Genomic DNA, 47,712 nt, shown 5'->3' with positions numbered 1-47,712 from the left:
GCTGCAGCGCAGTCCGTTCCGGCAGGCAGCCAGGACCGCCGCCCGGAAGACGCTCGCGGTCCTGCCGGACGACGTGGCCGCCCGCGCCGGCGCGGTCGCGTCCCGGGTGCACTTCCTCGAGAGCGAGGAGGAGGCGGTCGTCCCGGCGGAGTTCGCGACGGCCCTCCGAGCGGATCGTGTCGTCCGGCTGCGCTACCGCGACAGCAGCGGCGCGGAGTCGGTCCGCGACGTCGAACCGCTCGGCTCGATCGGGAAGGAGGAGCACTGGTACCTGATCGCGTGGTGCCGGCTGCGGGAGGGGGTCCGGGCGTTCCGCGGCGACCGGATGCTGTCGGTCGAGGTGACCGACGAGCGGCCTCCGCAGCGCACCCTGCGAGCCGAGGACCTCGCGCTCCAGTACGGACGGCTGCGGTCCGTCGTCGACGACTGACCCGCTCCGGGGACGGCCGCCGCGGACCTCGCGGAGTCGCGGACGATCTTCGGAAACACCGACAGGACGGTGTCGCGACGACCGGCGAGCCTGGTGCCATCACCTCATCCCGGCCCTGAAGGAGCCCCATGTCGTTCACCTCCCTCCGCATCGTCACCGACGACCTCGACGGCCTCGTCGCCTTCTACGAGCAGGTCGTCGGCCGACCGGCCGAGCGCCCGGCGCCGATCTTCGCGCAGTTCACGGGAGCGGGTGCGACCCTCGCGATCGCCCGCACCTCGACGGTCGCGATGCTCGACGGCGCCGTCGTCCCCGCGTCGAACCGCTCTGTCCTGCTCGAGTTCGAGGTGGCCGACGTCGACCGCGCCTTCGCCGAGCTCGCACCCCGGAGCGAGGACGTGGTGCTCCCGCCGAGCACCATGTCGTGGGGCAACCGCTCCACCCTCGTCCGCGACCCGGACGGGAACGTCGTCAATCTGTTCAGCAGGCCCGCCGGCTGATCGGGCGCACTCCGTCGGTCCGAGCACGCCCATGCCTGGCCGGTGGGACCCGACGGGGATCGCGGAGACCACCGGGGATCCTCTCTCTCGCGACGCGATCCTCCCGAGCGGGCGTGGCGTCGGGCCGAGCGCGACCGGTCTGCGGTTCGCAGGCGGGAGCACGGCGACTCCGTCCAGCGTGACGTCCCGACCGCACTCCGACCGGCGAGACGGCCACCCGCCGCCGGTGTCCTCGGCGGTACCCTCGCGGCATGACCTTCGTGAACGTCGGCACCCTCGGGGCCGTCCCCGGCAGACGCGACGAGCTCGTCGCCGTCCTCACCGAGCACAACGACGACCTCGTCGACGCCGGCTGCCTACTCTACGAGGTCGGGGTCGACGACGAGCAGCCCGACACCGTCTTCGTCGTCGAGCTGTGGGAGAGCGCCGAGGCGCATCGGGCCTCCCTCGCCCTCCCCCGGGTCCAGGCCGCGATCGCGACGGCGCGCCCGCTGCTCAGCGGCGCCTTCGGCGGCTACCGCTTCGACGCAGCAGGCTCTCCCCTCCGGAGCTGACTCGCGCCGAAGGCCTGCCGGCCGTCGGCACAGGCCGACCTGGAGTGAGCGGGCCGTCCGTCAACGGAAGACCTCTTCCTCTCCCGCCACCCCGACACCTCGAAGCGGAGCACCGTGATCAGCACGTTCCTCGTCGACCACGCCGCGCTCGTCCCGATCGCCTTCTGGATCGCGGTCGCGGTGGTCACGGCGATCGCCTGGCTGCTGCACCGGCGCGGCGCGGAAAGGTCTCTTCTCGTCCTCGCCGCGCTCGCCTTCGTCGTGGGGATCGCGCTGACCGTGTATCCGCCCGACGGGACGCCGCGGGTCTTCTGCACCGTGCAGTTCTCGGTGCCGTTCGACGGCATCGACACCCTCGCGAACATCGCGCTCCTGCTCCCCGGGGCCCTGCTGCTCGCGGTCGCGGTCGGCCGGCCCCTGCTCGTCGCCGCCGCCGTCTCCGGCCTGTCCGCCCTGATCGAGCTGGTCCAGGCGGGCGTTCCGGCGATCGGCCGCTCCTGCGACACGAACGACTGGTTCATGAACACCATCGGCGCAGTCCTCGCCGCGTTCCTCGCCGCCCTGATCCTCAGAGGGGAGAAGCGGCGCGGGCGTCGGCGAATGGTCCGCTGACACCGCCTGTCACGTCGCCCTGCTCTCGGCCGGGTGTCTCGGCGGCCGACATCAGCACGGGTCCGTCGATCCACGTCCCTGTGACGCGGACCTGCTCAGAGGACGGCCGACGCCACGGGTGCCGTCTCGGCGACGCCGAGGACGACCGGGCGCGACCGGGCGTCACCGGGTGGCGCGGTCGCGTCTGTCGACCGCCCCAGGAGCTGTCAAGTCTCTCCCCCGTCGGCCTCGGCGCTGCGCACGCTGGGGGCATGAAGCATCTCCTCTTCGCGAACAAGACGATGCTGGTCGGAGACGACGCGGCGGACGCTCTGATCGAGTACGGCGTCGCCCTCGCCGCGAGCAGCACGGCGGACCGCGTGGAGTACACCGGCATCGGCGGCGACGGCGGCACCGTGCAGTCGGTGTTCCTGCTCAACGCCGGCGCCGCTCTGGTCGCCGAGACCACTCCCTCCGATCTCCCGGAGCCGGACAACACGGCCGAGGTCGCCCGCATCCGCGAACGCACCAGGACGCTCACGGGAGTGTTCCCCGTGCAGCCGAGCGAGGACGACGTCACCTTCGACGTCGAGCTCGAGCACGGCTTCGGGCACTGACCGGCCCGCCCATGCCCTCCCTCCACGCCCCCTGGCCGACGCTCTGACCGGGGACACGGACGACGCCGAGGTCCGTCGCTGGGCGGCGTCCCGCGCCCCGCTCACGCCGGGGACGATCGCCGTGCTGCAGGCCGTCGGCTTCATCAGCGCAGCGCAGCGGGTCCCCGCCGACACGGCCCTCGCTCTCCTGCTGACGGCGGCGGAGCACGACCGGCGCGATCCGCCCGACGTGGCTCGCGATGTCCTCGCGCGCCGCCATCCCCTGGCCGATCCCGGTGACGATCGCGGCGCGTCGGTGACCCCGTGATCACCGCCCTTCCAGAGCCGTGGTCGGTCCGCCGCCGGAGGCGCTGTCTCCCGAGTCCGCGACGTGAAGCGCACCGCGCGCCGCCCGCCCCGCGCGCTGGATGCGCGCCCGCACCAGCCGCTGCAGCAGCGCGGGGTAGAGCTGAACGGCGATCGTCGACCCGAGCAGCCAGGCCGCGCCGCCCGTCGCACCCGTGACTGTCGCGGCGAGGGCGAGCGCGACTCCGACGGCCGTGCACGCGACGTGCACCGCCTCGGAGCGGCGGGTGTGCTGATCGAGAGCGGCCAGCCCCGCGCGCGTGCCGTCGAAGCCGCGCTCGCGGGTGACGAGGCGGTTCCACCCGACGACGTCGAGCAGCCGACCGAAGACGCCGACCCCGAGCGCTCGCAGCAGCGCCGGCTCGCGGCGACCCACGTCGAACCAGGACTGCTCGAGCGGACGCGTGCGCCCGCCGAAGGTCAGTGCCGCCCAGCTGGTGAGGACCATCTGCGCGACCGCGGCGAAGACCGGATGCGAGGGTCCGATCGCGGTCCAGCCGGCCGCGAGGAGGGCGGCCGCGAGGACGGTGGCGACGAGGATCCGGATCACGTCCGCTCCCTCCTGCTCGTGCTGCTGTGCTCGAGGCCAGTCCAGCAGATCCGCGGCATCCGTGCGCCGAGTCCTCCTCCGGACGCCCCGCGCCGGGCATCCACCGCCTACTCGGCAGCGCTTCCTTGACACCGCCGCCGGCCGGTCATCATCATGCAGTCACGACCGGCGGCGGCGCGCCACCGGCGTCCCGACAGGAACGGTGCACCGATGCCCACCATGCTCTTCGTCAACCTGGCCGTCGCCGATCTCGCCCGGGCGAGGGCCTTCTACGAGTCGCTCGGCTACTCGATCAACGAGGGCTTCAGCGACGAGAACGCCGTCAGCGTGGTGATCAGCGACACCATCACCGCGATGCTGCTCACGAGGGAGTTCTTCGCCGAGTTCACCAGCAAGCCGATCATCGACGCCACCACCTCGACCGAGGTGCAGCTCGCCCTCAGCGCCGACAGCAGGGAGGAGGTCGACACCCTCCACGGGAAGGCCCTCGCCGCGGGCGCGACTCCGGCCGGCGAGCAGGACCACGGGTTCATGTACTCGAAGAGCTTCGACGACCTCGACGGCCACCACTGGGACTTCGTCTGGATGGACCCGGCGGCCGCGGCGGGCGGTGCGCCGGAGCTGTCCGTCGAGGAGATCCGGGCGAACACGACGCACAGCTGAGTCACGACCCGCGGACTCCGAGCGGTCGACGTCCACGACCCGCGACGGCGCGCCCGCGCAGTCACACTCCGTCACGATCCGGCGCGCACTCCCCTCGGCCTGACAGGCTCCCGGCATCCGCCTTCAGGGCGTCTGGACAGGAGCAAACCGTGACGATCACTGCACCGGCGACCACCGCGACCACCGCTGCGGCGACCACAGCGACCACTGCGGCGAGCGCCGCGACCTCGACCCCGGCGCCCGAAGACCGTGCCTCCGCGGCGGCCGGCTTCACCACGCGCCAGGTGCACGCCGGTGCCGCGCCCGACGGCGCCCACGGAGCGCGCGTCACGCCCGTGCACCTCAGCGCCGGCTTCGTGTTCGACAGCTTCGAGCACGCCCGCGAGCGGTTCGCCGGCGAGGACGAGGGCTACCTCTACACCCGCAACGGGAACCCGACCACCGAGGAGGTCGAGCGTCGGCTCGCCGATCTCGAAGGCGGCGCCGAGGCGATCCTGGTGGCGAGCGGCCAGGCGGCGACCGCCTCCGCTCTCCTGGGGATGCTGCAGGCCGGCGACCGGGTGCTCTCGTCGCGCCGCTTGTACGAGGGCAACCGCGGACTGCTGGTGCAGAACTTCGGTCGGCTCGGGATCGGCGTGGACTTCGTCGACGACGCGTCGGACCTCGGCGAGTGGGAACGGCGGATCGGGCCCGACACCCGGGTCCTCTTCGGCGAGCCGATCCCGAACCCGAAGAACGATCTGCTGGACCTCCCGGCGCTGGCCGCGATCGCGCATCGGCACGGGCTGCCGTTCGTGGTCGACAACACGCTCGCGACCCCGTACCTCCTCCGCCCGATCGAGCACGGGGCCGACGTGGTCGTGCACTCGACCAGCAAGTTCCTCGCCGGGCACGGCTCCGCCCTCGGCGGCGTGATCGTCGACGCCGGCACGTTCGACTGGGCGGCGCGCCCCGCGCTCTTCCCGCACCTCAACCAGGAGGAGCGGTCGTTCGGCGGCCGCAGCTGGACCGAGCAGCACGGCCGGCGCGCCTTCGTCTCGTACACGCGGGACATCGTGGTCTCCCGCCTCGGACCGACGCCGTCACCGCTGAACTCCTTCCTGCTGCGGCAGGGCGTCGAGACGCTGTCGCTGCGGGTCGAGCGGCACTCCGCGAACGCCCTCGCCGTCGCCCGCTTCCTCGAGGGGCGGCCCGAGGTCGTGTCGGTCGACTACTCCGGCCTGGAGTCGAGCCCGTCGTTCGCCCTCGCGCAGCGGCTGCTCCCCCGCGGGCAGGGCTCCGTCTTCTCCTTCACCGTGGCCGGAGGCGAGGCGGGCGCGGCCGCCTTCATCGACGCCGTCGAGCTGTTCAGCCACATGACCCACCTCGGCGACGTGCGCTCGCTGGTGCTGCATCCCGCGTCGACCACCCACGCCGGACGCACCCCCGCCGAGCGCGCCGCCGCCGGGATCCACCCCGGGCTCCTCCGGCTGTCGATCGGGATCGAGGACGTCGACGACCTCCTCCGCGACCTCGAGCGCGGGCTCACCGCGGTGCGCGAACGCGCCCTCCCCGCGCTCGCGGAGGTGTGAGCGTGGCGCGCCGTCAGCACTTCGGCTGGTTCTTCTCCCGGGGCTTCGGACCGCAGGGATGGGGGCACCCCTACCGGGAGTGGAACCACGACTGGACGAAGCCCGGCCTCTACCAGCAGTCGGCCCGCGAGCTGGAGCAGGCCGGCTTCGAGCTGATCGTGATGGAGGACGCCGTCTCGCTCGGCTCCCCGGAGACGCTCGACCTGCGGGTGCGGGGAGCGTACGGCGGGCCGAAGCACGATCCGCTCCTCCTGGCGCCGTACCTGTTCGCAGCGACCGAGCGGATCGGGCTGGCACCGACGATCAACGCCGGCATCACGCCCCCGTACCTCGCCGCCCGGCAGGCGGCGACCCTTCAGCACCTCAGCTCCGACCGCTTCGGGATCAACCTGGTCACCGACGTCGGCAGCGCCCGCCACGTGGGGCTGGAGCCGCTGTCGCACGACGCGGCCTACGACCGGGCCGACGAGTGGATGGCGGTCGTCCGCCGGCTCTGGCACAGCTGGGGCGAGGGCGCGCTGGTCGCCGACCCCGGGTCGGGCCGCTACGCCGACGGCACCCGGATCGACGCGTTCCGGCACCGCGGGGAGCACTTCCGCGTGGACGGCCCCCTCAACGCCGTCCCCTTCGAGAACGGCGACCCGATCGTGGTCTCCCCCGGCGGCTCGCCCCGCGGGCTGGCCTTCGCCGGCACGCAGTCGGACGTGCAGCTCGCTCTCGCACCGCTGGAGGCCCGGGCGGTGCGCGACTACCGGACGCGCGTGCTCGCCGCGGCCGAGCAGCACGGGCGGACGGCGGATGACCTGCGCGTGCTCTTCGTCGTGAAGCCCGAGATCGTGTCGAGCCCGGAGGAGGCCGCGCGCGTCGTCGAGGCGTCGCGCCACCCCGACGAGGACGCGCTGCGGCGGATCGCGCTCGGCTGGTCGAGCGACCTGGAGACCGACCTCACCGGGCTGAACCTGGACCTCCCCGTCCCGCGGTCGGTGTTCGGCGAGCACGTCTCGCACGGCACCATCGCCGGCCTGTACGGCGGCACGGAGGACGCTCCGCTGCGGGAGCTGCTCACCAGGAAGGCGCGCAAGGGCCGCGTCGCCGAGCGCGCCGGCTTCGTCGGCACCGCGGAGGAGTTCGCCGACTTCGTCGAGGAGCTCGGCGACGACGGCGGCAGCGACGGGCTCCTCCTCTCCGGGGACCTGCACCCGGTCACCCTGCACCGGATGCTCGACGACCTCGTCCCCGTCCTGCGCCGCCGCGGGATCCTCCGCGACGAGCTCGCTCCCGGCGGGACCCGCGCCAACCTCTTCGGGACGTAGGGGGGGGTCCGCCCCGTCTCACTCCGGATCCTGCGACCGGCCGGGCACCGGGCGGAAGGATCCGTGCTCGATCTCGTGGGCGAGCTGCACCGCCTCGACACGCGAGGCCGCCCGGTCCACCGCCGGCGGCCCGGCCTCATCGGGGGTGCAGAGGGAGCGGAGGCGCTGAATGACGGCTCCTCGCCACTGTCGTGCGATGCCGCCCGCCTCGGTGCTCCGCCGTCCCACCTCGTCGAGTCCCCGCGAAGGCGCTCCGCCGTTCACACAGCGGCCCGCACGGCTTCGAGCGCCTCGAGGAGGAGGGGACGCGGCATGGCGAAGACGAGACGCACGTGGTCGGCGTAGCCGGCGCCGCACAGGCGTCCGGAGGTGAGCGTCACTCCCGCCTCGCGCTGCAGGTGCTGCGCGGGATCGGCGAGGCCGAGAGCACCCAGGTCGAACCAGGCGAGATACGTCGCCTCCGGGGTGCGGTGCCCGATCCGGGGCAGCTCGGAGGCGAGGAAGTCGGCGATGAGGCGCCGGTTGCCGTCGAGGTAGTCGACGACCTCGTCGAGCCACGCTCCGCCCTCCCGGTAGGCGGCCGTCGAGGCGATCACGCCGAGATTCGAAGCGCCGTGCTGCACCGCGAACCCGAAGCGCGAGTAGACGTCCTCGTCTGCGTCGTTCGTGGTGATCAGCTGCGCGGCCTTCAGGCCGGGGATGTTCCACGCCTTCGAGGCGCTCGTTCCGGTGACGGAATGCCGGGCGGCCTCCTCCGAGACCGAGGCGTAAGGGATGTGGGGGACGCCGTCGAACCGCAGCGGCGCGTGGATCTCGTCGGCGAAGACCCGCCCGCCGTGGCGCTCGACGACAGCGGCGAGACCTTCGAGCTCGGACCGCGGCAGGACCGAGCCCGTCGGGTTGTGCGGATTGCAGAGCACCAGGGTGCCCGCTCCCTGCGCGAAGGCCTCATCGATCCCGTCGAGGTCGTGCTCCCAGCGGCCGTCGACGATCGTTCCCGGGACCTCGATCACCTCGCGTCCGATGGCCGACAGGTAGGTGAGGAACGGCATGTAAGCGGGGGTAGGCACGATCACCGGTGAGCCGGGGCGGGAGAACTCGGTGACGGCCACTCCGAGCGCGGCCATGACATCCGAGACGGAGTGCACGCGGGCGGGGTCGACCGTCCACGCGTACTGCTCAGCGAGGTACTCCGCGGCGGCCTCGCCCAGCTCGCCCGCAGTCGAGGGGGACAGATAGCCCAGCACGTCGCCGGCCACGGCGTCGTGGAGTGCCCTCCGAACGGCCGGCGCCGTACCGAAGTCCATCTCGGCGACCCAGGCTCCGATGGTGCCGGGGCGGAGGCTCCACTTGCGGCTCGTCGGGCGGTCGAGTCGTTCGCGCGTGAGCGAGTCGAACAGGTGCATGGGAGTCCTCGGGGAAGCGGGCGGAGGGCGCCCCGCTGGTCGATCGGGGCGCCCGAGGCGGGGGCGGCTCAGCTGTTGTCGAGCGGGAGCCCGGGCGGGTTCACCAGGGCCTCGTCCACGGCCTCGTCCTGCAGGCCGTAGGCCGACAGCCAGTCCTGGTACTGACCGTTCCCGATGAGGTAGCCGAGGGCCTGGGCGATCGGCTCGGCGAGTCCGGAGTCCTTCTTCACAGTCGCCGCGATCAGCCCGTCGAGCGATTCGCCCGCTCCGGAGAACGTGCCGGCGTTGCGGGTCGGGTCGGCGCCGTCCTCCAAGATCCGGTTCTGGTAGACCGTCGTCGGGTTGGGCCCGAAGTAGGCGTCGATCCGGCCGGAGCCGAGAGCGAGAGTGACGGAGTTGGCATCGGGCAGTCGCGTGATCTCCAGGGACCTGCCCTCGGACTGCAGACGGGCCTGCCACTCGAGCAGGATCTTCTCCTGGTTGGTGCCGCTGCTGACCGCGACGGTGAGTCCGTCGAGGTTCTCGTAGTCGCCGTCGAACTCCCAGTCGTTCGAGGCGAGGACCTGGAACGCGAGGGTGTCGGCGCGGTAGGAGGCGAAGTCGTACTTCTCCTTGCGCTTCTCCGTGACGGTGATGTTCGAGAAGCCGACGTCGCTGCCTCCGGTGTCGATGCCCACGAAGAGGTTGTCCCAGGTGGAGTTCTCCACCTCGGGCTGCAGCCCGAGGACGGCGGCGACGAGGCGGCCGAGATCGGGCTCCGAGCCGGTGAGGGTCTCGGTGTCGGTCCCGGTGAACGCGAGCGGAGGGAAGCCTGCGGGGAGAGCGCCGACGCCGATCGTCAGGGTCCCGCGGTCGAGGATCTCCTGCGGCAGCGTGCCGCGGATCTCGTCGACGACCGGCACGTCGATGTCCGTCTCGGTCGCCGCTCCGTTGGAGAGGGCACCCACGGTGACGGTGGTGGTGCCGGAGGCGGCTCCCGGGGAGGCCGGGTCGGAGGCGGCGGCACCGGAGCAGGCCGCGAGGCCCGTCGTCAGCGCGGCGGCAGCGAGAAGCGCCCCGACTCTGGTCCAACGAGTGATGTGCGGTCTGGTCATGATTCGATTCCTGTGTCTGTCGTGCGGATGGAGAGGAGGAGGAGTGCGGGGGCTCAGCCGAGGACTCGGCCGAGGAAGTCGCGGGTCCGCGGATTCTGCGGGCGGTCGAGGACCTCGCTCGGGCTGCCCTGCTCGACGACGAGGCCGTCGTCGACGAACACCACCCGGTCGGCGACCTCGCGGGCGAAGCCGATCTCGTGGGTCACGACGATGAGGGTGCGGCCGCTCTCGGCCAGCGACCGGATGACCTGCAGCACCTCCCCGACGAGCTCGGGATCGAGAGCCGAGGTCGGCTCGTCGAAGAGGATCACCTCGGGGTCGAGCGCGAGCGCACGCGCGATGGCCACGCGCTGCTGCTGGCCGCCGGAGAGCTGCCTCGGATAGGCCGCCGCCTTGTCGGCGAGACGGACGTGCTCGAGCAGGGCGCGTGCCCGCTCGCGGGCCTCCGCGGGCGGCTGCCCCTGCGAGATCGGCGCCTCGGTGACGTTCTCGAGGATCGTCAGGTGCGGGAAGAGGTTGAAGCTCTGGAAGACGAAGCCGATCCTCGCCCTCTGGCGCAGGATCTCCTTCTCGCGCAGCTCCTTGAGCCGACCGCCGCGCAGCCGCACCCCGATCAGCTCGCCGTTCACGGAGACGAACCCCTCGTCGAGCTTCTCGAGATGGTTGATCGCCCGCAGCAGGGTCGACTTGCCCGAGCCGCTCGGACCGAGGATGACCGTGACGGTGCCCGCCTCGACGCGCAGGTCGACTCCCCGGAGCACGGTCCGGTCGCCGTAGGACTTGGTCGCGTTGTGGATCTCGATGGCGGCGGTCATCGCGCACTCCTCAGGCCGGCGAGCGAGCGCCGCACCCGCTGGAGGGGCGTGGGCGCGAGCTCCCGGTGCGCGCCACGGGCGTAGAAGCGCTCGATGTAGAACTGCACGACCGAGATCGCCGAGGTCAGCACCAGGTACCAGATCGTCGCGACGACGAGCAGGGGGATGATGTCCGTCGGGTACGTGCTGCCGAGGTTCTGAGCGACCCCGAACAGGTCGAGCAGCGAGACGTAGAACAGCAGCGAGCTCGCCTTCAGCAGGCCGATGATCTGGTTCACGTAGGCGGGCACGATCGAGCGGAGCGCCTGCGGGAGGACGATGCGGGTGAACTGGCGGCGCTGCGGGATCCCGAGCGCCTTCGCCGCTTCGTGCTGCCCCTGATCGACCGCGAGCACCCCGGAACGGACGACCTCGGCGCTGTAGGCGATCTCGGACAGGCTCAGGCCGATCACGCCGAGGGCGAGCGGAGGCAGCAGCGACACCGTCGGCACCGACCACTGCGGACCGAAAGGGATGCCGATGCCGACGGTCGGATACAGGTTGCCGAGATTGAACAGGAAGATGAGGACGAGGATCAGCGGCACCGAGCGGAACAGCCAGATGTAGACCCAGCTGAGCGTCGACAGCACCGGATTGCCCGAGAGCCGGGCTACGGCGACGACGATGCCTCCGACGAAGCTGATCACGGCGCTGATGGCGGTGGCGAGGAGCGTCAGCTGCAGCCCCTTCAGGATCGCCGGACTGAAGAGCCAGGTCCCGACCTTCGGCCACTCCCACGACGGGTTCGTGAAGAGGGTCTGTCCGGCGTTCAGCAGGAGCACGAGGACCAGTGCGGCGACCACCCAGCGCACCGGGTGGCGCAGCGGCAGCACCGGCCGCTCGCCGAGTCGGGCGAGGTCGATGCCTCCGGGAAGGGGGCCGGACGTGTCCCGCGGTCGAGGCGGCGCGATCGTGCCGCTCATGAGGCACGCCCCGTGACGCGACCGCGCAGGCGTGCTCCGCCGTCGGGCAGGGACGCGGTGAGCTGCGCGAAGGAGTCGTCGTGCGCGGTCCGGATCCTCGCGACGTCGAGCGGCCGATCGGTGAGCGTCCGCGCATAGCCGTGCAGGACGACCACCTCCGGAGGCTGGGTCACGTCGTAGAGCGGTGTGTAGCCCGCGGTGAGGTAGAGCCGCTGCGCCTCCGGCTGGAGCGGCCCGGTCGTGAGGTAGACGGTCGAGTAGCCGAGCCGGCGGGCCTCCGCCTCGAGCTCTGCGACCACGCGCAGGGCGAGTCCCTGCCGACGGTGCGCCGAGGATGTCCAGATGCGCTTGAGCTCGGCGGTCGTGTCGTCGAATCTCTTCAGCGCGCCTCCGGCGATCGCGGTGCCGTCGCGCAGAAGCAGGACGAAGGATCCCTCCGGCGGGGCGAACACCTCGCTCGGGTAGCGCGCGAGCTCGGCCGATGCCGGCTCGCCCCAGGCGGTGCCGTAGCGGGTGTCGTACTCGCGCTCGAGCTCGTCGAGCAGGGGCCGGGCCCGCGGGTCATCGGCCCGCACATGGACGAACTCGTCGGCCGCGACGGTGTCAGACGAGGACACGAGCGGCCTCCTCGGCGGCCTGGGCGGCCGCGGCGTCGCGTCGAGCGACCTCCTCGCGCACCAGCGGTATCACATGGCGACCGAAGTCGAGGGTGTCGTCGACGTAGTCGTAGCCGCGCGCCGAGATGATGTCGACCCCGAGATCGACGTAGTCGAGCAGCGCGGCGGCCACCGTCTCCGGTGTCCCGACGAGGGCGTTCGAGTTGCCGCGCGCTCCCGCGGCGACTCCCGCCCTGGTCCAGAGCGCGCGATCGAAACGGTCGCCTGCGGCGGCGATCGCGAGGAGGCGCTGCGAGCCGGTGTTCTCCGGCGCGGCGAGGCCTCCGGGGGCGGTCTCGCGGGTGCGCGCCTCGATGCGGCGGAGGATCCCCTCCGCCTTCTCCCAGGCCTGCTCCTCGGTGGCCCCGAGGATGGGTCGGAAGGCGACCTGGATGCGCGGCGCGACGTCGCGGCCGGCCGCCGCCGCCGCCGCCCGGATGCTGCGGATCTGCTCGGCGGTGTCCCGCAGCGGCTCGCCCCAGAGCGCGTAGACGTCGCTCTCGGCGGCACCGACGGACAGAGCGGCGGGAGAGGAGCCTCCGAACGAGATCTGCGGCCGAGGCTGCTGCACCGGCCAGACGTCGCTGACGAACCGGGAGAAGCGGTAGTGCTCCCCGACGTGATCGAACGGCTCACGGGTCGTCCAGACCTGCTTGACGATCCTGATGTACTCGGCGGTGCGCGCGTAGCGCTCGTCCTTGCTCAGGTAGTCGCCCTCCGCGGCCTGGTCCGCGTCCGACCCGCCCGTGATCACGTGGACACTCAGGCGGCCTCCACTCAGCTGATCGAGGGTCGCGAAGGCTTTCGCCGCGACCGTGGGGTAGGAGACGTTGGGCCGGTGCGCCAGCAGCAGCTGGATGCGCTCGAGCCGCGACGCGATGAAAGCGGCGGCGACGGCGGGGTCGGGGGCTCCGGAGTGGTAGGCGAACAGGATGCGGTCCCACCCGCTGTCCTCATGAGCCGCGGCCAGACGCACCGTGTACTCCGGGTCGAAGCTCGCGCCGCTGCGTGCTCGTGTCTCGCTGCCGTCGTTGAGCGCGGCGATGCCGAGGAATTCGATGGGCACTCGAGGCTCCTGCCTGTCGGGGCGCACCGTTCTGCACGCCGTGGGGGCCGACGCTAGGGTCCGCGGCCACCCGGCTCCAACCCGCCGCTACACACTTCTTCACATCGTCACGAGTCGTCACAGAGCGGCGTCCTCACGGGGGAAGAGTCATCGTGGACGCATGTCAGCGCCATCGGACGGGACCCGCTCCCTCGTGATCGTCGGGGGAGGTCCCCGCGCGGTCGGGGTCCTCGAGCGCCTCGCCGCGAACGCCGCCGAGGACGCCCTCGGGCCGGCCGCGCTCGTCGTCCACGTCGTCGACCCGTACCCCGTCGGCCCCGGCCGGATCTGGCGCTACGAGCAGTCGCCGCTGCTGAAGCTCAACTCGCTCGCAGCCGACGTGACGATGTTCACCGACGCGAGCGCGACGATCGAGGGGCCGGTGCGCCCCGGACCCTCGCTGATCGAGTGGGCGGAGGCGGTGCGGGCCGGCCGGATCGCGCTCGCAGAGGGCGACGAAGCCGTGCGCCGCGAGCTCGACGGGCTCCGCGCCGACAGCTTCCCCACCCGCCGGCTGCAGAGCCTCTATCTGCGCTGGTTCCACCGGGAGGCGCTCGCCGCTCTCCGCCCTGACGTCGAGGTCCGCGAGCACGCGGCGCGTGTCGTCGAGGTGCTCGGCCGCGACGACGGTGCGCAGCGGGTCGTCCTCGACTCCGGCGACGTGATCGAGGCGGACCTGGTCCTGTTCTCGCTCGGGCACAGCGGCGCTCTGCCGACGGTCGACGAGACCCGGCTGGCCGGGTTCGCCGAGCGCCACGGCCTCGCCTACCTGCCGCCGTCGTTCACGGCCGACGCCGACCTCGGATCCCTCCGCGCCGGACGCGACGTGATCGTGCGCGGCTTCGGCCTCGTCGCGGTCGATCTCCTGGTGCTGCTCACCGAGGGCCGGGGCGGCCGCTTCGAACGGGACGACGCCGGCGGACTGCGCTACCACCCGTCGGGACGTGAGCCGCGCATCCTGATCGGCAGCCGCCGCGGGGTCCCCTACCACTCGAAGATCGGCTCGACGCTCCAGGGAGCCGCGCCCGAGCCCCGCTGGTTCTCGGCGTCCGTCGTGGAGGAGCTGCGCTCGCGACACCGCCCGCTCGACTTCAGCGAGGACGTCTGGCCCCTGATCGCCCAGGAGATGCTCTGGGGCTACTACCGTGAGCTCTTCACCGGGCACCCCGACCGGGTGAGCACCGACTGGACGCACTTCTCGGAGGTGTTCTCGCGGCTCGACCCGCGCGCCTCGGTCCTCGCCGGCTCCCGCGGCCCGCGACCCGAAGCGGGACAGGGGTACGCTCTCCCCGCACTCGGGGCCGACGCCGAGCGGGTCCTCGGAGATGCGCGGACCCTGACCGCGCTCGTCGCGGACACTGTGCCGGACAGCCTCGACAGGCTGCTCCTCCCCGATCTCGACCGCCCGTTCGCCGATGTGCGGTTCGCCGACGGCTCGGCGCTGCAGGAGGCGGTGCGCGCCTACATCCGGGACGACCTGGCTCTGCGCAGCCGGCAGGAGCACAGCGCCACGATGGCGCTCTTCCTCGCGCTTCTGCGCAGCCACTTCCTCGTCGCCGATCTCACCGCGTCCGCGAGGTGGACACCCCGCTCGCGGATCGAGGATCTGCACGGATGGTGGCTCGGCTGGTTCAGCTTCCTCGCGAGCGGGCCGCCCGCGCACCGTCTCGAGGAGCTGCTCGCACTCTCGGACGCGGGCGTCGTCGACTTCCTCGGCCCGGGCATCCGTGTGGAGACCTCCGAAGAGGAGGGCCGCTTCGTCGCGAGCGGCGGGGCGACCGATCAGGTCGTCCTCGCTGACGCTCTCGTCGACGCGCGCCTCCCCCGGACGTCCGTTGCGAGGAGTGACGACGCGCTGATGCGAGCGCTCGTCGCGTCGGGGTCGGCGGTCGAGGACCTCGTCGACGTCGGCGACACTCTCCTGTCGACCGGGAGGCTGCGCGTGCACCAGGACGACACCCTGCTGCGCTCGACGGCGGGAGGCCGCGTCGGCCGCCGGTACGCGATCGGCCCGTACACCGACTCGCCGTTCGTCGGCGCCTTCTCCCGGCCGGGCACGAACGCGGTGTCGTTCCGCGAGAACGACAAGGTCGCGCGCGCGCTGCTGCGCCGCCTCCGCGCACTCGACGACGAGGAGCTCGTCCGAGCCGGCACCCTGATCCGAGGAGCACGATGACCGCCGCCCCACCCCTCAGCCTCGCCGTCGCCCTCGAGGGCGCCGGCTGGCACCCCGCGTCCTGGCGCGAGCCTGGCGCCCGTCCCGACGCGCTCTTCACCGGCGCGTACTGGGCGGACATCGTGCAGCGGGCGGAGCGCGGCGGGATCGACTTCGTGACGATCGAGGACTCCTTCGCCCTGCAATCGGCGGACCCCTTCCTGGCCGACGACCGCACCGACGAGGTCCGCGGCCGGCTCGACGCGCTGCTGATCGCCTCCTACGTCGCCCCCCTCACGAGCCGCATCGGTCTCGTGCCCACGGTCACCGTGACGCACACGGAGCCCTTCCACGTGTCGAAGGCCGTCGCGACGCTCGACCACCTGAGCCGGGGGCGGGGCGGTTGGCAGGTCAGGGTGTCGTCACGCGTCGACGAAGCCTCGCACGTCGGACGACGAATCGCGGCGATCGTGCCGCCGGAGCCGGGCACGCCCCTTCTCGAGGACCCCGCGATCCGCGCCGTCGTCGACGAGCTCTTCGAGGAGGCGGCCGACGCCGTCGAGGTCGCACGGAGACTCTGGGACAGCTGGGAGGACGACGCCGAGATCCGCGACGTCGCCACCGATCGCTTCCTCGACGCCGACAAGGTGCACCGCGTCGACTTCGCAGGACGCTGGTTCTCGGTGCGCGGCCCCGCGATCACTCCCCGGCCGCCGCAGGGGCAGCCCGTCGTCGCCGCGCTCGCACACGCCGACATCCCGTACCGTTTCGCCGCGCGCTCGGCCGACGTCGTGTTCGCGACGCCTCAGAACGCAGCGGACGCCGAGAGGATCCTCCAGGAGATCGCCGAGGCGGAGCGCGGGGCGGGGCGCACGGGCGAGCGCCTGCGGGTCCTCGCCGACCTCGTCGTCGTCCTCGACACCCCGGCGGAGTCCGCCGCGGCCAGACTCTCGCGCCTCGACGCTCTCGGCCGACCGCTCACCGGCGACGCCGCCGTCGCCGCCGGGTCGGCCGCGTCCGTCGCCGACCGCATCGCCGAGCTCTCACGGCTCGGCTACGACGGCGTCCGCCTCCGACCCGCGGTTCTCGCCACCGATCTGCCGCTGATCGCCGACGACCTCGTGCCCGAGCTGCGCCGACGCGGTCTGCTCGTCGGGACGGAGGAGGGCCGCACCCTCCGCTCAGCCCTGGGCCTGCCCACGTCGATCCCGAACCGCTACGCCTCCGAGGAGCAGTCATGACGCGGCGACCGAAGCAGATCGTCCTCGCCGCCTACGTGGGCGGGGTGAACGAGCACACCCTGTGGGAGCACCCCGACGCCGGCAGCCAGGTCGACTTCTCGACGTTCCGCCGCGTCGCAGAGACCGCGGAGCGCGGGCGGTTCGACTACTTCTTCCTCGCCGAGGGTCTGGCACTGCGGGAGCGCGCGGGGCGCCCGTTCGACCATGACATCGCCGGACGACCGGACACTCTGCCGCTCCTCGCCGCGCTGGCCGCGGTCACGGAGCACATCGGCCTGGTCGGCACGCTCAACGCGACGTTCAACGAGCCCTTCGAGCTCGCCCGTCAGATCGCGACCCTCGACCACCTCTCAGGCGGACGAGCGGGGTGGAACGTGGTCACGTCCTTCGACGCCTTCACGGGCGCGAACTTCCGCCGCGGCGGCTTCCTCGACCGCGCCGACCGCTACGCCCGTGCCGAGGAGGCCGTCCGCGCGGTGACGACGCTCTGGGACACCTGGACCTCCGACGCCGTGCGAGCCGATGCCCCCTCCGGCGAGTTCCTCGCCGACTCGTCGACGGGGTCGTTCGCCGTCTCGAGCAGCCAGTTCGACGTCTCCGGCCGTTTCACCGTGCCGCGCAGCCCGCAGGGCCGCCCGGTGATCGTGCAGGCGGGCGTCTCTCCGCAGGGTCGCGACTTCGCGGCGTCGAGCGCCGACGTGATCTTCTCCCCCTACCACCGGGGACCTGAGGCGCACGAGTTCGCGCGCGACATCGCGGCCCGGGTCGCGGCGGCGGGTCGCCCGGCCGGCTCCGTGCGGATCCTCCCGTCAGCCGCCGTCGTCCTCGGCGGCACCGCTGCGGAGGCGGAGGAGAGAGCGCGGTGGATCCGCGATCAGCAACTCACACCGCGCACGATCCAGGTGCTCTTCGAGCAGGTCTGGAACCGGGACCTGTCGGGCTTCGACGTCGACGGGCCGGTACCCGATCTCGAGCCCGACCTCGAGGCGCCGCCGCTGATCGAGGGCCGCGCACTGATCCACGGTGATCGCGCGGGGACCGTGCGCGCCTGGCGTGCGCTCGCTCAGGAGCGCGACCTCACCCTCCGCGGTCTCGCCGAGACCGTCTTCGACCGCACGGAGTACGTGGGCACGGCTGAGCAGGTCGCCGACCGTCTCGACGAGTTCGTGCAGAGCGGAGGCGGCGACGGGGTCGTCCTCGGATCGCACCTGCACCCGGGTGGTCTGGACGAGTTCGTCGACCGCGTCGTGCCGCTGCTGCAGGAGCGCGGTTCGCTGCGCACCGAGTACGAGGGCACGACCCTGCGGGAGAACCTCGGCTTGGAGATCCCCGCCCGGCCGTGACCTCATCCCCTCCGCCCCCTCTCCGACCTCCGAAGGAAGACCATGACCGACGCCTACTACGACCGCGCAGCCGACCGCCGCTACACCGCCGCCTACAAGAAGGAGACCCCCGACGTCCTTGCGGCGTTCACCGCCTTCGACACCGCCGTCTTCGCTCCGCAGGGTCGCGAGATCCCGCTCAAGTACCGCGAGCTCATCGCCTACGCCGTGGGCATCAGCAAGCAGTGCGTCTACTGCATCGACGGCCACGGCCAGAACGCCGTGCGCGCCGGTGCGACCGAGACCGAGCTCGCCGAATCAGCCTGGGTCGCGGCCGCCATCGGAGCCGGAGCCGCCTTCGCGCACGGCCGACTCGGCTTCAAGCTGACCGAGGACCACCCGCACTGATCGTGCCCCCGCCCCAGTCCCTCCTACCGATCGGCCGATCATGACGAACGAACCCGCCTTCAGCATCACCCTCACCCCCTTCGACGTGGACTACTCGCCGGCCCAGAGCTCCCGGATCACCACCAACTTCGCGAATCTGGCCCGCGGCGAGCGCCGCAGGGAGAACCTCCGGACCGCGCTGCGGATGATCGACGACCGGTTGAACGATCTCGTGCCGGGCGACGATCCGAGCCGCGGCCGCTACACGGTCGGGCTCGACATCGTCTCCGTCGGGCTGCGGCTCACCACGGACGGCGAGGACCGGGAGTTCCCGCTGCTGGAGGTCCTGCGCACCCGGATCCTCGACCGCCGCACCGGCCGATGTCAGCCGGGGACACTGGGGAACAACTTCTCCTCCTACCTCCGCGACCACGACTTCAGCGTGCGGCTGCCGGCGGTCAACGCCGCGCAGGCCGGCTTCACCGTCCCCGACGACTTCGGCGTCCTGCACGGCGCGCTCTTCCAGCACTTCCGGGACTCCGCGCAGTACGCGGAGCTCTCGTCGACGCCGCCCGTCATCTGCATCAGCGTCTCGACGAGCAGGACGTACCGGCGCACCGGGACCCTCCATCCGATCCTCGGCGTCGAGTACCGGCAGGACGAGCTCTCGCTGACCGACCGGTACTTCGCGGAGATGGGCCTCGGGGTCCGCTTCTTCATGCCGCCCGGCAGCATGGCGCCGCTCGCGTTCTACTGCGGCGGCGACCTGCTGGAGGACTACTCGGACCTCCAGCTCATCGCCACCATCAGCACGATGGAGACGTTCCAGAGGATCTACCGGCCCGAGATCTACGGCGCGCGCTCGGCCGCCGCCGACGTCTACCGGCCGGACCTGGAGCAGCAGGACTACGTGCGGCCCGCGGTCTCCTACGACCGCGAGGAGCGCGGCCGGCTCGCGGTCGAGCAGGGGCGGTTCGCGGAGGAGCATCTCATGAAGCCGCACGGGGAGCGGCTGCGGCAGTGGGCCGCCGAGTACGCGGAAGCGGTCCGATGAGCGCGCGCGGAGCCTCGGCGGCCCTCCCTCTCCTGCCCACCTCGATCGCCGGCAGCCTGCCGAAGCCGTCGTGGCTCGCGCAGCCGGAGACCCTGTGGTCCCCGTGGCGGCTGACCGGCGACGCCCTGGCCGAGGGCAAGCAGGACGCCCTGCGCGCCGCTGTCCACGAGCAGCACCACCGGGGCCTGGACATCGTCAGTGACGGGGAGCAGACCCGGCAGCACTTCGTCACGACGTTCATCGAGCACCTCACGGGCGTCGACTTCGAGCGGCGCGAGACGGTGCGCATCCGCGACCGGTACGACGCGAGCGTGCCGACCGTCGTCGGCGCCGTAGGGCTCGAGAGGCCCGTGTTCGCCGACGACGCCCGGTTCCTGCGCGAGCAGACCGATCAGCCGATCAAGTGGGCGCTGCCCGGCCCGATGACGATGATCGACACCCTCTCCGACCGGCACTACGGGAGCCGCGAGAAGCTGGCGTGGGAGTTCGCGACCATCCTCAACGAGGAGGCGCGAGCCCTCCAGGACGCCGGAGTCGACATCGTCCAGTTCGACGAGCCCGCCTTCACCGTCTTCTTCGACGAGGTGCACGACTGGGGTGTGGCCGCGCTGGAGAGGGCGGCGGAGGGACTCCGCATCGAGACCGCGGTGCACATCTGCTACGGCTACGGGATCAAGGCGAACACCGACTGGAAGGCGACCCTCGGGTCGGAGTGGCGGCAGTACGAGGAGTCGTTGCCGCTCCTCCAGCAGTCCTCGCTCGACATCGTCTCGCTGGAGAGCCACCACTCCCACGTGCCGATGGAGCTGATCGAGCTCGTCCGCGGCAAGAAGGTCATGCTCGGAGCGATCGACGTGGCGAGCGGGACCGTCGAGACGCCCGAGGAGGTCGCCGACACCCTGCGCCGCGCCCTCCGGTTCGTCGACGCGGACCTGCTCCTCCCCAGCACGAACTGCGGCATGGCACCGCTGCCCCGCGACCTCGCCTGGGGGAAGCTCAGCGCGCTGAGCGCGGGAGCGGCGATCGTCCGCGAGGAGCTCGCGCCCTGACGGGCCTCCGGGGAGACGTGTCGCGGCCGGCCCGTCTCCCCGGAGGTCCCGCCCGCCTCACCCCTCCGCTCGCGCCTCCTGCGCCGCGATGTCCTTCATCGCCAGGTCCGCCCGGCGGAACTGGTCCGTCTCCGGAAGCGCGAGGTGCAGTCCGGCGACGGTAGTGAGCGAGACCGTCACCTCGGCCACGGTCACGTCGAGGACGTGCCCGCCCTTCTCGCGGGCGTCGTCGACGTAGTGCAGGTGGTACCCGGGGACCGACACGGCCTGCTCGAACTGCGGAGTGCGGAAGCCCGCGATCGTGCCGCGGGTGTCGGCGATGCCGGTGACGCTCTGGTGGGCGGTCGCCTCGATCAGGGGCGGGTACGGCTCGGTCTGCGCGCCCACGGTCCGGGTTCGGACCTCGGTGAACCGGCCGTCGATCCGCAGGGCGACGGGGATGTTCCCGCCGTCGACCGCGTCGTCGATCAGCCGGGTGAGGCCGGCGAGACCGGTCGGCTCCTCCACCGTGAACGTCGTGGTCGCGTGGAAGGGCAGCACGGCGGCGAAGGGCGTCCGGTCGTCGCCGTCCGCGACCTGGACGGAGCCGTCGCTGCGCAGGTGGTAGCAGACGCCGTCGACGATCACCATCTCGCCGTCCAGGTGGTTGAAGGTGCCCAGCCCGAGGTCGCCGTGGGTGAGCAGCTCGCGGATCGTCAGGTCCCCGTCGTAGACCCCGGCCAGCAGCGCGGCCATGGTCGAGCTCTGGTAGATCGCGTAGTCGTCGGTCGAGTCGACCGTGTGCGTGCTCATTCGAAGGCGTCCTCGACCAGGTGGGCGGCGATGTCGACGTTGCGGCTGTAGTCCACCGCGACGTCGATGATCGAGACGCCCGGCTCGGCGAGAGAGGCGCGGAACGCCTCCTCGAACTCGGCGAGGCCGCTCACCCGCCTGCCCGTGGCGCCGAACGCCGCCGCGAACTTCTCGATGTCGTAGTCGCCGAGCTGGACCCCGGATTTGCGGCCGTACTTCAGCAGCTGCTGGAAGCCGACCATGTCGTAGGTGTCGTCCCGCATGATCACGTGCGTGAACGAGAGGCCGAGCCGCGTCGCCGTCTCGATCTCCGTCGCGGAGAACAGGAAACCTCCGTCGCCCGAGACGGAGACCACCGGGGTCCCGGGGCGCAGGAGGCTCGCCGCCATGCCCCACGGGAAGGAGACGCCGAGGGTCTGCTGCCCGTTCGAGAAGAGCAGGTGCTTGGGCTCGTACACGCGGAAGTGCCGGGCCATGAAGATGTAGTTCGAGCCGATGTCGCAGGCCACGGTGGCGTCGTCCGAGAGCAGGTCGCGCATCAGGAGCACGAGGCGGGCGGGATCGACGGTCCCGGGAGCCGCCTCGGCCGTCCGCGCCGCGTCGTCGATCCGCTCCAGCTCGCTCCGGTGCCGGGCGACCCGGTCGGCCGCGTCCTCGTCGAGCTGCAGGCCGGAGACGAGGGGCGTGAGGGCCGCGACCGTCTGCGCGAGATCGCCCTTCAGCTCCAGCGCCGGCAGGTAGTGGTTGTCCAGCGGGGCGTCGACGGAGTCGATGTGGACGATCCGGCGGTCGACGTCGCTGTTCCAGATCACCGGGTCGTACTCGACGGCGTCGTAGCCGATCGCGACGACGAGATCGGACTCGGCGAGGGCGAGGTCGGCGGGCTGGTTCTTGAAGAGGCCGACGCGGCCCAGGTAGTGGTCCTCGAGCTCGCGGGAGACGAGGCCGGCCGCCTGGAACGTCTCGATCACCGGCAGCTCCGTCTCGCTGATCAGGGCCCGCAGGGCCGCGACGGTCTCCGGCTCCGACGCGCGGAGGCCCACGAGGAGGACGGGCCGCTCCGCGGTGTTGATCAGGTCGGCGGCGTGGGTGAGGTCCTCGGCGCGCGCCGGACCGCTCGTCGGCCCCGTGGCCGCCCGGGTGGTGACCTGCGAGGTCGGCGCGGCCATCACGCTGGCCGAGAGGACGACCGCCGCGGCGCCTCGGGGCTCGGTGACGGCGGCGCGGAAGGCGTTGCTGACCGCCTCCGAGACGTCGTCCGGATCCGTCGACTCGACCGTGTACTTCGTCACGGTGGAGAGGAAGGCGGCCGCATCCATCGACTGGTGCGTGCGCTTGAGGCGGTCGGAGAGCTGCACGGCCCCGGCGAGCGCGACGACCGGGTCCTGCTCCGTGTTGGCCGTGAGCAGGCCGGTGGCGAGGTTGGTCGTGCCGGGGCCGGAGGTCACGAGGACGACACCCGGGCTGCCCGTGAGCCGTCCCACCGCGGCGGCCATGAAGGCGGCGTTCTGCTCGTGCCGGCAGACGATCAGCTCCGGCCCCTCGTCGGCGAGGACGTCGAAGACCGCATCGATCTTCGCTCCCGGGATCCCGAAGACGTACTTCACGCCGTTGGCGGTCAGGGTCTCGATCACCCGCCGTGCACTGCGCGTCTCGACGTTCGGCTGCTCCATGGTCCGCTCCGCTCTCTCCTCGGTTGTACCGACGAGCGTAGGAACGGGGGCACCCGGAGCGACCCGGTCAGATGACTCGTTCCCACCGGTGCATCTCCGGCGGCGTACCGATCGCAGTGACGGTGCGCTCGGGCGGGACACGCTCGGCTCCCCCGCCGACGGTCTGCTCGGAGAGTCGTCCGACGCTCGCCGCGACGTCCCCGGTCGTGATGGACTTGCCCGCATGATGATCTCTCCGCGCGAGTCCGCGCACGACACGAAGGCAGGCGTCTGATGGCCGAGGAGCGCGCGATCCTCGCGGGCGGATGCTTCTGGGGGCTCCAGGAGCTCATCCGCGACATGCCGGGCGTCTTCAGCACCCGCGCCGGGTACGCCGGCGGCAGCACGCCGAACGCGACCTACCGCCACCACGGCGACCACGCGGAGGCGGTCGAGATCGAGTTCGATCCCGAGCAGCTCTCCTACCGCGACCTGCTCGAGTTCTTCTTCCAGGTGCACGACCCGACGACGAAGAACCGTCAGGGCAACGACATCGGCACGGCCTACCGCTCCGTGATCCTCTTCCTCTCGCCTGAGCAGGAGAGGGTCGCGCGTCAGACGATCACCGAGATCGACGCGTCGGGCCGCTGGCCCGGACCGGTCGTCACCGAGGTCGAGCCCGCCGGCGAGTTCTGGGACGCCGAGGAGGAGCACCAGGACTACCTGCGCAAGCACCCCGGCGGCTACACCTGCCACTGGGTCCGGCCGAAGTGGGCGCTCGACGCCTGATTCCGGTCACGCGGGACGCGGGGCCCCGGGCTCCGCCCCCGCGGGCACGGCTCGCGCGCCGTGCGCGAAGAGCAGCACGACGGCGAGCGCCGAGAGCACGAGGGCCGGCGTCGGAGCCCAGGCCGGGGCGAGCGTCACGGTCGCCGCTCCGACGACGGCCCCGACCGCGAGGCTCGCGACGATGAGCGCCTGGAGGGTCCTCGACCCGGACGAGCGCTCGGCGAGCTCCTGCATCAGGCTCGTGAGCGTGCCCGTGACGAACGTGGTCGTCAGGCCTGCGGCGCCGGAGATCCGCTTCGCGAGCACGGTCTGCAGCCCCAGCGCCGCCGCGCTGGTCGCGATGAACGCGCAGTCCACGAGCAGCGACGTGCCGCCCTGCACCGTCGGCCAGGCGACCGCGACGGCGAGCTGCAGGACGACCCCCACGAGCGCGATCGCGCGGAGCGGACGTCTCCCGTCGCCGGTCGACGGCGTGCGCGCCCGGGTCGTGCGGAACCCGGCGTAGACCGCTCCGGCGAAGAAGACGATCGCTGTGACCGCTCCGGCCGCGGTCGTCAGCCAGGCGGAGCGGGGGTACAGCCCCAGCAGCACCAGGTTGCCCGTCATGTTCGCGGTGAAGATGCCGCCGAGCAGGAGGAACGCGAACGCGTCGGTCGCGCCCGAGGCGATGGCCAGCAGCACCAGGGCGAGCCTGAGGCGCGCGGGGCCGGTCACCGCCGTCACGCGCGGCCCTCACCCATGGAGCTGCCGCCAGGTGACGATCTGCTCTCCGCGGAGCTCGTAGCTCCCGAAGCAGCGGAGCCAGTGGCCCTCCCCCGTGTCCGAGCGGAGGTGCAGGGCGTGCTCGGTGAGGACGACGCTGCCGGCGACGGCGATCGTGACGAGGGCGATCCGGATCTCGGTGAACGCCCGGTGGACCTCGTCGCACATCTCGAGGACCCGCGCCCGCCCCGCGATCTCCTGCGAGCTCGACGCGCTGTAGACGACCTCCGGATGCAGGAACGGGACGAGCTGGCGGCTGTCGCGAGCGCTCCACACCTCGAGGAAGTCGCGCACGACCAGCTCGTTCTCGATCATCGCGACGCCCCGCACCGATGCGTCCTGCCAGCTCTCGGCCATGGGTCCTCCCGCCGTCCCCGCACCGACACTCGTCGATGGCGACGAGCCTGCCCGAGAGCGCCCCGGGCGCCTACGCGTCGGATGACCCGATCTCCCCGCCGGCGGGCTCACCGCGCGTGGGCCGTCGCCAGCTCGCCCCAGTGCGTCGTCGCCCGGAGCGAGAGGGCGTCGCGCTTCATCGTCCACACCGGCCCCGTGCGGATGCCCGCCAGCCCGAGGCCGACCGCGGACCGGCCGTGGCGCTTCGTCACGGCGTCGATGGTGGCGCCGAGGCCCTTCGTGTCGAAGGCGGTGTGGAAGATCTCGAGCAGCGCGTGGGAGTGCCGCGGCGACAGGTTCGTGAGGATGACGCCGGCCCGCACGTAGCGCGCGCCCTCCCGCAGCCGCGGGCGCAGGGTGCCGATCGCGGCCCTCACCATCGCCACCGGGTCGTCCGTGGGGACGGGGAAGCCGGCCAGGCCGCCGGCGGACTCGTACGGCGCGTCCGCGAACGGCGACGTCGACGCGAACACGCTCATCGTCCTGGTGACCGACTCCTGAGCGCGGAGGCGGTGGGCGGCGCGCTGCGCGTAGACGGAGAGCACCTGCTCCATGTCGGAGATCGTCGTCACGGGAGTGGCGAACGACCGGGAGAAGATCAGCTGGTCGCGGACGGTGCGGGCGGCCTCGAGGGGGATGCAGTCGACGCCGCGCAGCTCGTAGACGGAGCGCTGCAGGACGACCGAGAACTTCTTGCGGATAAGCACGGGGTCCGCGTCGCGGAGGTCGCGGACGGTGTGGATGGACAGCTCCGCGAGGCGCTTCCCTGTGCGGCCGGCGACTCCCCACAGCTCGGTGACGTGCTGCGAGGCCATGAGCGCGTCGAGCTGCTCGGGCGTGTACCAGTCGGTGTCGCAGACGCCCCCCAGGCGCGGGTGCTTCTTCGCTCCGCCCTTGTTGACGAACTTCGCGAGAGTCTTGCTCGGCCCGAATCCGACGCAGACGGGCAGGCCGACGTTCTTCGCGACGGCCGCCCGCATCGCCCGGCCGATCTTCGCCCGCTCCGCCACGTCGCCGTCGACGCCGAGGAAGGACTCGTCGATCGAGTACACCTCCTGCCAGGCGGAGTAGCGGCCCAGCAGCTCCATCACGCGCGCGGACAGCTCGCCGTACAGCTCGTAGTTGCTCGATCGGGCGATCACCTCCGGGAGGCGACCGGAGCGGATGAGCGGCTCGATCTGGAACCAGGGCGTGCCGTTCTCGATCCCGAGCCTCTTCACCTCGTCGGAGCGGGCGACCACGCAGCCGTCGTTGTTCGAGAGGACGACGACCGGCCGGCCCGCGAGCCTCGGATCGAACAGCCGCTCGCAGGAGACGTAGAACGAGTTCACGTCGACCAGGGCGATGCGCCGCTCAGAGCGCACGGTGCAGCCGGTGGAGGCAGACGGTGACGACGCCCCACACCTGGAGGTCGCTCAGCTCGGCGACGTGGATCGGCGGGTACTCCGGGTTCTCGGCCCGCAGCACCACTCCCCCGGGGTGCAGCTCGAGGCGCTTGACGGTCAGCTCGCCGTCCAGGATCGCGATGACGACGCTCCCGTGCGTCGGCGTGATCGACCGGTCGACCACGAGTTCGTCGCCGTCGCTGATGCCCGCGCCGACCATGCTCTCGCCCGAGACGCGGACGATGAACGTCGACGTCCTGTCGCGGATCAGGTGGTCGTTGAGGTCGAGGGACCCGTCGAAGTAGTCCTGCGCCGGCGACGGGAACCCCGCCGCCACCGCCTCGCTGGTGACGAGGAAGGTGACGGCGACGGCGTCCGAGGCCGGAGTCGCGATGCGTTCCACGACGGTCACGCTCATGGTCGACTCCCTCCTCGTGGTATGGAACGTGTGTTCGAACGCGTCCGAGTGTAGGTCGGGGGCACCGACATTCGGGGGGCGCTCGGCGCCGTCCTCGACCGCCGGCGAGGAGGATCACCGGCGACGCCGCTGGGCGCACGGAGGAGTGGCGCGTCGGCCGACGCGGGCCCAGCCTCCCTGGAGCCTTCTCCGGCACGATCCGACCTCATCCCCTCGGAAGGAGCCCCTCCCATGCGCGCATCCCGTCCCCTTCCCGGCGACCCCTGGCCGTCGGAGATGGTCATCACGGTCGAGGACAACCCCTCGGCGCTGCTCGAGCTCCTCTGGATCCGCGAGGCGCGGGGCCTCACCCCGGCGGGCGACGGGCCGCCGCCGCTCGAGCGGTCCCCGGAGCGGGTCGGGTCGGCGGAGCCCGGCGCCGACGAGCAGCGCGCCTGGCCTCAGCTGTGGCAGGACTGCGTCGAGCATCTGGCGGTCGAGACCGGCCCGCTCCTCCGACGGCTCTCCAGCACCGCCGACGGATCGCCCGAGCGCGCACGCCTCCTCGACCTTGCTCGCGGCCCCGGCTGGCGCGAGCACTTCGGCGACGACTCCCTTGGAGCCCCATTCCGCGCCTGGCACGACGAGCTGCGGTCCGCCCGGATGGACGCGCGGGACGTCCCGCTGGACGCCGCCCCGGAGCGGCGCTGCCTCGGCTCCCTCGTCCCCGCCTGGGTGGCCGGACTGAGGACGGTGGTCACCCTCCCCTGCCGCGGCGAGTACACGCGCGCCGTCTCCGGCTCGGTGCTGCTCCTGACCGACAGCGACCACCGGGACCCGGACCGCTACGCGGCCGCGCTCCGCCGGTTCGCCGACGGCTCTCTGGAGTGACGGGGCACGGATCTCCGGATCGGATGAACGCTCGCGCGCTCCGGACGGTATCCCCCTCCGAGCCGCCGATCTCCGGCGACCGCAAGTCTCGAGGAGTGCACGATGACCAGGAACATCAGAGTCGGTATCGCAGCTGTCGCCGTCGCGGGCGTGATGGCGGTGGCACCCGTGCTCGCCGGTGCGAGCAGCGTCGCTCCCGCCGCGGCGACCAGCGACTCCAGCAGCGCGTCGGACAGGAACCTGATCAACGCGGTCCGCTCCGTAGCGGCGAAGCTGCGGGTCGTCGGACTCTCCGACGGCGGCACGAAGCTCGTGCAGTTCAACCCGACCAAGCCCGGCAAGGTCACGAACCGCGTCGCCGTCACCGGCCTCACCGGCGGCGACACCGCGCTCATCGGCATCGACTACCGGGTCCAGGACGGCGCCCTCTACGGCGTCGGCGACAACGCGGCGAGCGCCGGCGTCTACTCCATCAACCCGTCCACCGGCGTGGCCACCCAGGTGACCCGTCTCACCGTGGCGCTGAGCGGCACCTCCTTCGGCGTCGACTTCAACCCCGCCGCGAACGCGCTCCGCGTGGTCAGCGACACGGGCCAGAACCTCCGTCAGCCGTTCGCCACCGCGGGCGCCGCGACGGTCGCCGACGGCACGCTCAGCTACGCCGCGCCCGCCGTGGCCACCGGTGTCGCCGGGGCCGCGTACACGAACAACGACCTCGACGCGAACAGCGCGACCACCCTGTTCGTCCTCGACACGGCCCTCGACCAGATCGCCATCCAGTCCCCGGCCAACGCCGGCACCCTGGCGCCGACCGGGAAGCTCGGCCTCGACGCAGCGGGTGCGACCGGCTTCGACATCTACTCCGTCCTCCGCAACGGCAGCTCCATCGGCTCGGTCGGCCTCGCCGCCGTCAACGGGTCGCTCTACGAGATCGGACTGCTGAACGGCACGGCGACTCCGCTCGGCGCCATCGGCGCGAACGTCACGGACATCGCCGTCCCGCTCGTCCAGCGCTGACCCGAAAGGCTCCCGGCGACCGCGCCCCTGCCGACCGACGCTCCCGGTGAGCGCCGGTCGGCAGGACGCCGGTCGGCAGGACGCTCCGGCGGGCCGCCGGGGCCGAGAGCCCTCGTCGGAAAGTTCACTCAGCTATGCATCACCGTTCACCCACCGATGCGGCGATGAGGAGTGAGATGAGCGTGCCCCTTTCCGGGGTCTCACCTCTCAAGGAGTCCACGACGTGACACGACTGTTCCGCTCCGCGAACCGCGGACGCTCCGCTCTGGCCCTCTCGGCCGCTGCTCTGGTCTGCGCCGCCGCCCTGGCCGCACCCGGCGCCGCCACTGCCGTCGGTGCCGCCGACCTCTCCGCCACCGGCGGAGCCGCCCGCATCTCCCCGGTCGACGCCGACCTCTCCGACTCGCTGCGCGCAGCGGTGAAGGAGCAGGACGCGAAGAACGTCATCCTCCTCATCGGGGACGGCATGGGCGATTCGGAGATCACCGTCGCCCGCAACTACCAGTACGGAGCGGCCGGCCGCTTCCCCGGGATCGACGCCCTGCCGATCACCGGCCAGTACACGACCTACTCGCTCTACCGCGCGGACGACCCGGCGACGGGCGCCGTCAAGGGCGCCCCGGACTACGTGCCCGACTCCGCCGCCACCGGCAGCGCCTGGGCCACCGGCACCAAGACCTACGACAACGCCATCTCGGTCGACATCGACCAGCAGCGCAAGGACACCCTCCTCGAGATCGCGAAGGCGAACGGCCTGAAGACCGGCAACGTCACCACCGCCGAGATCCAGGACGCCACCCCGGCCGTGCAGGCCGCCCACGTCGACGCCCGCAGCTGCTACGGACCCGACAGCGCGAGCTGCGGCGACGACGCGCTGGAGAACGGCGGACTCGGCTCGATCAGCGAGCAGATCCTCGACACCCGCGCCGACCTGACCCTCGGCGGAGGGTCGGCCAGCTTCGCGCAGGTCGCCCGCGCCGGCGACTGGAGCGGCGAGCCGCTGTTCCAGCAGGCCGCGGAGCGCGGCTTCCAGGTGCTCGGGGACGCCACGACTCCCGCCACCGCCGCGCAGCTCGACGCGCTGACCGTCGCCGACCAGGACGCGCCCGTGCTCGGACTGTTCAACTCCGGCAACCTGCCCGTCCGCTACGCGCCCACCCCGGCGACGGTCGGCGGAGCGGACGCCGCCCCGCAGACCTGCGTCGCGAACCCCGACCGTCCGGCCGAGCAGCCGACGCTCCGCTCCATGACCGAGAAGGCGATCGACCTCCTCGACACGGGCGACAAGGGCTTCTTCCTCCAGGTCGAGGGCGCGAGCATCGACAAGCAGGACCACGCCGCGAACGCGTGCGGCCAGATCGGCGAGACCGTCGACCTCGACGAGGCCGTCCAGGCCGCGCTCGCGTTCGCCGAGGCGGACGGGAACACCCTCGTCATCGTCACCGCCGACCACGCCCACTCCAGCCAGATCGTCGACTCCACCCCGCCGACCTCGCTCAGCACCGCGCTGAAGACCGCCGACGGCAGCACCATGAAGGTGTCGTACGGCACCGCCGCCGAGGGCGGATCGCAGCAGCACACCGGAACGCAGCTGCGCATCGCCGCCTACGGGCCGGGCGCGGCGAACGTCGCCGGGCTCACCGACCAGACCGACACGTTCTTCACCATCACGAACGCGCTCGGAGTGGACCGCGACATCCGCTCGATGAGCTTCGGAGCCACCGCCGAGCTCTCCGGCTCGTCGTTCGCCCCCGGAGCCGACGTCACCCTCACCGCGAAGGGCTTCAACGGGGACACGCAGCTGATCGGCTCCGCGCCCCTCTTCACGGACCGCACCGCGACCCGCGACCTCGCCGGCGGCGGCCTCACCGTCACGGCGAAGGCGCCCACCACGCCCGGCGACTACAGCGTCACGGTGACCGGCGACCAGACCGGCAAGGCGATCACCCTGCCGTTCACCGTCACCGAGCGCCCGAAGTCGAGCACCCCCATCACCGACAAGGTCAAGGACCTCGGCGGGAAGCTGATCGACAGGATCCGCCAGCACTGAGCACTCGTCGGCCCGGCTCCTCTGGAGGAGCGCGGGCCGACGGAGTCGCGGGAAGGGCCGTCCCTCGGGGCGGCCCTTCCTGCGTCGGGGGGGGGTGTCGGCACGACCGGACCGGTGAGCCCGCCTCCGATCAGGACGCGCCGGCTCCCGGCGACCGGTCGCGATGCGGCACGGCCCCCGCGCGCTGCACGATCGAGCGGATCAGCGCTTCGAGCAGCAGCGCCGCCCGGCTCGCTGTCAGCGGAGTGGGCTGCCGATCCGACGAACCACTGCGACTCCCCTCGGAGGAACAGCCCGCTGCTCGAAAAGGTCCGGCTCATCAGAGGGAAGCGGGACTCGGCGGTCGGTGCGGTTGATGTAGAAATCGAATCCGCTGCCGTCGATCGTCCGCCGCGAGTGGAAGACGGCGCCGACCATCTCCGACGGGAGCTCGGAGGCCACTCCGGCGGCCTCGAGAAGTTCGGCGACGACATCGAGGAGGTCACCCCCTCGGAGACGGGTCGAGACGTAGGAGGCGCTGCCCGCTCCGGCCGCGCGCCGCGTCACCGCCGGCTCGCCGGCGTGCGGTCCTGTCGCGTAGCGGCGGACCACCCGCGTCTCAGGACTGCGGAGCTGGATCCCCTCGTTCCACAGGGATCCGCGCAGGTCACCCTCCAGCAGGACGTGCTCCTCCTCGAGGAGCGGGTGGAACTCCTCCACTCGGATGCCGAGGAGGTCGCGCAGAGCACCCGGGTAGCCGCTGGCGACGACGTGGTCGTTCTCGTCGGCGATCCCCGAGAAGTACGTGGTGATCAGGTTCCCGCCGCCCTCGACGTAGCCGGTCAGCTCGCGACCTGTCCGCCCGGAGACGAGGTAGAGCATCGGAGCGACGACGACGTCGTACGGGGTCAGGTCGGTGCCCGGGGTGATCACGTCCGCGCGGACGCCCGCGTCGGCGAGCGCGCGCCACCAGTCCAGCGCCTCGCGTCGGTAGCGCAGCAGCGTGCTGGGGTGCGATTCCAGCTCGCTCGCCCACCAGGAGTCCCAGTCGAACAGGACGGCGACCGGGGCCGCCTCGCGCCGGCTCCCCGCCACATCGTCCAGCCGGCGCAGCCGCTCCCCCAGCTGGACGACGTCGCGGAACAGCTGGCTGTCCTCGCCGGCGTGGGGCAGCATCGCGGAGTGGAACTTCTCCGCTCCGGCGACGGACTGCCGCCACTGGAAGTAGCAGACGGCGTCGGCGCCGTAGGCGACGTGGGTGAGGGCGTCGCGCGCCATCTCCCCCGGCTGCTTGGGCTGGTTGACCGGCTGCCAGTTCACCGCGCTGGTCGAGTGCTCCATCAGGAACCAGGGCGATCCCTGCGCGACGCCTGAGGTCAGCGCCGCTGAGAAGGCCAGCTCGTCGAAGGACTGCTCCCCGGCGAAGCGGTAGTGGTCGTTGGAGACGAAGTCGACCTCCCGCGCCCAGTCGTCGTAGGCGGCGTGGTTCTTGCCCTCCATGATCATGAAGTTGGTCGTGACCGGGATGTCGGGGGTGATCCGCCGCAGCACCTCGCGCTCGGCGACGAGGTACTCCTTCAGGGCGTCGGAGGAGAAACGGAGGAAGTCCAGGCGCTGGGTCGGGTTCGGCAGGGCCGCCACCAGACGCGGAGTGAGCACCTCCTCGAACGAGCTGTAGCGCTGCGACCAGAACGCTGTCCCCCACGCCGCGTTGAGGCCGTCGATGCCGGTGTAGCGGCGCTCGAGCCAGGTGCGGAACGCCCGCGTGGCGTCCTCGGAGTGGTCCCAGGCGTTGTGGCAGCCGAGCTCGTTGCTGACATGCCAGGCGACGATCGCGGGGTGGTCCCGGTAGCGCTCGGCGATGCGCTCGACGAGCCCGAGGGCGTGCGCTCGGAAGACCGCCGAGGTGGGACGCCAGTGCTGCCGGCCCCCGGGCGAGAGGATCCTGCCGTCGGCGGTGACGGGGAGGATCTCCGGGTGGGCCAGCGTGAGCCAGGGCGGCGGGGAGGCGGTCGCCGTCGCCAGATCGACTCCGATGCCTCCGGCGTGCAGCAGGTCGAGGACCTCGTCGAGCCAGGCGAAGTCCCACTGGTCGGGGGCGGGCTGGATCTTCGCCCAGGAGAAGATGGCGACGGAGACGACGTCGACCCCGGCCTCCTGCATCAGCCGGACGTCCTCGGCCCAGACCTCGCGCGGCCACTGATCCGGGTTGTAGTCGGCGCCGAAGGAGATGCGCGGGGTGCGCTCCTCGCCGGTGCGGAGCCATCGGTGGTTCATGGGAGCCTCTCGTCGGTGTCCGGGCGCAGTGAAGACGGCGACCGCGGGTCGTGTGGGGTCGGGTCGGGTCGAGCGCGGGTCGAGCGCGATCAGGCGGAGCGCTGGGAGAGCGGGGAGATGACGAGCTCGTCGATCCGCACGTGGCGGGGTGCGTCGACCACGAACATCGCCGAGCGGGCGATATCGGCGGGCGCGAGCATCACCGAGCGGGCCGCCGCGCCGGGGACCTCGGGCCGCTGGCGCAGGAAGTCGCTGTCGATGTCCCCGGGGCAGAGGAGTGTCGCGCGGACGCCCGAGTCCGCCTCCTGGTCGTTGAGGGTGCGGACGACCGGCGCGAGCGCCGTCTTCCCGGCGCTGTAGGCGACTCCGGCGCCGGGCGAGGGGCGCCATCCCGCGATCGAGGAGACCACGACGATCACGCCGGATGCGGCGCGCAGTCCCGGAAGTGCGGCGTCGGCACTGCGGACGACGCCGAGGAGGTTGGTCTGCACGACGCTCGCGAACTCCGCCATCGACTGGTCCGCCCACGCCCGCCGCGGGGTGTTGGCACCGGCGGAGAGAATGACGGCGTCCAGGCGGTCGGTGCCGGTCGCGGCGGCGATCGCCTCGACGCGCTCACGGGCGTCGTCCGCGGCGACGTCGAACGGCAGCTCGAGGGCGGTGCCGCCTGCGGCGCGGACGAGTCCCGCCGTCTCGGACAGCTCGGGCGCCCTGCGCCCCGAGAGGGCGACGGTCCACCCCCGCTCCCCCAGGGCCGTCGCGCAGGCGCGCCCCACTCCGCTTCCGGCTCCTGTCACCCAGGCGACTCGCATCTCCGCGTCCATGAGATCTATAATAAGCAGACTTTTCAGAACGACGGGGGTAGGACATGCTGATGGATCTCACTGATCGGGTCGTCCTGGTGACGGGTGGCGGCCGGGGCATCGGGCGGGTGCTCGCTGAGCGGTTCGCCCTCGAGGGTGCGAAGGTGGCGGCGTTCGACGTCGCCTTCCCGGAGGGCGCGCCCGAGGGCGTCCTCCAGATCGAGGGCGACGTGACCGAGCCCGACTCCGTGGCGAGCGGCGTCGCTCGCGTCGCCGAGGAGTTCGGCGGTATCGATGTCCTGGTCAACAACGCGGGCATCAACGTCGAGGGCCGGGTGGAGGATCTCGATCTGGCCGCCTGGCGCCGCTGCTTCGACGTGAACGTCGGCGGCGTGTTCCTGATGTCGCAGGCGGTGCTTCCGCATGTGAAGGCCTCCGGTCATGGACGCATCCTCAACGCGGCCTCGTTCGCGGCGATCGTCCCCTCGGTGGGCGCGGCCGCCTACGGCGCATCGAAGGCGGCCGTCGTGCAGTTCAGCCGGGTGCTCGCCGGCGAGCTGGGGCCGTGGGGCGTCACGGTCAACGCCTACGCTCCCGGTATGATCCCGAGCGCCATGAACGGTTTCGAGACGATGCCCCAGGCGGCTCAGGACCGGCTGCTCGACACGCTGACCCTCCGCCGCTGGGGCACCGCCGACAGCATCGCCGATCTGCTCGTGTTCCTCGCGAGCGACGCCGCCGACTACATCACGGGCACGCTCATCGACGTGAGCGGCGGAAAGCTCGCCACGCAGCTCCCGCAGCGCGCCTACGAGGGAGTGGTCCCACCCGTCTCATGACTCATCAACGCTCCCTCGTCGACACCATCGGCACCGCCATCGTCGGTGGAGATCCGCCGACGGGCACAGTGCTGAACATCGAGACGCTCACCCGCGAGCACGGCGTCTCGCGGTCGGTGATCCGAGAGGCTCTGCGCATCCTCGAGACGCTCGGGATGATAGTCGCCCGCCAGCGGGTGGGGATCACCGTCCTCGGCCGCGAGCACTGGCAGCTCCTGGATCCGCGGGTCATCGCCTGGCGGTCGCACACGGACGACGCGCAGATCCAGCTCCGCGAGCTCATGCAGCTGCGCACCATCATCGAGCCGGCGGCGGCGGAGCTCGCCGCGGTCCAAGGCACGGAGGAGCAGCTGACCGCGATCGTCCGGGCCGCCGAGGAGATGACCGCGACCTACCGCGACCGGCGCGTCGCCGCGTTCACGCGGGCCGACCTCGACTTCCACTCCGCGATCGTCGTCGCGGCCTCGAGCTCCGTCCTCGCGCAGCTCTCCGACACCGTCCTCGCCGCCCTCCGGCTGCGCTACTCCGGCAGCGTGCCGGTGTTCGACGAGGAGGGCGAGCGGGCCCTGGCCATCCACGTCCGGCTCGCCGACGCGCTCACCGCACGCGACGCCGCAGCAGCGGTCGGCCTCACCCGTGCGCTCGTCGATCAGACCCGGGGCCGCCTGGAGGAGCCCGTGGAGCACCCGGACGACGCGGTCGCGGCGACGCCGGGAGGCGGCGCATGAGCTCCGCCGTCCCCGCCTACTGGGAGGCCGCGGTGTGCATCCCGCCCGTGTCGCATCACGCCGAGGGCCCGCTCTGGGACCCGCGCGGCGACACGCTGATATGGGTCGACCAGTACGCGGGACTCGTCCGCTCCGCGACCCCGGAGGGTACGAGCTTCCTGCTCCGCCCCCCGATCGCCTTCGACGGTCCCGTGGGCGCCGTCGTCGGAGACGTGCGCGGCGGCTGGCTCGTCGCGGCTGCGGACGGCCTGTGGTCCCTCTCCCCAGAGGGCGCCGTCTCCCCCGTCGTCGACGTCCTTCCGCGCGACGGCGTGCACCGGCGCATGAACGACGGGAAGGTCGATCCGGCCGGCCGGTTCTGGTTCGGCACGATGGCGATGGACAAGCGCTCGGGCGCCGGCTCCCTCTACGCCCTCGACCAGGGCGTCGTCACGGAGGCGGTCCCCGAGGTCACGATCTCCAACGGTCTGGCCTGGTCCCCAGACGGCGGCACGATGCATTACATCGACACCCCGACCCACCGCATCGACCGGTATCTCACGGAGGGGTCCGCCCTCCGTCGTGAGGGATCGCTCGATCTGTCGTCGCGGCCAGGGAGCCCGGACGGCATGACGATCGACGACGAGGGGGCGCTGTGGGTAGCGATGTGGGGTGCTTCGGCAGTGCATCGCTACGACCCCTCCGGCGAGCTGATCGGTGTCGTCAACGTCGACGCCCCGCAGGTCTCCAGCGTGACCTTCGGCGGACCCGATCTGGACACCCTGTTCATCACGACGTCCCGCGAGGACTACTCTCCCGCCGATGCCGCCGCGCACCCTCTCGCCGGAGCGCTGTTCCAGGTGCGGCCGGGAGTCCGCGGCACAGCGGCCGTCCTGTACCGGCCCTGATCGCTCCGCGCCGATCCTCTCCGGTCCCGCGGAGCGCGGCGGCTGTCGCGGGACAGTCGATCGCGCCCTCGACCGCGCAGGAGAGCGCGGCGCGGGGAAGCCCCGCGCCGCGCTCTCGTATCGCTCAGCGACTCCGTATCACTTGTTGACGGAGAAGCCCTGCTGGTCGCCGTACTCGACGAGCTGGTCCTGCCAGTCCATCAGTCCGCTGCCGATGTCCTCGTGGTTGACGAAGGACTGACCGACGGTGTCCGGGAAGACGCTGTTGGCGTAGACCTGGAAGGGCAGGTACTGCCAGCCCGTGCTGACGGTGCGGGACGCCTCGACGAGGATCTCGTTGATCGCCTGCCCGCCGAAGTACTCGGGGGTCTGCGCCAGGAACTCGTCCGACTCGAGGTCGGCGACGGTCGCGGGGAAGCCGCCGGACTGGAGGAAGATGTCGAGGCCAGCCCGACCGCCTTCACTGCGTAGGCGGCGGCGCCGAGCGCGTGAGCTCCCATGTGGGCGACGCCGGACGCCTGTCCCGCCGACCGCGCCGCAGCCTTCGCCGCCGGAGAGATCGCCGACTGCGCCGCACGACCCGCGACGAAGCGGAGCCGGATCTCCCCCGCCGCGTCCGACTCGCCCCGCGAGAAGGCTCGGGCGCGGGCGATGCCGTCCCGTGCCCGGACGTCGTCGGGGGCCTCGGCCTCGAAGAGGGGGAGCACCCTCTCCGCGCAGTCGGCGGCCCACGCGGCGACGAGGCGACGATCGGCTTCGGACAACGACTGCGGGGACATGCCAGCACTCTCGCAGACGGCTCGAGCGTCCGTCCGTCCGGAGCCGCCCGTGGCCGCGGTCGTCGGGGCGGATGTGCCGGTAGTTCCCGCTCATCGGCGCCCGACCCGCGGAGGGGCTCGCGGCTAGAGCACGTCGGCGATCGCGGCGAACGTCCTGTCCGGGTCCTCGAGCTGCATGTCGTGGTGCACGCCCGGGAGCCGGCGCACCTGCCAGCCCCGCTGCTCGAGCCGCGCGGCCAGGGCGTCCGGCAGCACCGCCGGCGACTGGTCGGAGAGCACGATCGTCGACGGGACCGCCGGCGCCTCGACCGGGACCGGGTGGAAGGCGACGTCCCGGAACACGCCGACGGCCATCCGCACGTCGAACCGCTTCTTCGCGTCGTCGAGGAGCGCGCGGGTCTGGGGGCTGTAGGCGGCGCGGACCGCGGCGCTCGCCCGCGCCTGTCCGAGCTGGGCGATGCCCAGCGACAGGAGCGGCGCCGCCCAGAACAGCCGTCCGCGCAGGCCGCTCGTGGGGAGCGACAGGGCGAACCCGGGATCGAGGTAGACGGCCCGGCCGGGCGCGAGTCCGGCGACGGCACGCTGCAGCACCGCGCCGCCGAGCGAGTGGCCGACCACGCTGTGGAGCCCTGCCGGCAGCGTCTCGACCAGATCGGCGGCCATGTCGTCGATCCGGTACGACTCGGCCCGCGGGCTCTCGCCGTGCCCGCGCAGATCGACGGCGGTGACGGTGTGACGGCCGGTCGCGACGAGCCGCTCGACGAACGGCCCCCAGGTCGCCGCCGACGCACCGAGCCCGTGCACCAGCCCGACGTGTCGCGGTCCGGATCCGGTGGTGATCGTCTGCAGGAGCATCCCCTGATCCTGCCCGAGACAGTGCCCGAGGCCGAGGTGCCGGGTGGATGCACCCATGAGGCCGACCGATCTTCGTCCGATCATCACTCCGATGCCGAATCGCGACCGGAGAGCGCACGAAGAGCCTTGAATCCGATCTCTGCACCGGCGGGTGATATCGGCGCGGCGGAATTCGAGGATCCATTCCCGTCGGTTCTCGCCGGATGCTCCACGAGAAGTGTCGTGGATCGACTGTCGGCCGCTCGACGCGCTTCTGACATACTCCTGAGCACTCCCCACAAGACGCGCTCGGCGCGAGTGCTTTCACTGCGCCATCACTCATCGAGAATCCGGAAGAACACGAGAATGCCCCACGAGACGCCCGCCGGCTGGTATCCCGCTCCCCACGCGAACAATGAGCAGCGTTACTGGGACGGTCAGCGCTGGCACGACGACGCGCCGCCGCCGCCTCCCGCACAGCCCGGCGGCTACGGCTCCTTCCAGCAGACCCAGCCGACCGCCGCTTCCTGGGGTGCCTCCGCTGCCCCGAAGCCGAAGGGCCCCGCAGCTTTCGCCATCCTCGCGCTGGTCCTCGGGATCCTCGCTTTCCTGACGGGTCTGGTCCCCGGCCTCGGTCTCGTCCTCGCCATCGCAGCGGTCGCTCTCGCCGTTCTCGCTCTGCTGAGGAAGCAGCCGAAGGGCCTGGCTGTCACCGGACTCGCACTGGGAGCCGTCGCCCTGATCAGCGGAATCTTCGCCACCACTCTCTCGCTCGTCCCCTCCGACACGCGGTCGTCGGAGACGGCGGCGGTCGAGCCGGCCGACCCCGCTCCGGCCGCAGCCGCGCCTGAATCGGAGGCCGCGGAAGCGCCTGCCGAGCAGGCCGAAGCGCCCGCCGAGGACGCTGTGGAGCCGGAGCCGGCACCGGAGCAGACCGAGGCGGCCGCGCCGACCGCGGACGGTTCCGCGCAGCAGCCGCTCCCCCAGCCCTACGTCGCCGAGGGACTGTTCGGAGGAGACAAGTACAGCCTCACCGCGAAGGTGGTGGACGCGAACGCCGGCGCTCTCGTGACGGAGGGCAACATGTTCAATGACGAGGCGCCCGCAGGGTTCAAGTACGTCGTCGTCGAGCTGACGATGACGGGCATCGACCCCGACGGCGTCGAGCCCTCTCTCGCCAGCTTCGATCTCTCGCTGGCGACGCCCGAGGGCAATCGCTACGACAACGAGTACGTGATCCTCGGCGACTCGATGCCGTCGATGTCGGACGGGCCGACCCTGTACCCGGGCTCGAGCTTCACCGGATACACCGCTTACGTCGTTCCCGAGAGCGCTCAGAGCTTCCTTCTGCACGACAACGGGAACTACATCGCTCTCTGAGCCGATCAGGCGGACAAGGGCTGAGTACTTCCCGCCGAGGCGGTCTGCGCTTCTCGCAGGCCGCCTCGGCGTCTTTCCTCCTGAGTAGTTCTGCTCCTTGGAGACATTCCTCCCGCTCGAGGCGATCGCGCTCGTCCCGCGTCGCTCGATCGAACTGCACGAGCATGCATTCCAGTCGACGTGCGAGGACTCATCGCCGGCCTCGCACCGCCTTTCGAGAACGCGCCGATCCTCCTCCGGAATGCCCACCGGACAGGGGCCTCCGCAGGGGGTCCGCTCCGGTGCGGTCCGGTCCTACGCTCGCCCCATGCACCTCCGCACTGTCGCGATGAGGCCCGGCGCCGCCGCTCTCGGGCCGATCGGCGCGCCCCAACGGACCGCGCTGGACGACGTGCTCGCCCACCTGATCGCGGCGCTCGCGATCGGATCCGGCCTGCTGCTGGTGCCGACGGGCGTCGGCGGAGTGCCGCTGCTCGCCACCGGAGCGACCGGAGCGAGCGCCTTCGAGGCCTGGACGCTGATCCGCACCACCGTGGCGCTGCAGGTCGGCATCGCCGTGCTCGCGATCGGTCTCGGCGCCGTGGCGCGGACGCGCGGTCCCGCGGGGACCCGAGCGGAGCGCTGGTGCGTGGTCGCCGCGATGAGCGCCGCGATCGGCGTGGTGCTGCTGGTCGTGCCGCCGGTCTGAGGAGCCCCCGGGGAGCGTCGCCCACCAGTCTGTCCGGGTCGCCGCGCGCGCCCGTGACCGGACCTTCACCTCGCGCCGAGCGGCGTGATCGGATCGTTGCAGGATCCGGCACCGGCTGAGGTTCCGCATAGGACACACTCAGCGACAGGGGGCGAGCGTCCCCCGCTCATGGGGAAGCCGACCGCGATCAGCGGCTCGGAGGAAGCAGGAATCGTGCGCTCTGCGCGACGACGCCACGGCGTCACCGTCATCACCACTGCGGCACTGCTGGGGGCGCTCGCGTTCCCGTCCGTCGCTCTGGCCACCGAGGTCGTCCCGGACGCCGCCTCGAGTCCTGCACCGGCCGAGCCGGCTCCCACCGCGGAGCCGACCGCGACTCCGGAGCCCACGGCGACGCCGCAGCCGGCCTCGACTCCGGCGCCCACTCCGGCTCCGACCATCGCGCCCCTCGAGAGCGCGCAGTCGCCCCTGGCGATCGCCCTCGACCGCACCACCTACGAAGCGGGCTCGGCGTTCTCCGCGATCCCGTCGGCGGAGGGCTGGGCCGGCGGCCTGGACGTGTCCGGGACCGGTTTCCAGCCCGGCACCGTCGCCGTCGTCGTGCTCCGCGACGGCGACTCGGAGGAGGCCGTCACCACCAGCGTGATCACCGCCTCCGGCGAGCTCCGCCTCCAGGACTGGCTCCCCACCGACGCGGACGGCGTCGCGGTGGACCCCCACCTCCCGCTCCCCGGCGAGACGATCTCCGTCGTCGCGGAGGGACTCGACGCCTCGGGCGCCCGTGTCGCCTCCGATGCCGTCGAGCTGACCGTGACGCAGCCCGACACGAGCGTCGTCTTCCAGAACCGGGAGGACGGCGGGGTGCTCCCGGCCGGTGCGGACATCCAGGTCGGAGAGTTCCGGATCTACGGCGTCGTCGCCTCGTTCCGCGGATTCGACCGCGGCGAGGACGTGTCCGTCACGCTCACCGCGCCCGACGGCAGCACCTCCGCCCTCGTGCCCCCCGCGCCGACCCCGCTCTCGGGCGAGGCCTTCGTCCTGCTCGACGCCGACACCATGGCGGACCAGCTGGGCACCTTCACCGTCACCGCCACGGGAGAGACCAGCGGACGCTCCGCGACGTCGTCGCTCGAGCAGGTCCCTTCGCGCACCGCGATCCGGATCTGGCCCCAGGGGGCTCCGCCCGAGCCCGCCCCGGCGGACGGACAGCCCACCAGCGGTGGCGCTCTCCTCGGCTTCGGCGCGGACGAGACCGTGTCGATCGGCGTCTTCTCGACCTCGGGTGCGCGCCAGACGCTCACGGGCGGCGGCTCGAGCCTCGAGGTCGGCGTCGACGCGCTCGGCTGGAGCCTGATCTCCCTCGGCCAGTACCCGCTGCAGGACCCGGCGAGCGAGATCTACTGCGTCATCGCCCGCGGCACGTCGAGCGGTCTCGTGGCGAGCACCTCCTACGACTACACGCTGACGGAGGAGGACCCGATCGCCGGAGAGGCCGACTGCTCCGCCGCGGTCGCCGCCGTCACGGCGCACCCTGCCGGCGCCGGGCCCGCAGTGCACCCGGCCGGCTCCGGACCCGCGGCGCAGACGGGCGGCCACCGCCCCGTCCTCGCCTCGACCGGCGTCTCGACGACCGCGCCGCTCGCCCTGGCCGCCTTCGGCATCCTCGGTGGCCTCGCCCTGACGATGCTCCGCCGCCGCCGCGCGTAGACGGCCGCGCACCGCGCACGACGAAGGCGCCCGGGCACACCGCCCGGGCGCCTTCGCCGTCGCGAGACCTGTCGGGTCAGTCGGACGGCACCGCGCAGGTCTCCTCCGCCGCGGTCTGGCCCGGAGCGTCGACGGCGACGGGAGCGGGATCCGTCGGAGCCGCGCCGCCCTCCGCGGGCGCCTCCGCCGCGGGCGCCTCCTCCGCCGGAGCGTCGGACGCGAGGGTCACCGGCTGGTCGTTCAGGACGCGGTTCATCAGCTCGGCCCCGACCTCGGCGTTCGGCACGACCTTGCCCGGATAGTCCGGGTCATCGAGCGCCGGGTACTGCACGAACACCATCTTCGAGAGGTCGACGTCCTTCAGTGCGAGGGCGAGCGAGATCATCGTCGCCGGGCTCGTGAGCGACGTCGACAGGTGCACGTTCGACGAGGTCGCCTGCGCGAGTCCGTAGAGGGCGGGGATGTTCGAGAGGGTGTCGGCCGAGCGGACGGTGCGCATCAGCGAGGCCAGGTACTGCTGCTGCGACGAGATGCGGCTGAGGTCGCTCTGGTCGCCGACGCCGTGGCGGCTGCGGAGGAACGAGAGGGCCATCGACCCGGAGACGGTGGAGGTGCCGGCGGGCAGGTCCAGGCCCGAGTCGGTGTCGAGGATCGGACCCGTGAGGCAGATCGGGACGCCGCCGACGGCGTTGCTCATCTCGATGACGCCGTTGAAGGACACCCAGCCGGCGTAGGGCACCGTCAGGCCGGTGAACTGCTGCAGGGTGTCGTTGACGCAGGCGAGCCCGCCGTACTGGAACGCGGAGTTGAGCGGGACGCCGGCGGCGGCCTCGGTGACGACGCCCGTCTCGGGGTCGGTGCACGCGGGACGGTCCAGGATCAGGTCGCGCGGGAAGCTGATCACTGTCGCGCTGCGGTGGTCGGCCGAGACGTGGAGCAGGATGTTGACGTCGTTGAGCGTGTCGTCGCGGACGCCGAACGTGTCCCCCTGCGTGGCGTCGTTGTCGGTGCCGACCACCAGGACGTCGAAGCCGCCCTCGACCGCACCCATCTGCACGTTCCCGGCGGTGGGAGGAGCGACGCCCAGATCGACCGCGTTGTCGGCGACGTTCCGGCTGATGCTCACCGTCGCGATCGCCACGAGCGAGGTGGCGCTGACGGCGAGGACGCCGACCACCGCCGCGATCCCGACCACCACTGTCCGCACCCCGGACCGCCGCCGGAGCCGCCCGTGCCGCACCGCGCGCTCGTGAACCCTCATGCGCTCCCACCCCTCGCCCCGCCCGCCCGTTCGCGGACGCAGTCGCTCGCCAGTGTAGGCAGGCCCCCTCCGATGCGGCGCGGAACGGCCCTGCTACCGTCGTGCGCGCATCGAGGAGCGGAGGAGGAGCCGTGGAACGCCGAGTCGTCGATCCCGTCACGCAGATCGAGTGGATCGTCCCGCCGTTCGCGACCGAGGAGGACACCCTCGCCCGCGCGCGGGCCGATCGGGAGGGGCGGCTCGCCGACCTCCGCCTGTACCCGGACCACTGCGCGGAGTATCCGCTCTGGGCGGTCGACGGCCCGATCGACGATCCGGGTGCGATCGGCGTCCCGGAGGCCCTGCACGGACCGCTGCTCCGCTGGCAGGAGCTCTGGGCCGCCGGATGCGACGTGTTCGAGGGCTGGAGGAGCGCCGAGGCGGAGGAGCGCTGGCTCGCCCTCGGCCGGGAGCTGCACACCGAGCTCGAGGCCGCCCTCTGGCTGACGACCCGGGTGCTCGCCTGCTTCTGAGGGCTGCTGCCCGGGCATCCGCGGGAAAGCCGCCGCAAGCCGTCCCCGGACCGGCCCCCGCGTGCCTACCCTGGACGGTGCGCTCTCCTCGTCTTCTGCAGCAGGTCGTCGGCAAGCTCGGCGGGCAGCGGCCCGCGGCCCCGGTGAGCCGTCGAGCGCAGCGCGCGCTCCTCGCCGAGCAGACGGTCCGCGGAGTGCTCGAGCTGGCCGTGCGGCTGGGCGAGACGCTGCTCTCGCTGGGGTCCGCGGCAGCCGAGGTGACCGAGACGATCCAGCGGGTGTGCCGCGCCTACGGCATCGAGTGCCAGGTCGACCTCACCTTCACGTCGATCCTGGTCGTGCACGACGGAGGCGACGACTCCCCCAGCGTGAGCGTGCTGCGCGTCGTCCCCTCCCGCAGCGCCGACTACGAGCGGCTCGCCCGCGTGACGGCGCTCGTCACCGCCATCACCGAGGGCTCGCCGGAGGTGCGGGTCGCCGACGCCGTCGACTCCGCCGAGGCCCGCGAGGAGGCCCGCCACCAGTTCGAGGCCGCGCACGACCGGCTCGACGCGATCCTCGTCCAGCCGCACCGCTACCGCCGCGGAGTCGTCACCCTCACGCTCGCGCTGATGGCCGCGGGCGTCGCGCTCCTGCTCGGGGGCGGACCCCTCGTCGTGCTCCTCGCCGCCGCGACGGCCGCCGCGATCGACCTGGTCAACCAGCTGCTCGCCCGCTGGGGCCTGCCCGCCTTCTTCCAGCAGATCGCGGGCGCCGCGCTGGCGACCGGAGTGGCGGTGGTGCTGCTCGCGGTCGTGCCGCGGCTGCCCGTGGAGCTGGCGGTTCTGCCGCCCGCGCTCGTCGTCGCGTCGGGGGTGGTCGTGCTCCTCGCCGGGCTCTCGTTCGTGGGAGCGGCGGACGACGCGATCAACGGGTTCCCGATCACGGCGGGCGGCCGACTGCTCGAGGTCGGGCTGCTGACGCTGGGCATCGTCGTCGGGATCGCTGTGGTGCTCGACGGCGCGCGCTCGCTCGGGGTCGAGCTGGTGCTGGTCGACTCCTACGCCCGCCCCTGGCCGGCCGCCGTGCAGGTGCTCGGCGCCGGGGTCGCGGCCGGCGCCTGGGCGCTCTCGTCGCACACCCCTCCGCGGCCCGCGCTCATCGCCGCCCTCACCGGAGCCGGCGCGTTCCTCGTCTCCGACTCGCTGACCACCTCGGGCTTCGCGCCGCTCATGGCCAACGCCCTCCCGGCGCTGGCGATCGGCCTGCTCGGCGAGATGCTGGCCGAGCGGATGCGGGTGCCCGCCGTGGTGACGACCGCGTGCGCGATCGTCCCCCTCCTGCCCGGCCTCACCCTCTACCGCGGCGTCCTCGGCCTCACCTCGAACGCCGGCCCGAGCGCCGGGATCGAGCTCCTGCTCCAGGCGGGCATGATCGCGCTGGGCCTCGCCGGCGGAGTCACGCTCGGCCGGATCGCCTACCGCCGCCTGCGCACCCCGATCGTGCGGGCGGTGGCGCCGGTCCGCGCCCGGACCCGCCGGGACCGCGGGATCGAGCAGGCCCTCGCCGCCGACGTCCTCTACCCCGACGGCGCCGAGGCCGGGCAGGCGGACACCGCACAGGACGCCACGGCGTCGGGCAGCGGATCCGGCCTCCCGGCGTCCGACCCGTCGGCGCCGGCCGCGGTCGACCCCCCACCGCTGTCCGACGAGTCGGCGCCGGCCGCCGAGGAGCCGTTCACCCGCACCGGGATCGTCCCGATCGTCAGCACGATCGGCGTGACGGAGCCGGTGCCGATCGTCACCGAGGAGGATCCGGCCGACCGGGGCTGACGACAGGGCCTGCTCCCGCGGTCGGCTCCTCGCCGCAGAGGGAGGCGCCGCGCCGGTCAGTCCGCGTGGCCCCGCACGACCGCGGTCCGGCGGGTGTCGATCACGATCACCGAGCCGAGCACGATCAGGGCGAGCGACACCGAGGCGAGCGTGTCGGTCAGCCAGTGGTAGCCGAGGTAGAGCCGGGCGACGATCTGGCCGGCGATCATCCCGAGCGAGAGCGCGAAGCCCCCGATCATCCAGCTCCGGGAGGAGCGGCGGGAGGCGAGGAGGAACGTGGTGATCAGGAAGAAGTCGCTCACGCCGGTGACGTGGCCGGAGGGGAACGAGAACGTGCCGTCGGGCCCGAGCAGCATGTACTCGACCGGCGGGCGCATCCGCATCACGAGGTGAGCGGCCAGCTGCACGCTGAGCATCCCGACGAGCATGCCGCCGGCCAGGAGGATCGGCCGCCAGAGGTGGCGGGCGAGGACGAACCAGAGCACGAGCACCGCCAGGATGATGACCGGCAGGTAGACCGGCCCGAAGACGGTGGCGAGCGCGTCCATCACGACCGTGCCCTCGGCGGAGCGCTTCTCGCGGAACCACTCGGCGACGACCGGATCGAGGACGGTGAGGCCGGTGCCGCTCGCGACCTGCGCGGTGAAGGCCGCGAAGAGGACGACGCCGACGCCGATGAGGCCGAAGCCGGCCCGGTCGAGGCCGCGGCGCGCCTCCGGGGCCATCACGCGCTCCTCCACGAGGAACCGCTGGTGGAAGCGGGCGCGGCGCGAGAGGGCGGGGTTGGTCATCCGCTCACCCTAGGGCTGCGGAGGCGCCGCCGACCGGGCCGATCGCTCAGCGTCCTGCCGCGTAGTGCGTCTGGATCTGCTCCGGCGTGAGGACCGTCGAGTACACCGCGGCGTAGCGCAGGCTGCCGCCGAAGTACGAGGAGCCGACGTTCGGCCACTGGCCGCCGAGGCTGTCGTACCCGATCTTCCAGGTGCCCGTCGTGTTCTCGGCCGTCCGGTAGGTGCTGTTGGAGGCGACCTTCACGCCGTCGACCCAGAGCGCGATGCCCGCCGTCGGCGAGAGCGTGGAGACGACGTGGTGCCAGAGCCCGTCGTTGACGGCTCGGGTGCTCGTGATGGTCTGCGCGGCGCCGTTGTAGACGCCGAAGACGAGCTTGCCGTCGGCGCCGATGTAGGTGTGGCGGTCGTACTGGCCGCCGGGAGCGGTGGCGCCCGCGCTGAAGCTGAAGAGCTTGCCGCCGGCGTTCGTGGTCTTGAACCAGATCTCGGTGCTGAAGGTGCCGGGGTTCCTGATCTCCAGCGGCGTGCTCAGGTACTGGTTCGTGCCGTTCGGCGTCCAGGAGCCGCCCGCGTCGCGCGGGCAGGCCTTGGGCGTCGCGGCGGAGCTGACCATCGCGGTCGGGAAGAGGCCGGTGGAGCGGTAGGTGCCCGGGTACTGGCCGGAGTCCGTGTCGGGCGCGGTCGTCGATCCGCTCGGCTGCGCGAGCGTGTAGGAGAAGAGCGCGGCCCCGCGGTCGGCGGCGAGGGCGCCGTCGCAGGTGAAGAACGCGGCGGCGCTGCCGACCGTGTTGGTCGAGTTCAGGATCGAGGCGGTGTACGCGCCGGAGGTGGCCGGGGCGGTGAGCAGCACGGCGGCCAGGGCGGCGGCGGCGAGGGCGGCGACGACAGACCTCGGGCGGGCGAGGAGGGTGCGCAGCCGCGCGGCCGGTGAGGCGGCGGAGAGGCGGTGCCGGCTCATGCCGTCTCCTCCTCGCGGGCGGCGCGGCGGCCGCGCTCGGCGGTCCGCTCCGGCTCGCCGGGGAGGCCGACGAAGACCGTGTAGAGCACCGGGATCGCGCAGAGCAGGACGAAGAGGACCCAGCCCCAGAACGGCAGGTGCAGAGCGGAGGAGAGGGCGTAGGCGTCTCCGTCGTGCGCCGGGATCTGCAGGCGGCCGACCTGTCCGGAGACCAGGTCGACGGGGTCGGCGCCCTCGGCGCTCACGCGGATGGGGAGGACGCCCGTCGAGACGAGCGTGGCGTTCGTCGTGCCGCTGTCGACGGTGGCCTCGAGGACGACGATGCCGACCAGCGGGCGGAGCACGAAGACGGTGACGGACGCGACGAGCGAGAGGCCGAGGATCCGCATCGACGCCCGCTGGGTGGGCGAGGCGATGAAGCGGGTGAGCAGCTGCACGAGGACGGCGCCGATGATCAGCAGCGGCAGGCCGCGCACGAGCCAGCCGAGCACCGGCAGCGCCGTGGTGACGACTCCGATGACCTGGTCCTGGCCGGTGGCCCACGGATCGACGGCTCCGTTGATGTCGCCCTGGGTGCGGAGCGTGCCGTCGTCGGCGATCTCGACGACCCGGTGGGTGTAGGTCTCGTCGGGCGTGGTGGTGGGGTGGAAGCTGACCGCGTCGCCGACCCGGACGTCCTCGAGGGCCGTCGGCTCGGTGAGGACGAGGGTGCCGACCGGGGCGGCCGTGCCCATGGAGGGCGTCTGCACGATGAACCAGCGTCCGCCGGACGCGTGGAACAGGAGCGCCGCCGCGACCAGGACGGCCAGCAGAGCGGTCGTCGTCCCGATCAGGGCGGTGCGGAGGAGGGACCGGCGGGGGCGGTCGGTGCGGGTTGGCGAGCCGGTCGACGTGGCCGGCGGTCGCCAGCCGGTCGAGGAGCGCGGTCACGGCGCCCGTCGAGAGGGAGAGCTCGAGACCCAGCCAC

General features: G+C 72.3%; 48 protein-coding genes. 27 read left to right on the top strand and 21 right to left on the bottom strand.

All coding sequences use genetic code 11. The features are described 5' to 3' along the window. The 6 genes from C5C82_RS10880 to C5C82_RS10855 form a co-directional block, all read left to right on the top strand. Positions 1 to 430: YafY family protein (locus C5C82_RS10880; protein WP_146085981.1), on the top strand; the 430-nt coding region annotated here is incomplete at its 5' end. A 128-nt stretch (positions 431 to 558) separates the two neighbouring features. Further along, a complete protein-coding gene (locus C5C82_RS10875; protein WP_104355060.1) occupies positions 559 to 930 on the top strand; it encodes a VOC family protein in 372 nt (123 codons plus the stop codon). A gap of 251 nt (positions 931 to 1,181) precedes the next feature. Then, positions 1,182 to 1,484, top strand: a complete 303-nt coding sequence (locus tag C5C82_RS10870; protein WP_104226533.1) for a putative quinol monooxygenase — start codon at positions 1,182 to 1,184, stop codon at positions 1,482 to 1,484. A gap of 114 nt (positions 1,485 to 1,598) precedes the next feature. Beyond that, positions 1,599 to 2,096: a VanZ family protein gene (locus tag C5C82_RS10865; protein WP_104291807.1), complete on the top strand. Its 498-nt coding sequence runs from the start codon at positions 1,599 to 1,601 to the stop codon at positions 2,094 to 2,096. A gap of 251 nt (positions 2,097 to 2,347) precedes the next feature. Then, a complete protein-coding gene (locus C5C82_RS10860; RefSeq protein ID WP_104291808.1) occupies positions 2,348 to 2,692 on the top strand; it encodes a hypothetical protein in 345 nt (114 codons plus the stop codon). Positions 2,693 to 2,813: 121 nt separating this feature from the next. Next, complete coding sequence (locus tag C5C82_RS10855; protein WP_104247105.1) at positions 2,814 to 2,999, top strand: hypothetical protein; 186 nt, start codon at positions 2,814 to 2,816, stop codon at positions 2,997 to 2,999. Here the strand turns inward: C5C82_RS10855 and C5C82_RS10850 are convergent, their stop codons facing one another. Beyond that, entirely contained in the window at positions 3,000 to 3,587 is a 588-nt protein-coding gene (locus tag C5C82_RS10850; protein ID WP_104291809.1) for a hypothetical protein, read from the bottom strand. A gap of 210 nt (positions 3,588 to 3,797) precedes the next feature. On the opposite strand from C5C82_RS10850, the gene C5C82_RS10845 reads away from it, so the two are divergent. The 3 genes from C5C82_RS10845 (at position 3,798) to C5C82_RS10830 (ending at position 7,134) form a co-directional block, all read left to right on the top strand. Next, complete coding sequence (locus C5C82_RS10845) at positions 3,798 to 4,250, top strand: VOC family protein (RefSeq protein WP_104250854.1); 453 nt, start codon at positions 3,798 to 3,800, stop codon at positions 4,248 to 4,250. A gap of 284 nt (positions 4,251 to 4,534) precedes the next feature. Continuing rightward, a complete protein-coding gene (locus C5C82_RS10835; protein ID WP_104291849.1) occupies positions 4,535 to 5,821 on the top strand; it encodes an O-acetylhomoserine aminocarboxypropyltransferase/cysteine synthase family protein in 1,287 nt (428 codons plus the stop codon). Positions 5,822 to 5,823: 2 nt separating this feature from the next. Next, complete coding sequence (locus C5C82_RS10830) at positions 5,824 to 7,134, top strand: LLM class flavin-dependent oxidoreductase (RefSeq protein WP_104291810.1); 1,311 nt, start codon at positions 5,824 to 5,826, stop codon at positions 7,132 to 7,134. A 260-nt stretch (positions 7,135 to 7,394) separates the two neighbouring features. Here C5C82_RS10830 and C5C82_RS10825 read toward each other — a convergent pair whose 3' ends face one another. From C5C82_RS10825 to C5C82_RS10800, 6 genes are all read right to left on the bottom strand, one after another. Then, the gene (locus tag C5C82_RS10825) at positions 7,395 to 8,540 is read right to left on the bottom strand and encodes a MalY/PatB family protein (RefSeq protein ID WP_104291811.1); all 1,146 of its coding nucleotides are present in this window, start codon (positions 8,538 to 8,540) and stop codon (positions 7,395 to 7,397) included. Between the two features lie 68 nt (positions 8,541 to 8,608). Next, a complete protein-coding gene (locus C5C82_RS10820) occupies positions 8,609 to 9,634 on the bottom strand; it encodes a transporter substrate-binding domain-containing protein (RefSeq protein WP_104257613.1) in 1,026 nt (341 codons plus the stop codon). Positions 9,635 to 9,687: 53 nt separating this feature from the next. After that, positions 9,688 to 10,449 carry an amino acid ABC transporter ATP-binding protein gene (locus C5C82_RS10815; protein ID WP_104223287.1) on the bottom strand — a complete coding sequence of 254 codons (762 nt, stop codon included), beginning with the start codon at positions 10,447 to 10,449 and terminating at the stop codon, positions 9,688 to 9,690. Then, positions 10,446 to 11,411, bottom strand: coding sequence for an amino acid ABC transporter permease (locus C5C82_RS10810; RefSeq protein WP_104233982.1), 966 nt, complete (start codon positions 11,409 to 11,411; stop codon positions 10,446 to 10,448). Before C5C82_RS10810 ends, C5C82_RS10815 begins: the two co-directional genes overlap by 4 nt. Continuing rightward, on the bottom strand, positions 11,408 to 12,028 hold the full coding sequence (locus C5C82_RS10805; RefSeq protein ID WP_219812350.1) for a GNAT family N-acetyltransferase: 621 nt from the start codon (positions 12,026 to 12,028) through the stop codon (positions 11,408 to 11,410). The genes C5C82_RS10810 and C5C82_RS10805 overlap by 4 nt, the downstream gene beginning before the upstream one ends. Then, the gene (locus C5C82_RS10800) at positions 12,015 to 13,133 is read right to left on the bottom strand and encodes an LLM class flavin-dependent oxidoreductase (protein WP_104355059.1); all 1,119 of its coding nucleotides are present in this window, start codon (positions 13,131 to 13,133) and stop codon (positions 12,015 to 12,017) included. Before C5C82_RS10800 ends, C5C82_RS10805 begins: the two co-directional genes overlap by 14 nt. A 160-nt stretch (positions 13,134 to 13,293) precedes the next feature. On the opposite strand from C5C82_RS10800, the gene C5C82_RS10795 reads away from it, so the two are divergent. Genes C5C82_RS10795 through C5C82_RS10770 form a run of 6 tightly spaced genes read left to right on the top strand, consistent with a single transcriptional unit; the run spans position 13,294 to position 20,380 of the window. Then, positions 13,294 to 15,348 carry an FAD/NAD(P)-binding domain-containing protein gene (locus C5C82_RS10795; RefSeq protein ID WP_104257615.1) on the top strand — a complete coding sequence of 685 codons (2,055 nt, stop codon included), beginning with the start codon at positions 13,294 to 13,296 and terminating at the stop codon, positions 15,346 to 15,348. Next, a complete protein-coding gene (locus C5C82_RS10790) occupies positions 15,345 to 16,568 on the top strand; it encodes an LLM class flavin-dependent oxidoreductase (protein ID WP_104226542.1) in 1,224 nt (407 codons plus the stop codon). The genes C5C82_RS10795 and C5C82_RS10790 overlap by 4 nt, the downstream gene beginning before the upstream one ends. Further along, a complete protein-coding gene (locus C5C82_RS10785; RefSeq protein ID WP_104223292.1) occupies positions 16,565 to 17,911 on the top strand; it encodes an NtaA/DmoA family FMN-dependent monooxygenase in 1,347 nt (448 codons plus the stop codon). The genes C5C82_RS10790 and C5C82_RS10785 overlap by 4 nt, the downstream gene beginning before the upstream one ends. 42 nt (positions 17,912 to 17,953) lie before the next feature. After that, complete coding sequence (locus C5C82_RS10780) at positions 17,954 to 18,298, top strand: carboxymuconolactone decarboxylase family protein (protein ID WP_104223293.1); 345 nt, start codon at positions 17,954 to 17,956, stop codon at positions 18,296 to 18,298. Between the two features lie 40 nt (positions 18,299 to 18,338). Further along, positions 18,339 to 19,331 (top strand): putative oxygenase MesX, encoded by a 993-nt coding sequence (locus C5C82_RS10775; protein WP_104355058.1) that lies wholly within the window; start codon positions 18,339 to 18,341, stop codon positions 19,329 to 19,331. Continuing rightward, a complete protein-coding gene (locus C5C82_RS10770) occupies positions 19,328 to 20,380 on the top strand; it encodes a methionine synthase (protein WP_104262243.1) in 1,053 nt (350 codons plus the stop codon). The genes C5C82_RS10775 and C5C82_RS10770 overlap by 4 nt, the downstream gene beginning before the upstream one ends. A gap of 57 nt (positions 20,381 to 20,437) precedes the next feature. Here C5C82_RS10770 and budA read toward each other — a convergent pair whose 3' ends face one another. Further along, positions 20,438 to 21,172 (bottom strand): acetolactate decarboxylase, encoded by a 735-nt coding sequence (gene budA / locus C5C82_RS10765; RefSeq protein WP_104223295.1) that lies wholly within the window; start codon positions 21,170 to 21,172, stop codon positions 20,438 to 20,440. Then, complete coding sequence (gene alsS, locus C5C82_RS10760) at positions 21,169 to 22,845, bottom strand: acetolactate synthase AlsS (RefSeq protein WP_104355057.1); 1,677 nt, start codon at positions 22,843 to 22,845, stop codon at positions 21,169 to 21,171. Before alsS ends, budA begins: the two co-directional genes overlap by 4 nt. Positions 22,846 to 23,118: 273 nt before the next feature. On the opposite strand from alsS, the gene msrA reads away from it, so the two are divergent. After that, entirely contained in the window at positions 23,119 to 23,613 is a 495-nt protein-coding gene (gene msrA / locus C5C82_RS10755) for a peptide-methionine (S)-S-oxide reductase MsrA (RefSeq protein ID WP_104226547.1), read from the top strand. A 6-nt stretch (positions 23,614 to 23,619) separates the two neighbouring features. On the opposite strand, the gene C5C82_RS10750 is transcribed toward msrA, so the two are convergent. The 4 genes from C5C82_RS10750 to C5C82_RS10735 all read right to left on the bottom strand — a co-directional run bounded on the left by C5C82_RS10750 (position 23,620) and on the right by C5C82_RS10735 (position 26,574). Then, positions 23,620 to 24,336 carry a YoaK family protein gene (locus tag C5C82_RS10750; protein ID WP_104308023.1) on the bottom strand — a complete coding sequence of 239 codons (717 nt, stop codon included), beginning with the start codon at positions 24,334 to 24,336 and terminating at the stop codon, positions 23,620 to 23,622. Positions 24,337 to 24,345: 9 nt separating this feature from the next. Further along, the gene (locus C5C82_RS10745; RefSeq protein WP_104262240.1) at positions 24,346 to 24,732 is read right to left on the bottom strand and encodes a nuclear transport factor 2 family protein; all 387 of its coding nucleotides are present in this window, start codon (positions 24,730 to 24,732) and stop codon (positions 24,346 to 24,348) included. A 107-nt stretch (positions 24,733 to 24,839) separates the two neighbouring features. Next, positions 24,840 to 26,135: a Y-family DNA polymerase gene (locus C5C82_RS10740; RefSeq protein WP_104267708.1), complete on the bottom strand. Its 1,296-nt coding sequence runs from the start codon at positions 26,133 to 26,135 to the stop codon at positions 24,840 to 24,842. Further along, entirely contained in the window at positions 26,125 to 26,574 is a 450-nt protein-coding gene (locus C5C82_RS10735) for a LexA family transcriptional regulator (RefSeq protein WP_104233991.1), read from the bottom strand. Before C5C82_RS10735 ends, C5C82_RS10740 begins: the two co-directional genes overlap by 11 nt. 231 nt (positions 26,575 to 26,805) lie before the next feature. On the opposite strand from C5C82_RS10735, the gene C5C82_RS10730 reads away from it, so the two are divergent. The 3 genes from C5C82_RS10730 to phoA all read left to right on the top strand — a co-directional run bounded on the left by C5C82_RS10730 (position 26,806) and on the right by phoA (position 30,511). Next, complete coding sequence (locus C5C82_RS10730; RefSeq protein WP_104267709.1) at positions 26,806 to 27,444, top strand: hypothetical protein; 639 nt, start codon at positions 26,806 to 26,808, stop codon at positions 27,442 to 27,444. 102 nt (positions 27,445 to 27,546) lie between these two features. Next, a complete protein-coding gene (locus C5C82_RS10725) occupies positions 27,547 to 28,461 on the top strand; it encodes a DUF4394 domain-containing protein (protein WP_219813325.1) in 915 nt (304 codons plus the stop codon). A 223-nt stretch (positions 28,462 to 28,684) separates the two neighbouring features. Beyond that, entirely contained in the window at positions 28,685 to 30,511 is a 1,827-nt protein-coding gene (phoA, locus tag C5C82_RS10720; RefSeq protein ID WP_308471103.1) for an alkaline phosphatase, read from the top strand. A 237-nt stretch (positions 30,512 to 30,748) separates the two neighbouring features. Here phoA and C5C82_RS10715 read toward each other — a convergent pair whose 3' ends face one another. Continuing rightward, the gene (locus tag C5C82_RS10715) at positions 30,749 to 32,767 is read right to left on the bottom strand and encodes a beta-galactosidase (RefSeq protein WP_104295708.1); all 2,019 of its coding nucleotides are present in this window, start codon (positions 32,765 to 32,767) and stop codon (positions 30,749 to 30,751) included. Positions 32,768 to 32,856: 89 nt separating this feature from the next. Beyond that, a complete protein-coding gene (locus C5C82_RS10710) occupies positions 32,857 to 33,591 on the bottom strand; it encodes an SDR family oxidoreductase (RefSeq protein ID WP_104223304.1) in 735 nt (244 codons plus the stop codon). Between the two features lie 50 nt (positions 33,592 to 33,641). Here C5C82_RS10710 and C5C82_RS10705 point away from each other — a divergent pair, with 50 nt between their 5' ends. From C5C82_RS10705 to C5C82_RS10695, 3 genes are read left to right on the top strand one after another with little or no spacing between them, the layout of a single operon-like run. After that, complete coding sequence (locus C5C82_RS10705) at positions 33,642 to 34,409, top strand: SDR family NAD(P)-dependent oxidoreductase (RefSeq protein WP_308471104.1); 768 nt, start codon at positions 33,642 to 33,644, stop codon at positions 34,407 to 34,409. Then, positions 34,406 to 35,137 (top strand): FadR/GntR family transcriptional regulator, encoded by a 732-nt coding sequence (locus C5C82_RS10700; protein WP_104238877.1) that lies wholly within the window; start codon positions 34,406 to 34,408, stop codon positions 35,135 to 35,137. The genes C5C82_RS10705 and C5C82_RS10700 overlap by 4 nt, the downstream gene beginning before the upstream one ends. Beyond that, positions 35,134 to 36,024, top strand: coding sequence for an SMP-30/gluconolactonase/LRE family protein (locus C5C82_RS10695; RefSeq protein WP_104355056.1), 891 nt, complete (start codon positions 35,134 to 35,136; stop codon positions 36,022 to 36,024). Before C5C82_RS10700 ends, C5C82_RS10695 begins: the two co-directional genes overlap by 4 nt. Before the next feature lie 200 nt (positions 36,025 to 36,224). Here the strand turns inward: C5C82_RS10695 and C5C82_RS18250 are convergent, their stop codons facing one another. After that, a complete protein-coding gene (locus tag C5C82_RS18250; protein ID WP_374953777.1) occupies positions 36,225 to 36,803 on the bottom strand; it encodes a putative immunity protein in 579 nt (192 codons plus the stop codon). 123 nt (positions 36,804 to 36,926) lie between these two features. Continuing rightward, positions 36,927 to 37,658, bottom strand: coding sequence for an alpha/beta fold hydrolase (locus tag C5C82_RS10685; RefSeq protein ID WP_104295705.1), 732 nt, complete (start codon positions 37,656 to 37,658; stop codon positions 36,927 to 36,929). A gap of 345 nt (positions 37,659 to 38,003) precedes the next feature. Between C5C82_RS10685 and C5C82_RS10680 the strand changes: the two genes are divergently transcribed. From C5C82_RS10680 to C5C82_RS10670, 3 genes are all read left to right on the top strand, one after another. Further along, positions 38,004 to 39,017 carry a DUF2510 domain-containing protein gene (locus C5C82_RS10680; RefSeq protein ID WP_104355055.1) on the top strand — a complete coding sequence of 338 codons (1,014 nt, stop codon included), beginning with the start codon at positions 38,004 to 38,006 and terminating at the stop codon, positions 39,015 to 39,017. Between the two features lie 307 nt (positions 39,018 to 39,324). Further along, positions 39,325 to 39,705: a hypothetical protein gene (locus C5C82_RS10675; RefSeq protein WP_146085980.1), complete on the top strand. Its 381-nt coding sequence runs from the start codon at positions 39,325 to 39,327 to the stop codon at positions 39,703 to 39,705. Between the two features lie 168 nt (positions 39,706 to 39,873). Next, the gene (locus C5C82_RS10670; protein ID WP_104355053.1) at positions 39,874 to 41,412 is read left to right on the top strand and encodes a hypothetical protein; all 1,539 of its coding nucleotides are present in this window, start codon (positions 39,874 to 39,876) and stop codon (positions 41,410 to 41,412) included. A gap of 76 nt (positions 41,413 to 41,488) precedes the next feature. Here C5C82_RS10670 and C5C82_RS10665 read toward each other — a convergent pair whose 3' ends face one another. Further along, entirely contained in the window at positions 41,489 to 42,673 is a 1,185-nt protein-coding gene (locus C5C82_RS10665; RefSeq protein WP_104355052.1) for an LCP family protein, read from the bottom strand. Between the two features lie 131 nt (positions 42,674 to 42,804). On the opposite strand from C5C82_RS10665, the gene C5C82_RS17575 reads away from it, so the two are divergent. Together C5C82_RS17575 and C5C82_RS10660 are read left to right on the top strand one after the other, a co-directional pair. Continuing rightward, complete coding sequence (locus C5C82_RS17575; RefSeq protein ID WP_181127036.1) at positions 42,805 to 43,185, top strand: hypothetical protein; 381 nt, start codon at positions 42,805 to 42,807, stop codon at positions 43,183 to 43,185. Positions 43,186 to 43,262: 77 nt separating this feature from the next. Further along, entirely contained in the window at positions 43,263 to 44,996 is a 1,734-nt protein-coding gene (locus C5C82_RS10660) for a threonine/serine exporter ThrE family protein (RefSeq protein ID WP_181110600.1), read from the top strand. Between the two features lie 56 nt (positions 44,997 to 45,052). On the opposite strand, the gene C5C82_RS10655 is transcribed toward C5C82_RS10660, so the two are convergent. Genes C5C82_RS10655 through C5C82_RS10645 form a run of 3 tightly spaced genes read right to left on the bottom strand, consistent with a single transcriptional unit; the run spans position 45,053 to position 47,494 of the window. Beyond that, positions 45,053 to 45,787, bottom strand: a complete 735-nt coding sequence (locus C5C82_RS10655) for a phosphatase PAP2 family protein (protein ID WP_104326022.1) — start codon at positions 45,785 to 45,787, stop codon at positions 45,053 to 45,055. Between the two features lie 46 nt (positions 45,788 to 45,833). After that, positions 45,834 to 46,745, bottom strand: coding sequence for a LamG domain-containing protein (locus tag C5C82_RS10650; RefSeq protein ID WP_104317083.1), 912 nt, complete (start codon positions 46,743 to 46,745; stop codon positions 45,834 to 45,836). Next, the gene (locus C5C82_RS10645; RefSeq protein WP_146085979.1) at positions 46,742 to 47,494 is read right to left on the bottom strand and encodes a S26 family signal peptidase; all 753 of its coding nucleotides are present in this window, start codon (positions 47,492 to 47,494) and stop codon (positions 46,742 to 46,744) included. The genes C5C82_RS10650 and C5C82_RS10645 overlap by 4 nt, the downstream gene beginning before the upstream one ends. Positions 47,495 to 47,712 lie beyond the last annotated feature (218 nt).

This window comes from Rathayibacter sp. AY1D5, from assembly GCF_002932515.1.
In the GTDB taxonomy this organism is placed as follows: domain Bacteria; phylum Actinomycetota; class Actinomycetes; order Actinomycetales; family Microbacteriaceae; genus Rathayibacter.
This window is presented reverse-complemented; position numbering and strand designations above follow the sequence as displayed.

Coding starts and splice junctions, on each gene's coding strand:
- C5C82_RS10685 (WP_104295705.1), bottom strand. CDS start 37,658: ATGCTCCTGCAGACGATCACCACCGGATCCGGACCGCGACACGTCGGG.
- C5C82_RS10780 (WP_104223293.1), top strand. CDS start 17,954: ATGACCGACGCCTACTACGACCGCGCAGCCGACCGCCGCTACACCGCC.
- C5C82_RS10670 (WP_104355053.1), top strand. CDS start 39,874: ATGGGGAAGCCGACCGCGATCAGCGGCTCGGAGGAAGCAGGAATCGTG.
- budA (WP_104223295.1), bottom strand. CDS start 21,172: ATGAGCACGCACACGGTCGACTCGACCGACGACTACGCGATCTACCAG.
- C5C82_RS10825 (WP_104291811.1), bottom strand. CDS start 8,540: ATGCACCTGTTCGACTCGCTCACGCGCGAACGACTCGACCGCCCGACG.
- C5C82_RS10665 (WP_104355052.1), bottom strand. CDS start 42,673: ATGAGGGTTCACGAGCGCGCGGTGCGGCACGGGCGGCTCCGGCGGCGG.
- C5C82_RS10785 (WP_104223292.1), top strand. CDS start 16,565: ATGACGCGGCGACCGAAGCAGATCGTCCTCGCCGCCTACGTGGGCGGG.
- C5C82_RS10700 (WP_104238877.1), top strand. CDS start 34,406: ATGACTCATCAACGCTCCCTCGTCGACACCATCGGCACCGCCATCGTC.
- alsS (WP_104355057.1), bottom strand. CDS start 22,845: ATGGAGCAGCCGAACGTCGAGACGCGCAGTGCACGGCGGGTGATCGAG.
- C5C82_RS10710 (WP_104223304.1), bottom strand. CDS start 33,591: ATGGACGCGGAGATGCGAGTCGCCTGGGTGACAGGAGCCGGAAGCGGA.
- C5C82_RS10770 (WP_104262243.1), top strand. CDS start 19,328: ATGAGCGCGCGCGGAGCCTCGGCGGCCCTCCCTCTCCTGCCCACCTCG.
- msrA (WP_104226547.1), top strand. CDS start 23,119: ATGGCCGAGGAGCGCGCGATCCTCGCGGGCGGATGCTTCTGGGGGCTC.
- C5C82_RS10705 (WP_308471104.1), top strand. CDS start 33,642: ATGGATCTCACTGATCGGGTCGTCCTGGTGACGGGTGGCGGCCGGGGC.
- C5C82_RS10870 (WP_104226533.1), top strand. CDS start 1,182: ATGACCTTCGTGAACGTCGGCACCCTCGGGGCCGTCCCCGGCAGACGC.
- C5C82_RS10680 (WP_104355055.1), top strand. CDS start 38,004: ATGCCCCACGAGACGCCCGCCGGCTGGTATCCCGCTCCCCACGCGAAC.
- C5C82_RS10735 (WP_104233991.1), bottom strand. CDS start 26,574: ATGAGCGTGACCGTCGTGGAACGCATCGCGACTCCGGCCTCGGACGCC.
- C5C82_RS10820 (WP_104257613.1), bottom strand. CDS start 9,634: ATGACCAGACCGCACATCACTCGTTGGACCAGAGTCGGGGCGCTTCTC.
- C5C82_RS10695 (WP_104355056.1), top strand. CDS start 35,134: ATGAGCTCCGCCGTCCCCGCCTACTGGGAGGCCGCGGTGTGCATCCCG.
- C5C82_RS10845 (WP_104250854.1), top strand. CDS start 3,798: ATGCCCACCATGCTCTTCGTCAACCTGGCCGTCGCCGATCTCGCCCGG.
- C5C82_RS10875 (WP_104355060.1), top strand. CDS start 559: ATGTCGTTCACCTCCCTCCGCATCGTCACCGACGACCTCGACGGCCTC.
- C5C82_RS10745 (WP_104262240.1), bottom strand. CDS start 24,732: ATGGCCGAGAGCTGGCAGGACGCATCGGTGCGGGGCGTCGCGATGATC.
- C5C82_RS10650 (WP_104317083.1), bottom strand. CDS start 46,745: ATGAGCCGGCACCGCCTCTCCGCCGCCTCACCGGCCGCGCGGCTGCGC.
- C5C82_RS10725 (WP_219813325.1), top strand. CDS start 27,547: ATGACCAGGAACATCAGAGTCGGTATCGCAGCTGTCGCCGTCGCGGGC.
- C5C82_RS10655 (WP_104326022.1), bottom strand. CDS start 45,787: ATGACCAACCCCGCCCTCTCGCGCCGCGCCCGCTTCCACCAGCGGTTC.
- C5C82_RS10730 (WP_104267709.1), top strand. CDS start 26,806: ATGCGCGCATCCCGTCCCCTTCCCGGCGACCCCTGGCCGTCGGAGATG.
- C5C82_RS10860 (WP_104291808.1), top strand. CDS start 2,348: ATGAAGCATCTCCTCTTCGCGAACAAGACGATGCTGGTCGGAGACGAC.
- C5C82_RS10815 (WP_104223287.1), bottom strand. CDS start 10,449: ATGACCGCCGCCATCGAGATCCACAACGCGACCAAGTCCTACGGCGAC.
- C5C82_RS10675 (WP_146085980.1), top strand. CDS start 39,325: ATGCACCTCCGCACTGTCGCGATGAGGCCCGGCGCCGCCGCTCTCGGG.
- C5C82_RS10790 (WP_104226542.1), top strand. CDS start 15,345: ATGACCGCCGCCCCACCCCTCAGCCTCGCCGTCGCCCTCGAGGGCGCC.
- C5C82_RS10715 (WP_104295708.1), bottom strand. CDS start 32,767: ATGAACCACCGATGGCTCCGCACCGGCGAGGAGCGCACCCCGCGCATC.
- C5C82_RS10775 (WP_104355058.1), top strand. CDS start 18,339: ATGACGAACGAACCCGCCTTCAGCATCACCCTCACCCCCTTCGACGTG.
- C5C82_RS18250 (WP_374953777.1), bottom strand. CDS start 36,803: ATGTCCCCGCAGTCGTTGTCCGAAGCCGATCGTCGCCTCGTCGCCGCG.
- C5C82_RS10795 (WP_104257615.1), top strand. CDS start 13,294: ATGTCAGCGCCATCGGACGGGACCCGCTCCCTCGTGATCGTCGGGGGA.
- C5C82_RS10810 (WP_104233982.1), bottom strand. CDS start 11,411: ATGAGCGGCACGATCGCGCCGCCTCGACCGCGGGACACGTCCGGCCCC.